At 27.8% G+C, this 42062-nt stretch carries 43 protein-coding genes and 1 tRNA gene; 13 read left to right on the top strand and 31 right to left on the bottom strand.

Translation table 11 applies throughout. From position 1 onward, the window contains the following. Positions 1 to 8: 8 nt before the first annotated feature. Together RGC78_RS12785 and RGC78_RS12780 are read right to left on the bottom strand one after the other, a co-directional pair. Positions 9 to 83, bottom strand: a tRNA-Glu gene (locus RGC78_RS12785). A gap of 115 nt (positions 84 to 198) precedes the next feature. Then, positions 199 to 783, bottom strand: a complete 585-nt coding sequence (locus RGC78_RS12780; RefSeq protein WP_252216499.1) for a hypothetical protein — start codon at positions 781 to 783, stop codon at positions 199 to 201. Positions 784 to 947: 164 nt separating this feature from the next. Between RGC78_RS12780 and RGC78_RS12775 the strand changes: the two genes are divergently transcribed. Then, complete coding sequence (locus RGC78_RS12775) at positions 948 to 2192, top strand: BaiN/RdsA family NAD(P)/FAD-dependent oxidoreductase (protein WP_309556760.1); 1245 nt, start codon at positions 948 to 950, stop codon at positions 2190 to 2192. An 82-nt stretch (positions 2193 to 2274) separates the two neighbouring features. Here RGC78_RS12775 and RGC78_RS12770 read toward each other — a convergent pair whose 3' ends face one another. From RGC78_RS12770 to RGC78_RS12760, 3 genes are all read right to left on the bottom strand, one after another. Next, on the bottom strand, positions 2275 to 3024 hold the full coding sequence (locus RGC78_RS12770; protein WP_252216504.1) for an acyl-[acyl-carrier-protein] thioesterase: 750 nt from the start codon (positions 3022 to 3024) through the stop codon (positions 2275 to 2277). A gap of 201 nt (positions 3025 to 3225) precedes the next feature. Further along, entirely contained in the window at positions 3226 to 3408 is a 183-nt protein-coding gene (locus RGC78_RS12765; RefSeq protein ID WP_003371961.1) for a DUF1858 domain-containing protein, read from the bottom strand. Positions 3409 to 3510: 102 nt separating this feature from the next. Further along, on the bottom strand, positions 3511 to 4797 hold the full coding sequence (locus RGC78_RS12760) for an adenylosuccinate synthase (protein ID WP_309556759.1): 1287 nt from the start codon (positions 4795 to 4797) through the stop codon (positions 3511 to 3513). A gap of 223 nt (positions 4798 to 5020) precedes the next feature. Between RGC78_RS12760 and RGC78_RS12755 the strand changes: the two genes are divergently transcribed. After that, on the top strand, positions 5021 to 6193 hold the full coding sequence (locus tag RGC78_RS12755; RefSeq protein ID WP_309556758.1) for an NAD(P)-dependent malic enzyme: 1173 nt from the start codon (positions 5021 to 5023) through the stop codon (positions 6191 to 6193). 98 nt (positions 6194 to 6291) lie between these two features. Here the strand turns inward: RGC78_RS12755 and RGC78_RS12750 are convergent, their stop codons facing one another. From RGC78_RS12750 to proC, 3 genes are all read right to left on the bottom strand, one after another. Then, complete coding sequence (locus RGC78_RS12750; protein WP_252216512.1) at positions 6292 to 6630, bottom strand: P-II family nitrogen regulator; 339 nt, start codon at positions 6628 to 6630, stop codon at positions 6292 to 6294. A 15-nt stretch (positions 6631 to 6645) separates the two neighbouring features. Next, positions 6646 to 7893 carry an ammonium transporter gene (locus RGC78_RS12745; protein ID WP_252216515.1) on the bottom strand — a complete coding sequence of 416 codons (1248 nt, stop codon included), beginning with the start codon at positions 7891 to 7893 and terminating at the stop codon, positions 6646 to 6648. A 725-nt stretch (positions 7894 to 8618) separates the two neighbouring features. Continuing rightward, positions 8619 to 9419, bottom strand: coding sequence for a pyrroline-5-carboxylate reductase (proC, locus tag RGC78_RS12740; protein WP_252216518.1), 801 nt, complete (start codon positions 9417 to 9419; stop codon positions 8619 to 8621). Positions 9420 to 9633: 214 nt separating this feature from the next. Here proC and RGC78_RS12735 point away from each other — a divergent pair, with 214 nt between their 5' ends. Continuing rightward, a complete protein-coding gene (locus tag RGC78_RS12735) occupies positions 9634 to 9987 on the top strand; it encodes a protein phosphatase (RefSeq protein WP_252216520.1) in 354 nt (117 codons plus the stop codon). 247 nt (positions 9988 to 10234) lie between these two features. Here the strand turns inward: RGC78_RS12735 and RGC78_RS12730 are convergent, their stop codons facing one another. The 11 genes from RGC78_RS12730 to RGC78_RS12680 form a co-directional block, all read right to left on the bottom strand. Further along, positions 10235 to 11572 (bottom strand): replicative DNA helicase, encoded by a 1338-nt coding sequence (locus RGC78_RS12730; protein ID WP_252216523.1) that lies wholly within the window; start codon positions 11570 to 11572, stop codon positions 10235 to 10237. Between the two features lie 86 nt (positions 11573 to 11658). Then, a complete protein-coding gene (gene lonC, locus RGC78_RS12725) occupies positions 11659 to 13551 on the bottom strand; it encodes a Lon family ATP-dependent protease (RefSeq protein ID WP_252225708.1) in 1893 nt (630 codons plus the stop codon). 15 nt (positions 13552 to 13566) lie between these two features. Continuing rightward, entirely contained in the window at positions 13567 to 14010 is a 444-nt protein-coding gene (rplI, locus tag RGC78_RS12720) for a 50S ribosomal protein L9 (RefSeq protein WP_252216528.1), read from the bottom strand. A 2-nt stretch (positions 14011 to 14012) separates the two neighbouring features. Then, positions 14013 to 15953 (bottom strand): DHH family phosphoesterase, encoded by a 1941-nt coding sequence (locus RGC78_RS12715; RefSeq protein ID WP_252216529.1) that lies wholly within the window; start codon positions 15951 to 15953, stop codon positions 14013 to 14015. Between the two features lie 23 nt (positions 15954 to 15976). Continuing rightward, positions 15977 to 16297 (bottom strand): MazG-like family protein, encoded by a 321-nt coding sequence (locus tag RGC78_RS12710; protein ID WP_069680984.1) that lies wholly within the window; start codon positions 16295 to 16297, stop codon positions 15977 to 15979. 188 nt (positions 16298 to 16485) lie between these two features. Next, the gene (gene rpsR / locus RGC78_RS12705) at positions 16486 to 16737 is read right to left on the bottom strand and encodes a 30S ribosomal protein S18 (RefSeq protein ID WP_252216530.1); all 252 of its coding nucleotides are present in this window, start codon (positions 16735 to 16737) and stop codon (positions 16486 to 16488) included. 21 nt (positions 16738 to 16758) lie between these two features. Beyond that, positions 16759 to 17202, bottom strand: coding sequence for a single-stranded DNA-binding protein (locus RGC78_RS12700; protein ID WP_252216537.1), 444 nt, complete (start codon positions 17200 to 17202; stop codon positions 16759 to 16761). A gap of 13 nt (positions 17203 to 17215) precedes the next feature. Further along, a complete protein-coding gene (gene rpsF / locus RGC78_RS12695) occupies positions 17216 to 17503 on the bottom strand; it encodes a 30S ribosomal protein S6 (protein ID WP_252216633.1) in 288 nt (95 codons plus the stop codon). Between the two features lie 109 nt (positions 17504 to 17612). Further along, positions 17613 to 17804 (bottom strand): DUF951 domain-containing protein, encoded by a 192-nt coding sequence (locus RGC78_RS12690; RefSeq protein WP_252216539.1) that lies wholly within the window; start codon positions 17802 to 17804, stop codon positions 17613 to 17615. Beyond that, positions 17804 to 18697 carry a mechanosensitive ion channel family protein gene (locus tag RGC78_RS12685; RefSeq protein ID WP_252216540.1) on the bottom strand — a complete coding sequence of 298 codons (894 nt, stop codon included), beginning with the start codon at positions 18695 to 18697 and terminating at the stop codon, positions 17804 to 17806. Before RGC78_RS12685 ends, RGC78_RS12690 begins: the two co-directional genes overlap by 1 nt. A 26-nt stretch (positions 18698 to 18723) precedes the next feature. Then, the gene (locus tag RGC78_RS12680) at positions 18724 to 18963 is read right to left on the bottom strand and encodes a putative Se/S carrier protein (RefSeq protein WP_252216541.1); all 240 of its coding nucleotides are present in this window, start codon (positions 18961 to 18963) and stop codon (positions 18724 to 18726) included. A 299-nt stretch (positions 18964 to 19262) separates the two neighbouring features. Between RGC78_RS12680 and RGC78_RS12675 the strand changes: the two genes are divergently transcribed. The 3 genes from RGC78_RS12675 (at position 19263) to yyaC (ending at position 21903) form a co-directional block, all read left to right on the top strand. Continuing rightward, positions 19263 to 19916 (top strand): LysE family transporter, encoded by a 654-nt coding sequence (locus tag RGC78_RS12675; RefSeq protein ID WP_252216542.1) that lies wholly within the window; start codon positions 19263 to 19265, stop codon positions 19914 to 19916. A gap of 15 nt (positions 19917 to 19931) precedes the next feature. Beyond that, complete coding sequence (locus tag RGC78_RS12670; protein ID WP_252216543.1) at positions 19932 to 21089, top strand: aminotransferase class V-fold PLP-dependent enzyme; 1158 nt, start codon at positions 19932 to 19934, stop codon at positions 21087 to 21089. Between the two features lie 211 nt (positions 21090 to 21300). Further along, positions 21301 to 21903, top strand: coding sequence for a spore protease YyaC (gene yyaC / locus RGC78_RS12665; protein ID WP_252231281.1), 603 nt, complete (start codon positions 21301 to 21303; stop codon positions 21901 to 21903). 259 nt (positions 21904 to 22162) lie between these two features. Here the strand turns inward: yyaC and RGC78_RS12660 are convergent, their stop codons facing one another. The 12 genes from RGC78_RS12660 to rpmH all read right to left on the bottom strand — a co-directional run bounded on the left by RGC78_RS12660 (position 22163) and on the right by rpmH (position 32080). Further along, on the bottom strand, positions 22163 to 22681 hold the full coding sequence (locus tag RGC78_RS12660; RefSeq protein ID WP_252216552.1) for a DUF4446 family protein: 519 nt from the start codon (positions 22679 to 22681) through the stop codon (positions 22163 to 22165). A 40-nt stretch (positions 22682 to 22721) separates the two neighbouring features. After that, the gene (locus RGC78_RS12655) at positions 22722 to 23600 is read right to left on the bottom strand and encodes a ParB/RepB/Spo0J family partition protein (RefSeq protein WP_252216557.1); all 879 of its coding nucleotides are present in this window, start codon (positions 23598 to 23600) and stop codon (positions 22722 to 22724) included. A gap of 12 nt (positions 23601 to 23612) precedes the next feature. After that, positions 23613 to 24377 (bottom strand): ParA family protein, encoded by a 765-nt coding sequence (locus RGC78_RS12650; protein WP_286673978.1) that lies wholly within the window; start codon positions 24375 to 24377, stop codon positions 23613 to 23615. Positions 24378 to 24560: 183 nt separating this feature from the next. Then, a complete protein-coding gene (noc, locus tag RGC78_RS12645; RefSeq protein ID WP_252216567.1) occupies positions 24561 to 25340 on the bottom strand; it encodes a nucleoid occlusion protein in 780 nt (259 codons plus the stop codon). Positions 25341 to 25570: 230 nt separating this feature from the next. Further along, entirely contained in the window at positions 25571 to 26290 is a 720-nt protein-coding gene (gene rsmG, locus RGC78_RS12640) for a 16S rRNA (guanine(527)-N(7))-methyltransferase RsmG (protein ID WP_252216570.1), read from the bottom strand. Between the two features lie 16 nt (positions 26291 to 26306). Continuing rightward, complete coding sequence (gene mnmG, locus RGC78_RS12635) at positions 26307 to 28187, bottom strand: tRNA uridine-5-carboxymethylaminomethyl(34) synthesis enzyme MnmG (RefSeq protein WP_252216573.1); 1881 nt, start codon at positions 28185 to 28187, stop codon at positions 26307 to 26309. 9 nt (positions 28188 to 28196) lie between these two features. Continuing rightward, positions 28197 to 29567, bottom strand: a complete 1371-nt coding sequence (gene mnmE / locus RGC78_RS12630; RefSeq protein ID WP_252216588.1) for a tRNA uridine-5-carboxymethylaminomethyl(34) synthesis GTPase MnmE — start codon at positions 29565 to 29567, stop codon at positions 28197 to 28199. A 278-nt stretch (positions 29568 to 29845) separates the two neighbouring features. Beyond that, positions 29846 to 30472 (bottom strand): RNA-binding cell elongation regulator Jag/EloR, encoded by a 627-nt coding sequence (gene jag / locus RGC78_RS12625; protein ID WP_252216590.1) that lies wholly within the window; start codon positions 30470 to 30472, stop codon positions 29846 to 29848. Between the two features lie 47 nt (positions 30473 to 30519). After that, positions 30520 to 31299: a membrane protein insertase YidC gene (locus tag RGC78_RS12620; protein WP_252216592.1), complete on the bottom strand. Its 780-nt coding sequence runs from the start codon at positions 31297 to 31299 to the stop codon at positions 30520 to 30522. 25 nt (positions 31300 to 31324) lie between these two features. Further along, complete coding sequence (yidD, locus tag RGC78_RS12615) at positions 31325 to 31534, bottom strand: membrane protein insertion efficiency factor YidD (RefSeq protein WP_252216637.1); 210 nt, start codon at positions 31532 to 31534, stop codon at positions 31325 to 31327. Further along, positions 31506 to 31883 (bottom strand): ribonuclease P protein component, encoded by a 378-nt coding sequence (gene rnpA / locus RGC78_RS12610; RefSeq protein WP_252216594.1) that lies wholly within the window; start codon positions 31881 to 31883, stop codon positions 31506 to 31508. Before rnpA ends, yidD begins: the two co-directional genes overlap by 29 nt. A 62-nt stretch (positions 31884 to 31945) precedes the next feature. Beyond that, entirely contained in the window at positions 31946 to 32080 is a 135-nt protein-coding gene (rpmH, locus tag RGC78_RS12605; RefSeq protein ID WP_252216606.1) for a 50S ribosomal protein L34, read from the bottom strand. A 535-nt stretch (positions 32081 to 32615) separates the two neighbouring features. Here rpmH and dnaA point away from each other — a divergent pair. The 7 genes from dnaA to gyrA all read left to right on the top strand — a co-directional run bounded on the left by dnaA (position 32616) and on the right by gyrA (position 41554). Next, on the top strand, positions 32616 to 33986 hold the full coding sequence (dnaA, locus tag RGC78_RS12600) for a chromosomal replication initiator protein DnaA (protein ID WP_252216607.1): 1371 nt from the start codon (positions 32616 to 32618) through the stop codon (positions 33984 to 33986). A 260-nt stretch (positions 33987 to 34246) separates the two neighbouring features. Continuing rightward, entirely contained in the window at positions 34247 to 35347 is a 1101-nt protein-coding gene (gene dnaN, locus RGC78_RS12595) for a DNA polymerase III subunit beta (protein WP_252216609.1), read from the top strand. Between the two features lie 38 nt (positions 35348 to 35385). Further along, positions 35386 to 35592 (top strand): RNA-binding S4 domain-containing protein, encoded by a 207-nt coding sequence (locus tag RGC78_RS12590; RefSeq protein ID WP_252216617.1) that lies wholly within the window; start codon positions 35386 to 35388, stop codon positions 35590 to 35592. Between the two features lie 74 nt (positions 35593 to 35666). Then, entirely contained in the window at positions 35667 to 36752 is a 1086-nt protein-coding gene (gene recF / locus RGC78_RS12585) for a DNA replication/repair protein RecF (RefSeq protein ID WP_252216619.1), read from the top strand. Positions 36753 to 36766: 14 nt separating this feature from the next. Continuing rightward, positions 36767 to 37027 (top strand): extracellular matrix regulator RemB, encoded by a 261-nt coding sequence (gene remB / locus RGC78_RS12580; protein ID WP_252216622.1) that lies wholly within the window; start codon positions 36767 to 36769, stop codon positions 37025 to 37027. A 47-nt stretch (positions 37028 to 37074) separates the two neighbouring features. After that, complete coding sequence (gene gyrB / locus RGC78_RS12575) at positions 37075 to 38982, top strand: DNA topoisomerase (ATP-hydrolyzing) subunit B (protein ID WP_252216624.1); 1908 nt, start codon at positions 37075 to 37077, stop codon at positions 38980 to 38982. 22 nt (positions 38983 to 39004) lie between these two features. Further along, positions 39005 to 41554 carry a DNA gyrase subunit A gene (gyrA, locus tag RGC78_RS12570; RefSeq protein ID WP_252216631.1) on the top strand — a complete coding sequence of 850 codons (2550 nt, stop codon included), beginning with the start codon at positions 39005 to 39007 and terminating at the stop codon, positions 41552 to 41554. Positions 41555 to 42062 lie beyond the last annotated feature (508 nt).

Genomic DNA, 42062 nt, shown 5'->3' with positions numbered 1-42062 from the left:
ATAGAAAATGGTGACTCCTAGGGGAATCGAACCCCTGTTACCACCGTGAAAGGGTGGTGTCTTAACCGCTTGACCAAGGAGCCTTGGTTTTTTATTTTTCGTGACCGTGTTCCCGACCACATAGACTATAATACATAATTTTATATTATGTGTCAACACATTTTTTGATTTTTTTTATTATTATATTTTTATTTAGTGCTAAATCAACAATTTTTGCTCATTATTATAACTTCCTTTTATCTCATTAATAGCCTTCCCAAACCCAGATAACATCCTATTTCTATCCTGTATTTCTTTTTCAATTTTATTGATTTCATTAAAACAAATATTTAAAAAGTTTTCTTCAGAAACTTTATTGATATTTATGCTATACCCTTCTTTTTTGAAGTTTTGTCCTGAAGATAATACTTCTATAGGGAACTTATTATTTACAAATATTAATATTTCTTTATCCCATATACCCCTTCTATTTATCTTATATTTATCTTTTAATACATTTAATTCTATTACTTTTTCATTTATTTCATCTTCCAGGGACTCCAATAATGCCATATAAAAGAATACAGATATTCCTTTTGTCAGTTTAATTTTTAAAAATTGCTTATTGCTTATTAAAAATTCATCAACCTTGTTTTCAGGAATTAATTCTATATCTTCTATTTGAAATGTTTTTAAACCACTTCCTGTAGGATAATTTATTACAGCTTGATCAAAATTCATTCTTCTAATTTGAAAAACTGAATCATAGTCTTCTAGTTCTTTATTAATAACTTTTGCTTTCATAGCTAAAATCACCACTTCTTATAAATATTTTGGCTTTGTTTTAAGTTTATTATTCCTTGCTTTTAAGATTTATATTACTATGTTAGAATTTATTTAAGTAATTTAGAAAACACTTATATAAGTATTACTTTATAATTCATTTAAATATAAGGAGATTAACATATATGATTCATCATGATTTAATAGTTGTTGGCGGTGGAGCTTCAGGATTAATTGCTGCAATAATGGCTAAGGATTTAGGAAAAGATGTCGCTATAATAGAAGCAACTGATAGAATAGGTAAAAAAATTCTTACCACTGGAAATGGTAGATGTAATATATCTAATAATAATATCTGTTCTCCATTTGTTAATTTTCATAGCGAAAATAATAATTTTTTTACTAAAACATTAAATAAATTTACAATTGAAGATACAAAAAATTTATTTTTATCATTAGGTTTACCTATTGTAGAACTTGAAAATGGTAAGATGTTTCCAAAATCACTTCAGGCATCTTCAGTAGTTGATATATTGAGAATGTGTTTAGATGATAAAAATATTCCTCTATACACCAATTGCAAAGTTACAGATATAAGAAAATCAAAGAAATTCACCATTAATACAAATAATGAAGAATTTAAAGAATTTAGCTCTAGAAAATTAATTTTAAGCTGTGGTGGTAAATCTGCCCCTAAAACAGGATCTGATGGCTCTGGATTTAAACTTAGCAAAATACTAGGTCATAATATAGTAGAACCTCTTCCTGGCATTGTTCAGCTTAAATTAGACTATCCTTATTTGAAAGCATTATCAGGAATTAAATTTGATGGTGAAGTAAGTATTCTAGTTGATGGTGAAGTAATTAGAACAGAAAAAGGTGAAGTACTATTTACTGACTACGGAATATCAGGTCCACCAATTTTACAATTATCTTCATATGCTTCAAAAGCACTTTATAAGAACAAAGATGTAAAAATTAGTGTTGATATGTTCCCTAATGAAACAAAAGAAGAAATAGAGAATTTTATATACAGTCATTTTTCAATTTTTAACTATAGAGAAATTTCATCTTGCCTAATAGGTGTGATAAATAAAAAAATGATATCTACTCTTTTAAAAGACGTTGGTATTAAAGATATTCATTCTTGTTGTTCTGAATTAGATTGGAAGTATTTAAGCATATTGATTTCTAGATTAAAAAACTGGGAATTTAAATGCACTGGTACCAACGGATTCTCTAACGCTCAAGTAACACTTGGTGGAGTTAATACTAAAGAAATAGAAGATAATACATTAGAATCAAAAATAGTGAAAGATCTTTATTTCTGTGGTGAAATAATGGATGTCCATGGTGATTGTGGAGGATTTAATCTACAATGGGCTTGGAGCTCAGGATGTTTAGCTGGTAAATCTGCTTCTGAAAAATAAATTTTAGTGTTTTAAAAACATAAAGCGATATCAAAGTATAAACATTAAACCCTACTTTGATATCGCTTTATTATCATTAATATTATTTTTTTATCCAATCTGCTTCTAAGAATGTTATTTCAGTTCCCTCATCATTTTTTATTTTATGATAAGTCTTTAAATTATTTTCATCTATTTGTCTTAAAGTCGCTGTTGACGAAATTGTTTTTCCATAAGTAGTTTCTTTAGCAAATAGCACTTTAATTCTATTTAATTCATATTCTTTTACTGTTTCAAGTGGAACTGCTTCAATGGCCCATTCTATATATTTTACGTTATTTACGTGCTTATTAGAGTCTATATCGCTATATCTGATTTGAAACTCTTTAATAAATTGTTCTTCTTCAACCTTTTCTATATCTTCCATTGATACATCATGATCTAAATCACCATCTACCCCATAAAATTCATATTGTTCTTTTTGTATTCTCATAGGTCTTCTCTTTTCAATATTTATTAAAAAGAATAGTGCTAATGCCTCTCCTATTAAAATACCATCTGAATCTTTAATAGAATATTTTCTTAATCCATAGAATTTTTTAAAACCTATAGCTTGTGTTGTTAAACTTATAGTTTCTCCAAACTTAGGATATCTGTACATTTTTATATCATACTTATAAAACACCCACGAACAATTATTCGTTGTACAGTATTCCATTCCTCCGCCTATTAATTCAGACTGTCTACTACCTACATCACATATATAGTTAATAATAGATGATAGCTTACATTTTAAATTTGAATCTACATCATAATAATTAACTTCATATTCTTTACTAAAAATCTTACCCATAATTATAATATTACTAAAGTAAAAATAATCCCTATTTACTGTGTAATATTTCCCCCCTCCTTTATATACATAATATCTATTATACTGCAAATTCTTCCTATATATAATGTTTTTTATACAGCACAGTTTAAATTTTTGTAAATCATAATTTAATAGTAAAAAGGCCATTGCATTTTTGCAACAGCCTCTTCTTTTTAAGTATTATTTATTTAATGCTTCTATTAATTCATCTAAATTAATTCCATGTACCATAGCAGCTTCTTCTATTGTTTCAGCTTGAGCTGATGGACATCCGACACATCCCATACCAAAGCTCATTAAAACTTCAGCCTTAGATGAATCATTTTTAACTACTTCACCAATTGTCATGTCCTTTGTTATCATATTTTTCACCTTCTTATTCATAAAACTCAATTCATACAAATATTATCTACTATGAATTATATTTTATACTAAAAGTAAAGTCAATAACATGAAAACTTAATATTATATACTATCTATTCTTATAGTTTGTTCTCTCTTTGGTCCAACACCTATTATAGAAATCTTAGTATCTGTAAATTCAGCTATTCTATTTAAGTATTTCTTAGCATTTTCAGGTAGTTCCTCATATGTTCTAGCTTCTGCTACACTATCATCCCAACCATCAAATTCTTCATATACTGGTTCACATTTAGCTAGATCTTCTAAACTTGCTGGGAAGTAATCTATAACTTTACCATCAAATTTATATCCTACACATACTTTTAATTTTTCTAATCCTGCTAGTGTATCTATCTTAGTAACAGCTAATGAAGTCAATCCACTTACTCTTGCAGCAGTTTTAACTATAACTAAGTCTAACCAACCACATCTTCTTGATCTTCCTGTTGTTACTCCATATTCATGACCCTTTTCTCTTATCCAATCTCCAGTTTCATCAACTAATTCTGTAGGGAATGGTCCTTTACCAACTCTTGTAGTATAAGCCTTTGTTATTCCTACTGCATTAGTTATCATGTTAGGTCCAATACCTATACCACTACATACACCACCAGCTGTTGTGTTAGATGATGTAACATAAGGATATGTTCCATAATCTATATCTAAAAGCATTCCTTGCGCACCTTCAAATAGTACAGTTTTGTTTTCTTTAATATTGTTATAAACATTAACTGAAGTATCTTGAACAAAAGGTCTTAATTTCTTTGCAAATTCTAAATATTCATTTAATATTTCACTAAAGTTTAAAGGTTCTCCACCTAATACCTTAGTAATATAGTTATTTTTCATTCTTATATTTTCTTCTAATTTTTCTTTAAAAACATCTTCATGCATAAGATCGCAAACTCTTATTCCACATCTTTCAAACTTATCTGTGTAACATGGACCTATGCCCTTTCCTGTAGTTCCTATATCATTTTTACCTCTTGCTTTTTCTTTTAAAACATCTAGTGTTTTATGATATGGCATTATAAGTTGTGCTCTATCACTTATGATTAATTTTTCTGGTGTAACTTTAACTCCTACACCCTCTAAATAATTTATTTCTTCAAATAGAGCTTTAGGATCTACTACTACTCCATTTCCAATAACATTTAATTTATCATCATATAGTATTCCTGATGGAATTAAGTGCAATTTATATTGCTTATCTCCAACTTCTACAGTATGACCAGCATTATTACCTCCTTGAAATCTAACAACAACCTCAGCTTCTTCTGCTAGATAATCTGTCATCTTTCCTTTTCCTTCATCTCCCCATTGGGCTCCTAAAACAATAAATGCTGACATTCGTTTGCCTCCTTAAATACAAGCTTTAATAGCTTTTATGTAAAAATATTTGGATGTTTATTTAATTTTTAAATAACTCTCCTTTTAAATATTAGCAAAGTCAAATCATATGGTCAACTAGGCATCGAATATTTTTTTGATTTTTTTAATAATAATTCGTATAATTGAATTATCATTAGAATTATACCGTTAAATTTTATAAAAACTATTGAGGAGTGTTGGTATGAATATTTATGAAGAATCTTTAAAGTTCCACAAAGAAAAAAGAGGTAAAATAGAAATTAAATCAACTTGTGAAGTAAAAAATTCTAAAGACTTAAGCCTAGCCTATACCCCTGGAGTAGCTGAGCCTTGTAGAGAAATACATAAAAATCCTGATAAAGCATATGAGTATACTAGAAAGTGGAATTCTGTTGCTGTTATATCAGATGGTACAGCAGTGTTAGGACTTGGTGATATTGGACCACTTGCAGCATTGCCTGTTATGGAAGGTAAAAGTGTTTTATTTAAGGAATTTGCAGATGTTGATGCATTTCCTATAGTTTTAGATACTAAAGAAGTTGATGAAATAGTTTCTACTATTTGTAATATAGCTCCAACTTTAGGTGGAATTAATCTAGAAGATATTTCAGCTCCTAGATGTTTTGAAATAGAAAAGAAATTAAAAGAAAAATTAAATATACCAGTTTTTCATGATGATCAACATGGAACTGCTATTGTTGTTCTTGCTGGTATGATTAATGCTTTGAAAATAGTAAATAAAAATCTAGACGATATTAAAGTGGTTATAAATGGTGCTGGCTCTGCTGGAACTGCTATATGTAAATTGTTAATATCTTCAGGAGTTAAAAATGTTGTTATGTGTGATATAAATGGAATAATTACAAAAGGTAAGGATTCTAATAATTCATATATGGAGGAATTAGCTCAAATAACTAATCCTAATAATGAGAGTGGTAACTTAAAAGATGCAATAAAAAATGCTGATGTATTTATAGGTGTGTCTGCTCCTAATATAGTATCAAAAGAAATGGTTAAGACTATGAATGAAAATGGAATAATATTTGCTATGGCAAATCCAACTCCAGAAATATTCCCTGAAGATGCAAAAGAAGCTGGAATTGCTGTAATGGGCACTGGACGTTCAGATTATCCTAATCAAATAAATAACGTATTAGCTTTCCCTGGCATATTTAGAGGTGCATTAGATGTAAGAGCATCAGAAATAAATGAAGAAATGAAAGTTGCTGCTGCTTATGCAATAGCTAATTCTGTTTCCAATGAAGAGTTAAGTGCTGAATTTATAATTCCTAAAGCATTTAATTTAGATGTTCAAACTATTGTTGCAGATGCTGTGAAAAAAGCTGCAATTGAAAGCGGAGCTGCACAAATATAACAATACTTAATTTAACTAAAATATTAGTTTTTATAAATTAAAGATATAACTTAGAAATTATTCAACAGTTATATCTTTAATAATTATATTTTAATTTATTACAATGCTTTATTGCCTCTTTCACCAGTTCTAATTCTCACACATTCTGCAATATCTATAACAAATATTTTACCATCTCCAACATCTCCAGTTCTTGCAATTTCCGAAATTAATGAAATAACTTCTTCTACCTTATCATCTTCAACAACCATTTTTACTTCTATTTTAGGCAATACATTTGTTATAACTTCACTACCTCTATGATATTCAGTCCAACCATATTGCTTTCCACACCCCATAACTTGGTTGATTGTCATTCCATTAATGTTTTTATTTTTTAAAGCTTCTTTAATCTCTTCAAGTTTTGAAGGTCTAATAACAGCTTCTATTCTCTTCACAATAAATTTCCCTCCTTAATCTAATCCAGTAAATGCAGGATAAGCAGATTCACCATGTTCAACAACATCAAGGCCATCAGCTTCTTCTGAACTTTCAACTCTAATATCACTAAATAATTTCATAACTTTTATAATTAAGAAAGTCATAATTCCTGCAAATATAATTGTTATTATAATGCTTAATATTTGAGCTATAAAAAGACGAGTATCTCCAAATAAAAGTCCATTCCATTGTGCCCCTGAGTTAATTGATGTATTACCAAAAAGACCAGTAGCAATAGCACCCCAAACTCCTCCCATACCATGACATCCAAAAGCATCAAGTGCATCATCATATCCAAATTTTGCTTTTACCCTTCCTATAAAAAAGAAACATATTGGTGATACAAGTGCTCCAATTATAATTGAAGACCAAATTGGAACAAATCCTGCTCCAGGTGTAATTGCAACTAACCCTACAACTGCGCCTGTTGCTGTACCAAGTACTGTTGGCTTACCATGTTTAACTTTTTCAATTAACATCCATGAAAGCATAGCAGCAGCTGCTGAAGTATTTGTTGTCATAAAAGCATGAACTGCAAGCGTTCCAGCTCCTAATGCACTACCGGCATTAAATCCAAACCATCCAAACCAAAGTAATGATGCTCCAAGTACTACAAGCGGTATATTGTGAGGCTTATATGACATCATACCATAACCTCTTCTTTTGCCAAGCATAATACAAGCTATGAGTCCTGAAATACCTGAACTAATATGTACTACATTACCACCTGCAAAATCAACTGCACCTAAAGCTTTAATTAATCCACCATCACCCCATACCATATGAGCCATTGGATAATAAACTAAAATTGACCAAGCTGCAATAAAAATAAATAATGATGAAAACTTCATTCTTCCTGCTAAAGATCCTGTTATAAGTGCTGGTGTTATTATTGCAAACATCATTTGAAATGCAGCAAAAAGCAATTGTGGTATATTACTTGCATATGCAGCATTAGGATGTGCTCCTACGCCAACAAGTCCTAATAAATTAAAACCACCTATTATTCCATGAAAATCATTACCGAATGACAATGAATAACCTATTAAAACCCACATTACAGATGCAAGACCACAACTAAAAAATGATGTCATAATTGTATTTAGCACATTCTTTCTTCTTTCCATACCACCATAAAAAAATGCAAGCCCAGGTGTCATTAAAAATACAAATGCTGAACAAATTATAATAAATGAACTATCTGCTAAATTAATTTCCATAAAAGTTCCCCCTTTAAATTAAAATTACTATTAATTTAAAAACTTTTAATTGCTAGCTTTAAAGTTTTAAATTTTTTTATAATTAATATAAAAAAAAGGAGTTAAAAAACTGCGAATGCATCGCATTTTTTAACTCCATTGTTTATGTTTTATAGTATATTATTCTCATATAATTTTGTCAATAATGTTTTAATATAAAATTTTGATTAACTTTTAAATATAATTTTGCTTACTTTTTATTAATTCATTTAACATCTGATATATTTTCTTACATTAAATATAAATGTTTATTATTTTTTATTACTCTTATATTTCAACATTTGATCATAATATTATAAATCCCATAGTTGCCATTAAATTTTTTAATCATTATAATTTGTAGTTTTTTTAATTTTATTTATAGATTTATATTTTTAAAAATTATTCACACAAATTTTCAAAATACTTATCCACATAAAATTTTTTTGAAATTTATCCACAATTCATAATTAAAAAGTTATCCCCAAAAAAAGTTTGAATTTTTGTCCACAAAACAGAGGGAGCAATATAATTTTTTATTTTTTATGATTAATTAAAAGAAAAACTATATTTATTTTTTTAAATTTTATAATTATATTTTTAATGTGTATTTATATATGCAATAGAGCTCTTAAGTTCAATTACTTAGTCCACTTCGCTTATGCATATATAAATACTCCATTAAAACATAATCTATTTCAGATACATTACATATTTTTAGACTTCTCTGCGCATTTATCCATAGCTTCTATAACACTGCTTCTAAAACCTAACTTTTCTAATTCAACTACAGCATCAATTGTAGTTCCACCAGGTGAACAAACTGCATCTTTTAATTCTCCTGGATGTTTTCCTGTATCTAAAACCATTTTTGCAGAACCCAATACACTTTGAGCTGCCATCTTATAAGCTTTATTTCTAGGTATTCCTAACTTTACTGCACCATCTGCCATAGCTTCTATAAACATAAATATGTATGCTGGTGACGATCCACATAAAGCAATAAATGCATGAAAATCTTTTTCTGATATTTCAACACATTCTCCAAAACTTTCAAATATCTTTTTACATACTTCCATATCTTCTTTAGATACATTTGCATTTGGACATATTGCAGACATTGCTTCTCCAACTAAGGCTGGAGTATTAGGCATACTTCTAATTATTTTATGCTTCTTGCTTATTAAATCTTCTAAATTTTCAATTGTAATCCCAGCTGCTACACTAATTATTAATTTATCTTCAGTTAAATAATCCTTAATTTCATTAATTACATCTTTAAACATATATGGTTTAACAGATAAAATAATTATATTAGAATTTTTGACTACATCTTTATTATTAATGCTAGCATTGATGTTGAATTTATCTTTCATATTGCTTGCTGAACTTTCTGTTTTTGTAGAAACAAATATGTTCTTAGATTCAAAAGATCCTGAATTAATTAATCCTCCAACCATAGAACTTCCCATATTTCCACAACCTATAAAACCAATTTTTCTATCCATAAATTAAGCCCCCATTTTTTTATTTTTATTACATTTTAAATGCGTGTTTTAAAATAACATTTTTAAATTCAATTACTCTGTACACCTACTTATGCATATATCAACACATTCTTAAAACATAGCCTATTTTTAAAATTTTCTCCACTATAATCATAGTATAGCTACTCTTCTATTTCATAAACTAATAATGACATTAGAAGGGAGGTTAATATCTATGAACAATGATTCTATGCTTTGTTATAACTCTTTATTAAATAAAGAAGATTTTATAAATTACTTTTTAGATAAAAAAACCTTAGACTCAAAAATTCCTAAGATTAACTTAAAAGAAACTTATAATTTTTATTATATAGATATATTATTTTCCTCTAATAGGAATTATTTTTTAGAAATCTTCTATAAGAATAATTTTTTAATTTTCGAATTTTATGAATATAATGATGTAAATTATAATTTTAGAAGAATTTATTATTTAGAAGATATTAATATAGAAGAAATCTCTCTTTTCAAAGAAAAAAAAGAAATTAAAATTAATATTCCTAAAGTAAAAAAAATTAGATGTATTTAAAAATAAAATTGCTAAATTGAGCTTTACTAGTTAGAAGTTGAGAAATGAGAGTTGAGAGTTTTAATTTAAAATCAAAGGCTTTAAAACGTATATTTTAAAATTCCAAATAAGAATTTTTTCTTGATTATCAGTATTGTCTTGAGATTTAAACTAAATACGCTCATTCTCAGTTTTTCACTAATAATATATCTTACCTGATATATTATTATTTTTAACTATTGATTTAAAAATAGTAATGTAAATATTTTTATTCTTTATGAATAACATCTAAATTTCCAAATTTACTGAATTGACCAAGCCATGCAAGTTTAGCTGTTCCTACTGGACCATTTCTTTGCTTTGCTATTATGCATTCAGCAATATTCTTATCTTCAGTTTCTTTGTCATAATACTCATCTCTATATAAGAACATAACAATATCAGCATCTTGTTCTATAGAACCAGATTCTCTTAAATCCGATAACATTGGTCTATGGTCTGCTCTTTGTTCTGGAGCACGCGATAATTGCGATAATGCTATAACTGGGCATTCCATTTCCTTTGCCAGCGCTTTTATCGATCTTGATATTTCTGATACTTCTTGTTGTCTATTATCACTACTAGTACTTCCAGACATAAGTTGTAAATAGTCTATAACTATTAAATCTATTCCATATTCCATTTTTAATCTTCTACATTTAGATCTCATTTCCATAACGGAAACCCCTGCTGTATCATCTATATAAACTTTTGCTTTAGATAATGGACCTGTAGCTCTAGCTATATTCTCCCAATCCTTATCATCTAACTCACCTGTTCTAAGTCTTAACATATCAACATTTGCTTCAGAACAAAGTAATTTATATGCTAATTGTTCTTTTGACATTTCTAAAGAAAATACAACTACGCTTTTTCCTTCTCTTAACGCTGCATGTTCTGCTATATTTAATGCAAATGTAGTTTTCCCCATAGATGGTCTAGCAGCAATAAGAATCATATCACCTTTTTGAAATCCTGATGTTTTAGAATCTAAATCTGCAAAACCAGAGCCTACCCCTGTAATTTCACCTCTATTATTAAAAAGTCTTTCTATTTCAAGAAAACCTCTTTCTAAAACGTCACTTAACGGTTCAAAATCCTTTGATGTTTTCTTTTCAGCTATATCAAATATTCTTTTTTCAGCTCCATCTAATACATTTTCAACTTCGCCTTGATTATTATAGCTGGATTCTATTATTGATGTTGAAGCCTTTATAAGTTTTCTTAAAACCGATTTTTCTTCTACTATTTTTATATAAGAAGATAAATTTGCTGTAGTAGGAACTGATGCACTTATTTCTGTTATATAAGTTACTCCACCTGCTCTTTCAAGCATTTCCGTACTTTTTAAGTTTTCTAATAAAGTAATTAAATCTACACCCATATCTTTTCTAAACATATCTAATATAGCTCTAAATATTACTTTATGACCATCTCTATAGAAATCTTCTTCTTCTAAGCTTTCTAAGACTTTAGCAATAGCAGATTTATCTATAATCATAGATCCTATTACCGATTGTTCAGCTTCTATACTCTGAGGTAAAGTTCTCATAACTTGTGATTCCAAAAACAGTCCTCCCTTTTTGAATTTAATAAAATACAATCTAAACTTTAATTTAAAATAAGCTTCCTAGTTCAAGGAAGCCTATTTCATTATTCAAAAACAATATCCATAATTTCTTCTATAGTACTTACTGATTTAACTTCTATATCTTTAAGACCCATTGGAATTTCTTTTTCATTATCTTTTGGAACTAAAACTCTTTTAATTCCTTTTCTTCTAGCACCATATATTTTTTCAAATATTCCGCCTACAGGTTTTATTTTTCCTCTTAAAGATATTTCACCTGTTACTGCTATATCTTGCTTTATAGGTTTCTTTAATAATGCACTTATTATGCATAATGTAATTGCAACCCCAGCTGATGGACCATCAATTTTTCCACCACCTATAACATTAACATGTATATCATAATCTTTTATATCTTTATCAGTTATGGCTCTTATAACTGAAGCTGCATTGAATACAGAATCTTTAGCCATAGAACCTGCTGTTTCATTAAATCTTACTACTCCAGCACCTTTCTTTTTAGCCTCAAAAACATTGGCTTCAATTTCAATAGTTGAACCTAAAAATCCACTTACTCCTAAGCCATAAATATGTCCTATTTCATATTCCTCAGTATTATCAAATATTTCAAAAGGAACATGTCTTCCAACAGACAATACTTCATCTAAATATTCTAGCTTTATTTCAACATTATCTTTGCTTTGCTTTTCTATGTATAATGCATATCCATAAGCATCTGTTAATATATTTACTGCTTTTCTACCTTCAAAAGTATAATTACTAATTTTCTTAGCAACACCTTCTTCTAAAGTAACATTTAATTTTTCAGAAGCTTTTTTAACTATAAGCTCTATATCATCAGAAGATAATGGTTCAAAATAAACCTCAGTAGCTCTAGATCTTAATGCTGGATTTATTTCACTTGGACTTTTAGTAGTAGCACCTATTAATACGAAATCAGCTGGTGCTCCATTATCAAATAAATATTTTATATATTTAGGAGTTGATTCATCATCTGGATCATAATATGAAGATGAAAATTCTACTCTTTTATCCTCTAAAACTTTTAAAAGTTTATTTTGTAATATATGATCTAATTCTCCTATCTCATCTATAAATAATACTCCTCCATGTGCTTCAGTAACTAGTCCTGGCTTTGGTTCAGGAACTCCTGCCTCTGATAGATACCTTTTACTTCCTTGGTATATAGGATCATGTACTGATCCTAATAAAGGATTAGTTATTTCTCTTGGATCCCATCTTAAAGTAGTTCCATCTACTTCAACAAATTTTGATTCATCATCAAATGGAGTAAAATTTAATTTTTTTGCTTCTTTTAAAGCAAGTCTTGCTGCAGTTGTTTTACCAACCCCAGGTGGTCCGTATAATATAATATGTTGAGGATATGGAGAAGACAATTTAGATATTAATGACTTGATAGCACGTTCTTGACCTACTACTTCATCAAAACTATCTGGTCTTAAAAAGCTCATGATATTTTTACTAGTTACTTTTTCATCTAAAGAAATTAAATTATTTAATTTACTCATAGTATTATTATTTTCAATACCTTTTTGCTTTTTAATTACAGATAATTTTACTTCATCAATATACTTTTCTTGTTTCTCCATTATTGCCTGTTCAACCTTCATTTCTATTTTGTTTTGAACATATTTTTTGGCAATCTCATCTACAATCAGTTCTATAATTATTTTTACTTCTTGTTCCAAGTCCTCTTCTTTAGGAATTCCTTTTTTTTCGCCCTCAGATAGTATAGTTTTTAAAGCAAACATTCTATCACAATTATCTTGTGATTTTACATATCTATCTAATTTAAATCTAACAACTCTAGATCTAAATGCACCTTTATCTAAAATATTTTTTGTTACATTAAATAAAGCATCTATTTGAGCTTCTATTGATAAATTCCCACTCATTATACTATTTAATAAGTTTGTTTCTTCATTTGATTTCAAAACAAATCCTCCTTATTATTGTGGAATTATATTTATCTTCATTTTTGTACTAACTTCAGGATATAATTTAACTTCTATATCATAATTTCCTGATAATTTTATTGTATCCATTACTATTTTCTTTTTATCTATTTCAACATTATATTGAGTTTTTATTAATGCAGCCACATCTTTACTAGTAATAGCACCAAATAATTTTCCACTTTCACCTATTTTAGTTTTTATTGTTATTTCTTTTCCCTTTAGCTCTCCAGCTAATTTTTGTGCTGCTTCTATTTCAGCTAATTTTTTCTTTCTTTCATTTTCTTTTTTGTTATTTAAGATATGCATATTTGAATCAGTAGCTTCTTGAGCTAATTTCCTAGGAAATAAAAAGTTTCTTGCATAACCATCTGAAGCCTCTATAACTTCACCTTTTTTACCTATCTTTTTAACATCTTGTAATAAAATAACTTTCATAGTTAATCTCCCACCTTTAAATATTTTTTTATTGCTTCTTTTAAATCATAAACGACGTCTTCAATTTTAGCGTCTGATACTTTTGCACCTGCAATATTCATGTGTCCTCCGCCCCCTAGGGTTTCTAGAACTATTTGAACATTTACATCCCCAGCTGATCTTCCACTTATATATATATCGTTATTTATTTGTGCTAAAACAAAAGATACATTTATGCCAGATATATTTAACAGTTCATCAGCAGATTTGGCTACAATTACAGTATCCACATTTTTAGGGCATATTGCAATAGCTATATTGTCATTTACTTCTGCAGATTTTATTGCTTCTGCAATAAGTAAATAATTTTCTAAGTCATCACTAAATATTTTTTTGATTTCTATAGTATCTGCTCCTGATTTTCTTAAGAATGATGCTGCTTCAAATGTTCTTACTCCAGTCTTAAATAAGAAACCTTTAGTATCCATAAATATTCCTGCGAGTAATCCTTCTGCTTCAGTTCTAGCTAACTTAGGCTTATCAATCATATATTGAATCATTTCCGTAACCATCTCTGAAGTTGATGATGCATATACTTCTATATAATTTAATATATCTCCCTCAATCATATCAGGACTTCTTCTATGGTGATCTACAATAACCTTTCTCTTAGCATTCATTACTAGTTCCAAATCAGACACGTAGCTTTTATTGTGAACATCTACTACTATAAGCAATGAATCATCATCTAAATCATTTTTTGCTTTTTCTGTGGATATAAATAAATCATCATATTTAGGATCTTTCATTAGGTTATCTAAATAATATTCTATCGCATTTGTATCATTTTGTAATACAATCTTACACGATTTACCTAATTGCTTAATAACACTTGCTAAACCCATAGCTGCTCCAAAGCAATCCATATCAGGATTCTTATGTCCTATAATATAAACATTACTACTTACGAAGATTAATTCATTCAAAGCATGTGCTACAACTCTAGCTCTAACCCTAGTTCTTTTTTCTATTTCTTTAGTATTTCCACCAAAGAACTTTATTTCATCGTTACTTTTAACAACAGTTTGATCTCCGCCTCTACCTAAAGCTAATTCTTTTGCAGTATTAGCATATTTAGCATTTTCTGCTGGAGATATTCCCCCTCTGCCAATACCAATACTTAGTGTAACTTCAATTTTATTTCCTTTATCTATCTTAGAAATCTCATCTAATATTTTAAATTTCTCATCAATCTGTTTTTTTATAAAATTATCTTGAATCGATAGAACATATTTATTAGTATCATATTTTCTTATCATTGCTTTTAAATTATTAGCATATGCATTTATTGTTCTTTCTATTTCTGCAACTAATAAAGGTCTATTACTTTCTTCAGTTGTTTCTAGTGCTTCTGTGAAATTATCAACTTCAATTAACATAACACTTTCTTTTGTAGTTTCATAACCTATTATTTCAGTTACATCATTAAAATACACTAAATATAGTTCTTCATTATCTTCTATATTAATTTTAGTTGCATAAGTATCATATAATTTACCCTTTATCTTTAATCTTTGATGTAAGGTTTCCTTATCACTTAATATGCGTCCTAAATTTATACCTCTAGCTATACTTAAAATATTTTTGTTTAATGATTCTTCCTTAGATTTCAATTCAGTAAATATAGAATTGCTCCATACAATATCACCATTTCTTCTAATTAAAGCTAGAGGATGTACAAACTGAAATATATTACTCTCTATACCCTTATTAAGTTTTTCTATAAATTCATCAATATCATTGTCTTTTTTCCAATAATAATTTAATTGATAAAAATTATCCACTAAGTAAACTAAAAAAATTATTAATGCTATTCCTGGATAATTAAAATAATATAAAATTAATGAAAATAAAATTAATATAATCGGCTTAAGTAACCTCCTCATAGTTGTTACTTTATTCATAAAAAAGCCTCCTAAATTTATTGTTAATCTCTTCTATTATTGATATAGGTCTTAAGCTTACTTAGACTTTTACCATCTCTTTCAACCTCATCTTCAGCTCTAATTCCTAATTCTAAGTTTTCTTTCATAACATGATCAACCTCTGCAAAAGAATATCCTAACTTTTCTGCGAGAACATATAATATACTAATTGCACCTGAAATACAATCTAATATGGAATTACGAGTAACATTACTACCTTTTGTTAATAATCTGAAAAATTCTCCTATAATACATAATAATTGAGCTTTTAAATTTTCTATTATTTTAACACTAGTCATTATATTTAATTCATCTTTTTTCATCTATAATCACCTCACATTTCCCAACCCTGTATAATTATTTTAAATTTTTTTACTTACTAATGCAAGGCATATACATATTTATTTGTATTATTTTTCCATTTATTTATATAATTAAGTATAAATACGTTTAACTTAAAGATTTCTGTGTAATAAAAAACCCCTGATTTCTCAGGGGAGTAATTTTATTACTATTCAGTTGTGAATGGTAATAAAGCTATGTTTCTTGCTCTCTTAATAGCATCTGTTAATTGTCTTTGATGCTTAGCACAAGTTCCAGAAATTCTTCTAGGAAGTATCTTACCTCTTTCAGTAACATACTTTCTTAACTTGTTTATATCTTTATAATCGATAGACTCAGCTTTATCTACACAAAAAGCACAAACTTTTCTTTTAGATCTTCTAGCTCTTCCGCCAGATCTTCTATTATCTTCTCTGCTCATGTTATTCCCTCCTTACCTAAATTAGAATGGCATATCCCCATCATCTACTGGAGTTATGTCTTCTTCAAAGTTCATATCATCAAATGGATTATTTGATGATGAATATTCAGTGTTGTTACCATAATTAGCACCAACATTTCCTGAAGCATTTGATTTACTTAAAAACTGAACTTCTGTAGCAACTACTTCTGTAACATATCTCTTTGTTCCATCTTTTGCTTCATAATTTCTGGTTTGAATTCTACCGCTTATAGCCATTTGGCTACCCTTACTCATGTAATTCGCAGTACTTTCAGCTTGTTTGCCCCATACAACTACAGGTACAAAGTCTGCTTCTCTTTGACCAGATTTAGAATTATACTTATCAACTGCTAATGTTAAGGTAGTTACTGCTGTTCCAGCTCCAGGAGTAAATCTTAGTTCTGGATCTTTCGTCAATCTTCCGATTAAAACTACTTTGTTCATTTAAAACACCACCTTAAACTTCTTCCTTAACAATGATATGTCTGATTATACCATCAGTAATTCTGAATACTCTATCTAATTCTTTTGGTAATTCAGGACCAGCATTAAAGCTAACTAAAGTGTAGTAACCATCGCTAACCTTTGAGATTTCATAAGCAAGCTTTCTCTTACCCCAAAAATCAACATTTTCGATTGTTCCTCCACCATTTTCTATAACACCTTTAAACTTTTCGATGTTTGCTTTTACAGTTTCTTCATCGAATGATGGGTGTTGTATAAATATAGTTTCATACTTTCTCATCATTTTCACCTCCTTTGGACTAACGGCTGTGTTATTCACACAGCAGGGATTTCATTTTCTAATTATATCAGTGTAAAATCATTAATTCAAGTTTTTTTTACTTTTTATACTATTCTTCAGTTTTTATTACCTTTTTTGCTCTTGTTTGAAATTTACTTCTAGGAAGCATTATTATTCTACCGCATCCTGTGCATTTTATTTTTATATCTGCTCCTAATCTAATAATTTCAAACTCATATGAACCACATGGATGCTGTTTTTTCATTTTTACTATTTCACCAAGTTCAAATATTTCTATCATTATAAGTCCCCCTTTTCCATATTAGCACTTACTAATTGAGTCTTAGGATATGGTATTTCTATTCCCTCTTTATCCAATCTCAATTTTATTAACTTTCTTAATTCTCTTTCCATTTCCCATTGCTTAAGAGGTTTACTTTTTCCAATTACCCTAATTGTTACACTTGAAGCGTTTAAAGCATTTACCCCTAATACTTCTATAGGTTCTCCTATATCTTCATTACCTTGTTCAAAGTTTGAACAAACTTCTTTTATTATAGAAATTGCATTATCTATATTTTCCTCATATGCAATATCAACATCTACTATAAATCTTATATTGCCTCTTGAATGATTAGTCACTTCAATAATTGAACCATTTGGAATAGAATGAATATCTCCAGTAAAGTCTTTTATTATTGTAGTTCTAATTCCTATACTTTCAACTATTCCACTAAATTTTCCTACTGTTATATGATCGCCAACACCAAATTGATCTTCAAATAATATAAAGAATCCATTTATCAAATCCTTAATCAAACTTTGAGCACCAAATCCAACAGCTAATCCACCCATACTAGCAAACGTAAATGACAATCCATTAAATAAAGTAGATATTATAGAAGTTATACCTATAAAGTAAACTGAATATTTTAAAACACTCTTCAGCACTTCTCCCAGTGTTTTTGCACGTTGTGAGTCTAGAGATAGCATTGTATTGCTTTTTATTTGTCTTTCAACAAACTTTTTAATTAAGTAATTTCCTATTTTAATAGATATATACATTAATATAAATACACTAAGTATTCTTAATGATTTATTTACTAAAAATTCAATATTATTTAATCCTATTGATATATTACCTAATTTTATCTCCTCTTGACTCCAATTAAATTTTATTAAATAATTAACCATTAATTCAAGCACTCCTAATTTTTAATTTATTCAATTGAAACATATTCACTATTATCTCTTAAATATATATTTTTATATTCAAATTTATTATCTTTAATTACTTCGTTTATCACTTCTTTATCATTAATTCTAACACATATTCCACAACTTTTAGTTATAGAAGTTGGAGTCGGCATTATTTTAAATTCATATTTACTTTCTTGTAAATATTTTTCTGCAGCCATAGCATCAAAAGTATTTTTAAAGACTATTATATAATAATTCATTTTACACCTACCTATATTCATCTATTATTTATACATTATATTATATCTAATTTTAATAAATAATAAATATATATATTGATTATTTATCTTAATACTAAGACTCTATTTTAAATATGTATTTATATATAATACGTATAGTGAAATTGTAATTAAACTTTAAAAATTCTGTTCCACACTACTTATGTATATATCAATGCTCTGCTAAAATAAACCCAATTATAATTATGTACTTAATTTTAATGATTAATTTATCATATTACATTATAATTATATATGACTAAAATTAAAGGGAGATTAAAATGTTATACTTATTTATGATTTTTAAACCATTACTAATAGGTTTTATGACTGGATTTGTATCTGCTATTCCTTTAGGTCCTTCCGGATTAGAAGCTATTAATAGGTCTATTTCTCATGGGTTTAAAGAAGGATATAAAGTATCACTTGGCGCCGTATCAGCAGATCTTTTATATATAATAATAATAAATTTAGGATTATTTAACATGCTAAATAACAATAGAAAGTTTGAAGGATTATTTTGGATCATTTCAGGATTTGTTTTATTGCTGTTTAATAATATGTCTAATAATAAAAGTAATAATAACTTAAATTCTAAATCAATAAATATATCTAATTCACGTTCTTCCAATAGTTTTTTAGCTGGCTTTTTTATAACTTTTTTAAATCCTACTACACCATCATTATGGATTGCTTTAAGTGGTACAATTTTAAGCGTGTGGAGATTACATGGACGAGTTTATTTTACTTTTGCTTTATTAGCAATGATAGTCGGAAGCTTAACTTGGTTTTTTATTCTTAATTTATTAAGCATAAAAGGAATAAAAATGTGTAAAGATGATTTTTGTAACAAAACATCAAAAGTTTTAAATTATTTTCTTTTTATATTAAGTATACTATTTATTATATGGGGATTATTAAAATTTATTTTTTAGAGGTGATATTTTAGTATGGAAGTCTATTTAGATAATTCATCAACGACTTTTCCTAAGCCAAGACAAGTTGTTGATGCGATGTATAATTATATGATTAACGTGGGTGGAAATTCAGGCAGAGGAAATTACGTAAACTCAATAGAAAGTAATAAATTGCTTTATGAAGCTAGAGAAACTGTTTGTAATTTTTTTGGATTTAATAGTTCACAAAATGTTATATTTACTAACAATGTAACTACATCTTTAAATACACTTATCAAAGGTCTTTTAAAATGTGGTGATCATGTTATTACCTCATCTATGGAACATAATTCTGTAATAAGACCACTATTTTATGCAAAAGAAAAGTTAAATATAGAAATTGATATAATAAATGCAAATACACGAGGTTTTGTAAATCCTATCGATATTGAAAATAAGATAAAATCTAATACAAAACTTATAATTCTTACTCAAGCTTCAAATGTAATTGGTTCAATTCAAGATTTAAAATCTGTAGGGGAAATTTGTAAAAAAAATAATATATTTTTTATTGTAGATTCATCCCAAGGTGCTGGAGTGATTAATCTTAATATGAAAGAAATAAATGCAAATGCGGTATGTTTTACAGGACATAAAAGCTTGTTTGGTCCTCAAGGAATTGGAGGATTCATATTAGATAATAAATTAAATGAATCATGTGAATCTTTTATTCAAGGTGGCACTGGCAGTTCATCATACTCGTTAACTCAGCCAGAATTTTTACCTGATAAATTTGAATCTGGTACACTAAACATGCCTGGAATTGTTGGATTAGCTGAAGGAATTAAATATATAAATTCAGTTGGTATCAATAATATTTATGAACATAATAATTATTTATTAAAGCATCTGCTTCAAGGTTTATTAAATATAAATGACTTAAATGTTTATGGAGATACAACTGGTAATAATTCTACAACTTGTGTATCTATCAACATAAATAACTTAGATACTTCAGAAACAGGTTATTATTTAGAATGTAATAACATTAAAACTAGAACTGGATTACATTGTGCTCCATTAGCACATAAAACAATTGGTACATATCCTGACGGAACAGTACGACTTAGTATTAGTAATTTTAATTCTATTGAAGATATTGATTATACATTGAAAATTTTAAATAAAATTGCCAAAGATAAATATATATAAAGGTAGCATTGTAGTGGTGTTATACTCATTTTTAGTATTCCTAAGTTTAATTACTTATTCCACCTTTACTTATGCATATATCAATATTGTCTTAAAACAGAGCCTAAAATAGGATTACTTATTTTTAAATGTATTTTAATTTTATTATAAGCATAAATTCTGAATAAAACCTCCCTTTAAAGGAAATAATTTCTTTAAAGGGAGGTTTTATATGAAAAATTCATTTTCTATAGATTCAAGTGTTTCTACTTCATATATAAAAATATGTGATTATTTATTTTCAGAGTTGAAACCAATATTAGACGAAAAAAGGAATATTGTTTTTCTCTGCATAGGAACTGATAGATCAACAGGTGATTGTTTAGGCCCTTTAATTGGATATAAACTTGAATTTTTATCTTATGATAACATTCATATATGTGGAAATTTAAAAAATCCAATTCATTCAAAAAATTTAATTCAAAGAATAAATGAAATAAATATAAAGTTTAATAATCCTTTTATTATTGCAATAGATTCTTGCTTAGGCAAAATAAATAATATTGGGAAAATTTTTATAGATAGAAAGCCTCTTTATCCTGGAAAAGCCTTAAATAAAGACCTTCCAGCAGTTGGAGACATTTCTATAACTGGTATAGTTAATATTTCTAGTAATTTTGATTTTCTAGTTTTGCAAAACACTAGATTATATACTGTTACAATGATTGCAGATATAATTTCAAAAGCTATATATCATTTTACTTTAAAAACAAAATCTACTAATAACTATACGTCAAACAATCATGTAATATCTTTTCCTAACAATTATAATTAATATTATATTTTTATACGCTAAAAATGTAACTACTAAATTTCAAGTTGAAAACCAAGATATAAAGTTGAAAGTTATTATTTTGAGCTTATGTAATTACATAAGCTCAAATCTACTCAAAATTTACTGAATTTAACTTTCAAATAAATTTCCATATCACTTATTGGATTGTTTTTCAAATCCAGTAATTTTATACTTTTCTATAAAAAGAGCTAGTTTGAAATATATTATATTTCAAACTAGCTCTTTTTAGTAATATAGATTATTTATGTTTTTTATTTTCATATTTATTAGCAGCTTCGTTTAATACATAAAGCTCTTCTTCTGAAAGATCATATCTTGATATTCCCTTATCAATTGGTTTTGCATATGTTGTACTTTCTTCTCGTGCATAAATTCCAGTTAATAATATTCCATCATTATTATCATCTAGCATAGCAATTGAAAAACTTAAGTCACTACCTACGTTTTCAAAAGCTTTATATCTCATAATAGCAACTTTTTGAACGCAATCCTTTATCTTTGTTTCTAGCTTACTGCATTCATTTAAAGTATTTTCGGCTGTTTCTCTAATATCATCAATACTATCTAGCTTTTCAAGCAACAATTCTTCTAAGTTTTTACCATTTGTGCCTCTCATTAATCTTCTGTATTTACTTTCTAATTTGTTTATTGAATTAATTAATACAAAAATTAAAATAAATAATAAAACAATTATAACTATCATACCTATAATTAGATATGGTGTTATTTGATTAATTATCCCAAATAATTTTTCCAACTAGGTCATTCCTTTCACTAAATGTTTCACGTGAAACATTTTACTGTATATTAATAATGTCTAAAATTCTTTGTAAATCTTCTTCAGAATAGTACTCTATTTCTATCTTTCCTTTATTTTTTTTATCTAGAATATTTACCTTAGTACCAAAATAATTCTGTAGTTGATTACGTACATCCTTATAATATGGATTTAATTCTTTTAATGGTTCTTTATTTGCTTTTTCACTATTTATATTTTTAATTAATCTCTCTAATTCTCTAACAGATAATTTATTGTCAATTACTTTTTGAGCTAATTCATACTGTAAATCATTATTATCTATTGCAAGCAATGTTCTACCATGTCCTTCTGTGATAATTCCTTCAATTAAGTATTGTTGAACTCTTTCATCTAAATTAATTAATCTCATTGTATTTGCAATTGTAACTCTAGATTTTCCAATTCTATTACTTAATTCAGATTGTGTTATTCTAAAGTCCTCTAATAATTTTTTATAAGCTAGTGCTTCTTCAATTGGATTTAAATCTTCTCTTTGAATATTTTCAATTAAAGATATTTCTAATATATCTTTATCACTTATATCCATTGTTATGCAAGGAAGTTCTTTTAATCCTGCTATTTTAGCAGCTCTCCATCTTCTTTCACCAGCTACAATTACAAATTCACTTTTGTTTACTTGTCTTACTATTAAAGGTTGAATTATACCATGTTGTTTTATTGATTGAGCTAATTCTACTATTTTTTCAGAATCAAATGCTTTTCTTGGTTGTTCCTTATCACTTCGTATTTTGTTTAGTGATATAAGCATATTATTTGATTTACTGTTATCAATGATATCTTCTTGCTTAATATTTTCATCTATTTCATCTGGTATAAGTGCACCTAATCCCTTACCTAGTCCAAATTTTTTTACCATTTTCATTTCCTCCTATTCCTGTTTAGATAAAAATTCTTTGGTTAATTTAACATAAGCTTCTGCACCCTTACACTTATCATCATATAACATAATAGGCAATCCAAAACTTGGTGCTTCTGCGAGTCTTATGTTTCTTGGAATAGTTGTTTCGTATACTTTGCTTTTAAAGTATTTTTTTACTTCATTAAATACTTCATTGCTAAGATTAGTTCTGTAATCATACATAGTCATGATTACACCTTCAATTTCCAAGTTCTTATTTAAAGATTTTTTAACTAATTGAATAGTATTAACTAATTGGCTTACACCTTCTAATGCATAGAATTCACATTGAATAGGAATTAAAACAGAATCTGAGCATGTTAATGCATTTATAGTTAGTAATCCCAATGATGGTGGACAATCTATTAATACATAATCGTATTCTGATTCAATTTCTTTTAATTTGTTTTTCATTATATTTTCTCTATTTTCTTTTCCTATAACTTCTATTTCAGCTCCTGCAAGCTCCATAGTAGAAGGTGCTATAAATAAATTTTCAACTAAATCAGTTCTTAATATTGACTCTTTTATAGGTATATCTGTTGTTAAAACATCATACATTGATACATTAAGATTTCTTTTATCAAGACCAAGACCACTTGTAGTATTTCCTTGAGGATCAATATCGATTGTTAAAACTCTATGTCCTGCCATAGCTAAATAACCACATAAATTTATATTCGTAGTTGTCTTACCAACTCCACCTTTTTGATTAAAAACACAAATTGTTTTCATAATTAAGCCCTATAAGAGCCTACACCCCCTCTCCCATATTAACATTATATATATATTCCATAAATAATAAAAGAATAATGTAATAAAAAAATAGTATATAAACCTGAAAAAATAAAATTTTTCTTAGTTTATATACTATTAATACTAAAAAGTCATAAATAAGTAATAATTTCAGCTAATCAATTACTTATTATTCTTTGGAATTTTAACTGTTACTTCAATAAACTCATCTGAATCCGTACAATCATATTCAGCAGGTATGTTAAATTTCTTAAATACTTGTTTTATTGTATTTACATACAATTTAGCTGGTAAAGTAGCTTTTATATTAGTTCTTTTCTTATTTAACTGTTTTCCTGCTAGTTTAAGCAATTCCTTATTAATTAATTCTTCTGTATTCTTCACATTAAGTCCGTCTTTTACTACCTTAGAAACAACTTTAAATTGAAGCTCTGCATTAGGTAAACTTAAAAGAGCCCTAGAATGTCGTTCAGTTAGTTTATTTTCAAGACACATTTGTCTCACCTTAGGATCTAGTTTTAATAATCTTAACTTATTAGCAATAGTAGATTGTTTTTTTCCTATTCTTTTAGCTAAATCTTCTTGAGTAAAATTATGATCATTAAGTAAATTACTATAAGCCTCTGCTTCTTCAATATAATTTAAATCTTCTCTTTGAAGATTCTCTAATAATGCTATTTCTGCTGATTCTGAATCAGTTATATCTACTATATTACATGGAACTACATCCAACTCAGCCACTTTAGCAGCTCTTAATCTACGCTCTCCTGCTACAAGTTCATAAGTTTCACCGATTTTTCTAACTGTTATTGGTTGTATAATACCATGTTGTTTTATTGATTGTGACAATTCCTCAATTGCCTCTTCATTAAAATATTTACGTGGTTGATATAGATTAGGAACTATCTTATCTATATCTATCTTGATTATTTCATTATTCATGTATCTAAACCCATCCCCTATTAAGTTAATATAACAATTTCAATACCAAAATCATATCATTTATATTCTATAATAGCTACATTTTTCCTTTAATTTGTTAATTGTTTTATAAAACAAATTTATTAATATTATCCAATAATCTGCAAACTATATCTGAATAAATCTATAAAATATAAATTAATTATTATAATAATGAAACTTATGTAAATAATTGTAAAATTATATTCACACTATTTTATAGGCTTTTTAGTAACATTTCCTGCTTTTCGTGGATATACTTTAGGACACTCTTTTATCTTCTTAACAATAACTAAGTTATGTTTTAATTCAGTATCTTCAATTTCAACTTCACATATATCTAGTAGTTGCCCTCCTAACGTAGCTATAGCCTTATCTGCATCCTTTATTTCTTCTTCCACTGATGGTCCTTTTAAAGCTATAAAGTGACCATTAATTTTAACATATGGCAAACAAAACTCTGATAAAACACTCATATTTGCAACTGCTCTAGATGTTGCTATATCAAAAGATTCTCTAAGATTTTTTTGTCTAGCTCCATCTTCCGCTCTTGAATGAATAGTAACTACATTTTTTAATCCTAATTTTTCTGTTACTAAATTCAAGAAATTAACCCTCTTATTTAATGAATCTAGCAAAGTAACTTGTATGTTTTCATTCATAATAGCTATTGGTATCCCTGGAAAACCTGCTCCTGTACCTACATCTATTAAAGTACTTGCCTTTTTAAATTCATCCCTCTTAAATGCCTTAATTGAATCTATAAAGTGTTTCTTTATTATCTCTTCATCTTCTGTAATAGCTGTTAAATTTACTTTCTCATTCCATTCTTGAAGAAGATTTTTATATATTATAAACTTCTCATATTGCTCTTTTGATAATTCTAACCCTACATCTTGTGCCGCTTTGCACATTAAATCATAAAATTTCATAAATACCTCCAATAAATTATTTATTATAATAATGTTCAAGATAAATAAGTAATACAGATATATCTGCTGGAGATACCCCTGAAATACGTGATGCCTGACCTATACTTATAGGTTTTATACTATTTAATTTTTGTTCTGCCTCTGTTCTTAAGCCTTTTACATTACTATAGTCTATATCCTTAGGTAATAGTTTCTTCTCAAATTTTCTAAATTGAGCTACTTGTTCAAGTTGGTTACTTATATATCCTTCATATTTAGCAATTATATTTATTTGTTCACCAATATCTTCTGAAAATTCTTGCCTTTCTGCATCTAAATCCTTTAAGCTAAAATAGTCAACTTCTGGTCTTTTTATTAATTCATAAAAACTTATAGGTTTTTTTAGTTCAGCTGATCCTACTGATAGTAAAAATTCATTTGTTTCTCTTTTATTAGTTATTTGTAATTTCTTTAATCTTTCTAATTCATTTTCAATTGTATTTTTTCTATTTAAGAAAGTCTCATATCTTTCATCTGTAACTAATCCTACTTTTTTTCCTATCTCAGTTAATCTAAAATCTGCATTATCTTGTCTTAAAATTAATCTATACTCAGCTCTAGATGTCATCATTCTATATGGTTCATTAGTACCCTTAGTAACTAAATCATCTATAAGAACTCCTATGTATGCATCTGATCTAGTTAATATCATTGGTTCTTCGCCTTTGATTTTTAATGCAGCATTTATACCAGCTACTAATCCTTGCGCACCTGCTTCTTCATAGCCTGAGCTACCATTAAATTGGCCAGCACCATATAAACCTTCAACATTTTTAAATTCTAATGTTGGTTCTAATTCAGTAGGATCTACAGAATCATATTCAATTGCATATGCAGTTCTCATTATTTCTACATTTTCTAATCCAGGTAATGTTCTCATCATTTTTAATTGAACTTCTTCTGGTAAAGATGAAGACATCCCCCCTACATACATTTCTAGAGTGTCTAGACCTTCTGGCTCAACAAATATTTGATGTTGTAATTTATCAGGAAATCTCATTACTTTGTCTTCAATTGATGGACAATATCTAGGACCTACTCCCTTAATACTTCCATTATATATTGGTGATCTTCCTATGTTTTCCTTAATCACATTATGAGTTTGTTCATTAGTGTATGTTAAATAACAAGATATTTGTTCTTTATCTATATTTTTGCTCATAAATGAGAAAGGTACTATTTTATCATCACCTGGTTGTTCAATCATTTTAGAAAAATCTACAGATCTTCTATTGATTCTTGCTGGAGTTCCAGTTTTAAATCTCCTTAATGAAATTCCTAAATCTAATAAAGATTGTGATAAATCATTGGCTGGGAATAAACCATTTGGCCCCCCAGAATAACTAACTTCACCTATTATTATCTTTCCTTTTAGATATGTACCTGTAGATAAAATTACAGCCTTAGCTCTAAAAATCCCTCCATTTTTAGTAATAACGCCTGTTATTTTATTATCTTCAACTAAAAGCTCAGTAACCTCAATTTGCCTTATTTGAAGATTTTCTTGTTCTTCTAATACTCTCTTCATTCTAAATTGATAGTCTTTTTTATCAGCTTGTGCTCTTAATGAATGAACTGCTGGTCCTTTAGACGTATTTAGCATTCTTGATTGAATGAATGTATGGTCTATATTCACTCCCATTTCTCCGCCTAATGCATCAATTTCTCTAACTAAATGACCTTTAGCAGTTCCCCCTATATTAGGATTACATGGCATCATAGCTATTGAATCTAAATTTATAGTACAAATTAAAGTATTTAATCCCATTCTAGCAGATGCTAATGCCGCTTCACATCCTGCATGACCAGCACCAACTACTACTACATCAAATTCCCCTGCTTCATAATTATATTTCATATACCACTCCTACTTTCCTACACAAAATTCACTAAAAATCTTGTTTAATACATCCTCTTCTAATTCATCACCTGTTATTTCCCCAAGTGCTTTCATTGCTGACGTTACATAAATAGAAATTAAATCTAAAAATTCATTAGCATTGACTCTATCTAATGCTACTTCACAATTTTCCAATGATCTATATAATGCTTGCTTATGTCTAACATTAGAGACTATTAAACTCTCACTATTTATATCTCCACTAAAAAATAACTCTTTTATTTTATTTTTTAATTCATCAATTCCATAACCAGTTTTAGCTGAAATATTTATTTGATTATCCAAATCAATATCTGCTATTTTTCTATCTAAATCCGTTTTATTTAATAATACTATGTGATTCTTGTCTTTTATAGTATTAATTATTTCCTTATCTTCCTCTTCCAACTCTCTAGATGAATCTAATATTAAAATAATTAGATCTGCTTCTTCAATCTTTTCTCTAGATCTTTCAACGCCTATCTTCTCAACTGTGTCCTCAGTCTCTCTTATCCCTGCTGTATCAGTTATTTTTATAGGTATACCATCTATATTTAAATACTCTTCGATTATATCTCTTGTAGTACCAGGAATATCTGTTACTATAGCTCTTTTTTCTTTTAATAGCACATTAAGTAAAGATGATTTTCCTACATTAGGCTTACCAATAATAACAACATTAAGACCATCTCTAATTATTTTACCTTCATCTGCCCCTTTTAATAGTTCCTTAACTTTTAAAATAGTAGTTTTTATTCCATCTTTAACCCTTAAAACTAAAGTATCATCAATATCTTCATCGTCTTCTGTAAAATCTACTCCGTACTCAATTAGTGCTAAGGTATTTAATAAATATTGTCTTATTTCTTTAATTTGCTTTGATAAAACTCCACCACTTTGCATAAGTGCTGACTTCATAGATAAATCTGTTTTAGCTTTTATTATATCAATAACTGCTTCAGCTTGACTTAAATCAATTCTACCATTTAAAAATGCTCTCTTTGTAAATTCTCCTGGTTCTGCAACTCTTGCACCCGCTTTAATAACCTGATTCATTACACTATTTGTTGATATAACACCACCATGACAGTTAATTTCTATTATATCCTCAGTAGTATAGCTATGAGGTCCCTTCATATAGCTTATAATAACCTCGTCAATTACATCTTTACTCTCAAGCTCTATAATATGTCCATATCTCATAGTATAAGTTTTCATTTGTTTTAAATCTATATTATTTTTACTAACAAATATTTTGCTAATTATATCTAATGCTTTACTTCCAGAAATTCTAATAATAGAAACTCCACCCTCACCAATAGGGGTTGCTATACCACAAATGGTATCAAATTCTCTCATAATCTGATTCTCCTCATGTTATTAATTTTGTGATTTATTTGTATTATTATAACCAATGAATATCGAATTAGTCAAAATCACATGCATTAGCTCTATTTTATCAAATTATTGATATCTGCATAAGTAAATTAAACTAAGTAATTGAACTTATGAATACTAAAATGAGTAAAGTCCAATTACAATGCCACTTTACCTACTATATATATGAAAATATGTTTAAAATATAGCTATATATTAAATTAAAACCAAAAAGGAAAGCCTCATCAAGGCTTTCCTTTTTAATTCTTTTTAAGTTCTACAACAACTCTTCTAAAAGGTTCTTTTCCTTCACTATAAGTGTTAACAAATGAATTATCTTGTAAAGCTGAATGAATTATTCTTCTTTCATAAGGATTCATCGGTTCTAGTCTAAATAGTCTGCCCGTTCTCTTTACTTTTTCAGCAGTTTTATTTGCAACATTCTTGAGAGTTTCTTCTCTCTTTTTTCTATAATTCTCTATATCAAGTACGATTCTTTTATATTGAATGCTGCTATCTTTGTTAATCATTAAAGAAATAAGGCATTGTAATGAATCTAAGGTCTCTCCCCTATAGCCGATAAGCAAGCCTAGTTTATCACCTGACAAACTTATATTTATCACATTATCTTGTTCCTTAATATCTATTTCTGCCTTTATGCCCATAGAATCAAGAATTTTGTTTATAAAATTTCTTATATCATCAATATAGTTATGTTTTAAGGTTACTTTTATTCTAGCTCGTTTAGTACTTATAAAGCCAAATAACCCTTTTGAACCACGTTGTAAAACCTCAACATCTACCATATCTTTTGTTGTATTTAACTCAAGTAAAGCTTTATTTAAGGCTTCTTCAACATTTTTCCCCTCTAATTCCACTGATCTCATTCCCTAATTCACCACCTTATTATATAAAGAAAGTATATATTAAAAAATTATTTTTTCTTTTTACTTTTCTTCTTTGTACTAGCTAAATTCTTAGGTTCTTCAACAATCATAGAAAAACTAGAATCTGAAGATTCTGAAACAGCTGTTTCTGCAGCTGCTAATGCAACCTTTTTCTTAGCTGGTAAATAATTTAAGAAATATGTTTGTATAGTTTGAATAACATTTCCTATTATCCAATATAAAACTAATATTGATTTAAAGTTTATTGACATAACTCCCATCATTACTGCCATAACTAAGCTCATAGTACCCATATTCATAGGTGAATCGTCCATTGGAGTAGCTTTTGTCATTAAGTAAGATGGTAAGTATGTTGATAAGGCTGCTAAAATAGGTAATATCATCGTCTTATCTCTAGCACCTAAATCTGCAATCCATAAAAATGATGCTCCATTCATGCCTTCTATTCTAAAGAATACATAATATAAAGCCATTAATATTGGTAATGGTAATAATGATGGAACACATCCTCCAGTTAAACTAACATTATTTTCTTTATAAAATTTTCTCATTTCTTCATTTAATTTTTCTGGATTACTCTTATATTTTTCTTGAATCTTTTTCATTTGCGGTTGAACCGCTTGCATTTTCTGAGTAGACTTTGCTGCTTTTATGTTAAGTGGCAATATAAGTAGTCTAATCATTAATGTAAATATAAGAATCGCTAACACATACGATAATCCAACATCTGAAACACCTAGGTTTAAGATGGAATCATGTAGATAATTGAATATATTAGCCATAAACTGAATTATCTTTTCAAACATTAAAATCTATACCTCCTAAACTTCATTACTTTACAGGATCATACCCACCTTTACAAAAAGGATTACACCTTAAAATTCTATACAGAGCCATTAAACTTCCTTTAATAACACCGTACTTATTTATGGCATCCAATGCATACTGTGAGCAAGTTGGCGTAAATCTACAACATGGACTTCTCCCAGGTGAAATAGATTTTCTATAAAATTTAATTAGACTTAATACAACTTTTTTCATCATAATATAAGCCTGCCTTTTTAATTAAATTCTTCATCGCCTTTTCAGTTTCAAAATAATTACTATCTCTCATAGGATTTCTTGCTACAAACACACAATCATATCCTTTTAATATATTATTATAATTTAATCTAAAGCTCTCGCTTAATAATCTCTTACATTTACTTCTAACAACACTGTTTCCAACTTTTTTACTTACAGAAATTCCTACTTTACTATATGCGATACCATCTTTGTCTTTGTTTCTTTTATTTTTCAATACATATAGAACCAAAGTCTTATTAGCAAATGATTTCCCTCTTCTATATACAATTATAAATTCTATATTTTTTTTTAATCTATAAATCATACGGTATTTCCATTACTCCTTTTTTCCTGCATTTGCAGAAAAAAGGCCACTTAATGCGGCCCTTATGCTGTTAATTTTTTTCTTCCTTTTTGTCTTCTATTTCTAAGAATGTTTCTTCCTGATTGAGTGCTCATTCTTTTTCTGAAGCCATGTTCCTTTTTTCTTTGTCTCTTTTTTGGTTGATAAGTCATGAACATTTAAAATGCACCCCCTTAATTTTTATTATTTATAGTAAAAACTATACTTTGCGGTTATTTTAAAATTACTTTTCTATTATATATATATCCTAATTTTCTGTCAAGATACAGTCTATTGTTGATAAATATTTATTAAACATAATATTTTTGTGGATAACTTATTGAATCTCCCTGTTTACTTATGATATTATAAATACTATAACTGTGAATAACTTAATTTAATAAATATTTATCCACAGCTGTGGATAAATATGTGAATAACTTGTTTACTTTTAATTTTATTTTTTAAAATTATTTTATATTTTCTCACTATAATTGAAATTATATACTATCGATTGATGTTTATATCTATTTTTTATAATTGTTGATAAGTATATAGTTTAATTTTTTTTCTAAATAAGTTATCCACATGTGTATAAGTTTATTCGCTTAGTCAACAATTAAAATATATTGTTTATTATATTGTTAATATCTTGTTAATAATTTATATATACCTTAAAAAAAATTTTTTTTTAATAATATTTGGAGGATAGAGATGGATGCTGACCTAAATAAATTATGGGAAAAAACCTTGAATATAGTAAAAAGTGAAATGAGTGAAGTCAGTTTCAATACTTGGATTAAAAGTTGTGAACCTATTTCTATATCTGATAAAAGTATAAAAATAAGCGTTCCAAATTCTTTTACTAAAGATATTCTAGACAAAAGATATAAAAGTTTGGTTGCTAATTCTATAGAAGCTGTTTGTTCTAAATTATATGATATAGAATTTTTAATAGAATCAGATCTTAATAATGAAGATGAATTAAATAGTAATGATAACTCTAGTAAAAGTATGAATAAAAATTCTAGAAGAAATATAGTTGTAAATGATGAAATGTCTTCAACTTTAAATCCTAAATATACTTTTAATTCATTTGTAATAGGTAATAGCAATAGATTTGCTCATGCAGCTTCACTTGCCGTTGCTGAAGCTCCTGCTAAAGCGTACAATCCTTTATTTATATATGGAGGCGTTGGACTTGGCAAAACGCATTTAATGCATGCAATCGGACACTATATTTTACAAAATAACACTAAAGCTAAAGTCGTTTATGTTTCTTCAGAAAAATTTACAAACGAATTAATAAACGCCATCAAAGATGATAAAAATGAAGAATTCAGAAAAAAATACAGAAATGTAGATGTTTTACTTATAGATGATATTCAATTCATTGCTGGAAAAGAGCGTACTCAAGAAGAATTTTTCCATACTTTTAATGAACTACATGACGCAAATAAACAAATAATTCTATCATCTGATCGTCCACCAAAAGAAATTCCAACATTAGAAGATAGATTAAGATCTAGATTTGAATGGGGCTTAATTGCTGATATTCAAGTACCAGATTTTGAAACTAGAATGGCAATTCTTAAGAAAAAAGCCGATGTAGAAAATTTAAAAGTAGCAAATGAAGTTATGGGATACATTGCTACAAAAATTAAATCTAATATCAGAGAGTTAGAAGGCGCATTAATAAGAATAATTGCTTATTCATCTTTAACTAATAGAGAAGTTACTGTTGATTTAGCTTCAGAAGCATTAAAAGATATAATTTCTAAAAAGCAAGGTAAACACGTAACTATAGCATCAATTCAAGAAATAGTTGCTAATTATTTTAACTTAAAAATAGATGATTTAAAATCTCAAAGAAGAACTAGAAATGTAGCTTATCCAAGGCAAATAGCTATGTATTTAAGCCGAAAACTAACAGATATGTCTTTACCGAAAATAGGAGAAGAATTTGGCGGTAGAGATCATACTACTGTAATTCATGCTTATGAAAAAATATCTGAAAATCTAAAGAATGATGAGAACTTACAGCATACTGTTTCTGACATTACAAAGAAGGTTTCTCAAAATTAATTAACATATGTACATAATAAGTATTGAATAACTTGTGGATAACTATATTTTAATAATACTATGTTGAAAACTGTGGATAAGGTATGCTTTTAGTTACCGACTTATCCACAATCTTTTTGCATAAAATTCCGTTGATATTACTAGGATTACAGTACTTATCAACAAATTAACAGCCCCTACTACTATTACTATTATATATAAATATATATCTATTCTAATTAAATTTAAAAATATATGTGAATAATTAAGGAGGATTTTTTATGATCTTTATATGTGAAAAACATAAATTATTAGAGGGTATTTCTATAGTTCAAAAAGCTATTACAGGAAAATCAACAATGAAAGTATTAGACGGTATTTACATAAATGCTACTAATGATGGTTTAAGATTAATAGGTTCAGATATGGATCTTAGTATTCAAACATTAGTTAAGTCAGATGTTTTGGACAAAGGTGAGATAGTTATTGATGCTAAAATATTTGGAGAGATTATTAGAAAACTTCCAAACTCTGATATAAAAATAGAGACAATAAAAGAAGATGTAATACAAATTACTTGTGAAAAATCAGTTTTCAATGTTGTATGTATGAATGCTGATGAATTCCCTTCATTACCTAATATTAACGAAGATTTAAAAGTAGAAGTTAATGAAAGCATTTTAAAAAATATGATTAAGGGAACCTCTTTTTCTATTGCACAAGATGAAGCAAGACCTATTTTACAAGGGATATTATTTCAAGTTAAAGATAGAACTTTAAATTTAGTTGCACTTGATGGATATAGATTAGCTATAAGAAGTGAATTTTTAGATAATGATATTAATTTAGAGGTTGTTATCCCAGGAAAGACATTAGTTGAAGTATCAAAAATTCTAGAAGATCATGATAAAAATGTAGATATAACATTTACTAATAATCATATATTATTTAATTTAGAAAATACTAAAATTATATCAAGATTACTAGATGGAAAATTTGTTAATTACATTTCATTATTACCTCAAGAACATAAATTATTAGTCACCGTAAAGAAAGAAGAATTACAAAACGGTATAGAAAGAGCATCTTTAATGGCCAAAGATGGAAATAATAATTTAATCAATTTAGACATTAAAGAAGACACTGTAATAATAACATCTAATTCTCAATTGGGAAAAGTTAGGGAAGAAGTCTCAATAAATTTGCAAGGCGATGAAATTGAAATTGCATTTAATTCGAGATATTTATTAGACGTTCTTAAGAATATGGAAAGTGATGAGATAATTTTAGAAATGACATCAGGAGTAAGTCCATGTGTCATAAAAGAAAAAAATGGAGAAAATTCTCAATATTTAGTTTTACCAGTAAGACAAATGAGATAAGGAGGAAGTAAATATTTATTAATATTTATGCAAAAATTATGAATAAAATTGAGATCAATACTGAAATTATAAAATTAGATGCATTTTTGAAATGGAGTGGAATAGCTTCTCTAGGATCAGAAGCTAAAATTTATATACAAGAAGGTTTAGTAAAAGTTAATGATGAAATATGTTTGCAAAGAGGAAAAAAATTGAAAGTTGGAGATGTTATAGAATTTAAAGATGAAAAATTTGAAATAGTTTAGTATAGCTTTTTAATTTTCTTAATAAACAGGCTATAACTTTTCTATTATGATATAATTGATTATAGGTGTATTTTATGTATATAAAAGCGATAATGTTGGTTAATTATAGAAATTATAATAATTCAGAGTTAAATCTTAGTGAAGGTGTTAATGTGTTTATAGGTGATAATGCCCAAGGTAAGACTAATATTTTAGAATCAATTTACTATTGTGCATTTGCTAAATCTCACAGAACATCACGAGATAAAGATTTAATAAATTGGAAAGAGAACGAAGCATATATAAGTTTACTTGTAGGAAAAAAAAGATTAGACAAAAGAATTGATATAAAAATTTTAAGAGACGGTAAAAAAGCTATAAAAGTTAATTCTATAAAAATAAATAAAATAGGAGAGCTTTTTGGAACTTTTAACGTAGTTATGTTTTCACCAGAAGATTTAAAAATAATAAAAGAATCTCCTGGGATAAGAAGAAAGTTTCTAGATATGGAGTTATGTCAAATCAATAAAAAATATTATTTTAATCTAGTTCAATACAATAAAATATTGAATGAAAGAAATATAATTTTAAGATCAAGAGATTTTAATAAGGATATTTTAGAGATATATGATTTACAATTAATAGAATATGCTGATTATATTGTTAAAGAAAGGTTAGAATATATAGATAAGATAAATTATTATGGAAAATTTATTCATAATGAAATAACTTCGGGAAAAGAAGACATAGTTTTCAAATATGATTCAGGAATAAAGTTTAAAGATAATTTCAAATATGCTTTTCTAGAAAAATTAAGAAGTAATTTGTTAAGAGATAGAGAACAAGGATTAACATCAATAGGCCCGCATAGAGATGACTTTAATATATTAATAAATAATATAGATGTGAAAAAATTTGGTTCTCAAGGTCAACAAAGAACTGCAGTTTTAACTATGAAATTTTCTTCACTTAAGATTATTAAAGAAATTACAAAGGAATATCCGATTTTATTACTTGATGATGTTCTTTCTGAGCTTGATATAAATAGAAAGCGATATGTATTGAGCACTCTTAATGATATACAAACAATAATTACTTGTACCGGTATAAATGATTTAGAAGATTACTTAGATGATAAATCTAAAGTGTTCAAAGTATGCAATGGAGAAATAGTGAATTAAAGGAGGAATATATAGTGTTTTTGCATTTAGGAGAAAATGTTGTAGTTCCTATAAAAGATATTATTGGAATATTCGATTTGGAAAATACTATGTATAGTTCAGATACTATACAATTTTTAAGATTAGCAGAAGAAGATGGCTTTGTACAAAGAATTACGAATGAAAAACCTAAATCTTTTGTTATTGCTGAAGTTAATAAAATGAGTAAGATATATCTTTCACCAATATCTTCTGCAACTTTAACTAAAAGAACTGATATAGAATATAATTCGTAAGTTAAAATTTTAGTTATAAATATTTTTAAATTTAGGAGGAGTCTGTTTTGGAACAAAATAATCAAAGATATGATGAAAATCAGATTCAAGTACTTGAAGGGTTAGAAGCTGTTAGAAAAAGGCCTGGTATGTACATAGGTAGTACTAGTTCTAGGGGACTACATCATTTAGTATATGAAATAGTTGATAATAGTATAGATGAGGCTTTAGCTGGATACTGTAAAAACATAGAAGTTAAAATTAATGAAGATAATTCTATTACTTCATCTGATGATGGAAGAGGAATGCCAGTTGGTATGCATCCTAAAATGCATAAGTCAGCAGTTGAAGTAATAATGACAATACTTCATGCTGGAGGAAAATTTGGTGGCGGAGGATACAAGGTATCTGGTGGTTTACATGGTGTTGGTGCCTCTGTTGTTAATGCTCTTTCAGAAAAATGTATTGTTACAGTAAAAAGAGAAGGACATATATGGAAACAAGAGTATAGCAAAGGTAAAGTGCTTTACGATTTAAAACAGGTTGGTAATACTGAAGAAAGCGGTACAACAATATACTTTAAACCTGACGCAGAAATATTTGATGAAGTTTTATTTGATTTTGATACATTATCTCAAAGATTAAGAGAATTAGCCTTTTTAAATAAAGGTATTAATATAACATTAATTGATTGTAGAAATGATAGAGAAGAAAATTATTATTATGAGGGTGGAATAAAATCATTCGTATCTTATTTGAATAGAAATAAGACACCGTTACATCCAGAGCCTATATACGTAGAAGGAATAAAAGATAAAGTTTCAGTTGAATTAGGATTACAGTATAATGATGGATATACAGAAAATTTATTTTCTTTTGCTAACAATATTGACACAATTGAAGGGGGAACCCATTTAGTTGGATTTAAAACAGCATTAACTAGAGCTTTTAATGATTATGCAAAAAGATTTGGATTTATAAAAGAAAATGATAAGAACTTTTCTGGTGATGATATAAGAGAAGGTCTTACAGCAGTAATATCTGTTAAAATTGAAGATCCTCAATTTGAAGGCCAAACTAAGACAAAATTGGGTAATAGTGAAGTTAAAGGAATAGTAGATTCTATAGTTAGTGAATATATAGGAATATTCTTAGAAGAGAATCCTGGAACAAGTAAAATAATTATAGATAAGGCTTTAATGGCAGCTAGAGCAAGAGAAGCTGCTAGAAAAGCAAGGGAATTAACAAGAAAATCTGTATTAGAAAGAACAACATTACCTGGGAAATTAGCAGATTGTTCATCAAAAGATCCTAGGGAATGTGAGATTTATATAGTCGAAGGGGATTCAGCTGGTGGATCTGCAAAACAAGGTAGAGATAGAAAATTCCAAGCTATTTTACCTTTAAGAGGTAAAATAATGAATGTTGAAAAACAAAGATTAGATAAAATATTAAATTCAGAAACTATAAGATCAATGGTTACTGCATTTGGTGGTGGAATAGGAAAAGATTTTGATATTGAAAAAATTAGATATAATAGAATAATAATTATGACTGATGCCGATGTTGATGGTGCGCATATAAGAACATTATTATTAACATTTTTCTATAGATATATGAGAGAATTAATAGAGCAAGGGCATGTATACATTGCGCAACCACCTTTATTTAGAGTAGGTAAAGGTAAAAAAGAAACATATGCTTATTCTGATGCTGAGTTAGATGCAGTATTACAGGATATGGGTGGAAAAGATAATTCGGTAGATATTCAAAGATACAAAGGTTTAGGAGAAATGAATGCTACTCAATTATGGGATACAACGATGGATCCATCAAAGAGAATTCTATTAAAGGCTGAAATTGAAGATGCAATGGCAGCTGATGAGATATTTACTATCTTAATGGGAGAAAAAGTTGAACCAAGAAGAGAATTTATAGAGCAAAATGCTAAGAATGTTGTTAATTTAGACATTTAGTACTTAATATGAGGTGAAGTACATGGAATTTAATGAAGGAAAAATTATATCTGTAGATATAAAAAATGAAATGAAAAAATGTTATATAGACTATGCTATGAGTGTTATAGTAGGTCGTGCATTACCAGATGTTAGAGATGGGTTAAAACCTGTTCATAGAAGAATATTATATTCTATGCAAATTTTAGGATTATCACCTGAAAAGGGATATAGAAAATGTGCTAGAATAGTCGGAGACGTTTTAGGTAAGTATCATCCACATGGAGATAGTTCTGTTTATGATGCATTAGTTAGAATGGCTCAAGATTTCTCAATGAGATATATGTTAGTAGATGGACATGGAAACTTTGGTTCTGTTGACGGCGATGGTGCTGCAGCAATGAGATATACAGAAGCAAAGATGAATAAGATAGCTGTTGAAATGTTAAGAGACATTAACAAGAATACAGTTGATTTTATGCCAAACTTTGATGGTGAAGAAGAAGAACCAACAGTTTTACCGTCTAGATTTCCAAATCTTTTAGTTAATGGATCATCAGGAATAGCAGTTGGAATGGCAACTAATATACCTCCTCACAATTTAGGAGAAGTAATAGATGGCACAATAATGCTTATAGATAATCCAGAATCTAGTGTACTAGAGCTTATGACTAAAATTAAAGGACCTGATTTCCCAACTGGAGCAACAATAATGGGTCATGCAGGGATTAGATCAGCTTATGAAACTGGAAGAGGTAAAATAGTAGTTAGAGCTAAATCAGATATTGAAGAAGAAAATGGTAGACATAAAATAATATTTACTGAAATACCTTACCAAGTTAATAAAGCTAAACTTATAGAAAACATTGCTGAATTAGTAAAAGATAAAAAGATTACTGGAATATCTGATTTAAGAGATGAATCAGATAGAGAAGGTATGAGAATCGTAATCGAATTAAAGAAAGATGCTAATCCAAATATAATATTAAACTTATTATATAAACATACAAAACTTCAAGATAGTTTTGGCGTTATTATGTTAGCATTAGTAAATAACGAAACAAGGGTTTTAAATTTAAAAGAGGTATTAGTTCATTATATAGACTTCCAAAAAGAAGTTATAACAAGAAGAACTACATTTGAGTTAAATAAGGCAGAAGCTAGAGCGCATATATTAGAAGGTTTAAAAATTGCACTAGATAATATTGATAGAGTAATAAGTGTAATAAGAAACTCATCTACAAGTGAAATAGCTAAAAATACTTTAATGGATGAATTTAATCTTTCAGAAAAGCAATCTCAAGCAATCTTAGAAATGAAATTAAGAAGATTAACAGGGTTAGAAAGAGATAAAATTGATGATGAATATGATGAATTATTAAAACAAATGGAATATTTAAGATCTATATTAGCAAGTGAAGAAAAATTACTAGGAGTTATAAAAGATGAACTTTTAGAAATAAAAGCTAGATATGGAGATGAAAGAAGAACTAGTATTGAACAAGATATGAATGAAATTAATATAGAAGATCTTATTCAAGAAGAAGATGTAGTTATAACTTTAACTAAATCTGGATATATAAAGAGAATTTCAGCAGATGTATACTCAGCACAAAGAAGAGGTGGAAGAGGAATACAAGCAATGTCAACGAAGGAAGATGATTTTGTAGATCATGTAATGATAACTTCGACTCATTCAGATGTATTATTCTTTACTAATAGAGGTAGAGTGTACAAATTAAGAGCTTATGAAATACCTGATGCTGGAAGGCAAGCAAAGGGAACCAATATAATTAATTTAATAGCTATTGAACCAGATGAAAAAATACAAACAGTATTAACAGTAACAGATAAGCGTAGAGATGGCTATTTATTTATGGGAACTAAGCAAGGTATTGTAAAGAAAACTCACTTAAATGAATTTAGAAATTTAAGAAAGAATGGACTAATAGCTATAAACTTAAGAGAAAATGATGAATTATTAAAAGTTAAGATTACTTATGGTGATGCTAACGTAATGTTTGTTACTCAAAATGGTTATGCATTAAGATTTAATGAAAAAGATGTTAGACATATGGGTAGAACTGCATCTGGAGTTAAAGCTATAACATTAAAAGGTGATGATGTAGCTGTATGTATGGATATTGCAGTTGATGATGAAGAATTATTAGTTATTAGTGAAAATGGATTTGGTAAGAGAACTCCTGTAAGTGAATATAAGATTCAACATAGGGGTGGAGTAGGTCTTATAACTTATAAGATAAGTGAAAAGACAGGAAAGTTAGTTGGTGCTACAGTTTGTAAGATTGATGATGAATTAATGCTTATCAATACTAATGGTGTAGCTATAAGAATAAATGTATCAGATATATCAAAAACAAGTAGATCTGCTATGGGTGTAACTCTAATGAGAACTAATGAAGAAGAGAAAATAGTTGCTATAGCTAAAATACTAAAAAGTGATGATGAAGATTTAGAAGAAAATGAATTTGAATCTAATGAAGAAATTGATTTAGTAAATGAAGATAATAGCTTAGATGAATTAGTAGAGAGAGCAGAAGACCATAGTGAAAATGATATTGATATAGAATAGATAAAGAATTTAAGTGATAAAATAAAAAAACTATGTAGGATTTTAGTTACTCCTACATAGTTTTTTTGTTTTATATAGGTATAAAATGCTAAATAAAAGCTTAGTTTAGAGATATAAAGTATATACTAAGAAGTAATGTCATCCTGGCGTGTCAATATAAGAAATATGAAGAAAATAAAAGTAAAATAAAGAATAGTATATATATTTTTACTATATAGAACTATACAATAATAGAGCTGTATAATATATATGGTAAGATAAAACACGTCGCTGAGAGATGCGATGAACAAGTTTAAGAAAATTAAGTTTTTAGAAATTGAATTTCAACTTAAAAAAACTTGTTGACAAGAAATAACTTAAGTGATATACTTAAGAAGTCGCTTGAGGGCGACACAATAAAACAAAAGTTGACAAGAAAGTCAACAATGAAAATTTGGTCTTTGAAAATTGAACAGAAATCAAGAAACATTAAAATAAACCAGCAATTCTTTATTTGAGTAAGTCAAGA

Origin of the sequence: Clostridium aquiflavi (assembly GCF_031344075.1) — a bacterium.
In the GTDB taxonomy this organism is placed as follows: domain Bacteria; phylum Bacillota; class Clostridia; order Clostridiales; family Clostridiaceae; genus Clostridium; species Clostridium aquiflavi.
This window is presented reverse-complemented; position numbering and strand designations above follow the sequence as displayed.

Coding starts and splice junctions, on each gene's coding strand:
- RGC78_RS12765 (WP_003371961.1), bottom strand. CDS start 3,408: ATGATAACAAAGGACATGACAATTGGTGAAGTAGTTAAAAATGATTCA.
- RGC78_RS12650 (WP_286673978.1), bottom strand. CDS start 24,377: ATGAAAACAATTTGTGTTTTTAATCAAAAAGGTGGAGTTGGTAAGACA.
- RGC78_RS12590 (WP_252216617.1), top strand. CDS start 35,386: ATGAATAAAATTGAGATCAATACTGAAATTATAAAATTAGATGCATTT.
- proC (WP_252216518.1), bottom strand. CDS start 9,419: ATGGATAGAAAAATTGGTTTTATAGGTTGTGGAAATATGGGAAGTTCT.
- RGC78_RS12710 (WP_069680984.1), bottom strand. CDS start 16,297: ATGAAAAAAGATGAATTAAATATAATGACTAGTGTTAAAATAATAGAA.
- rpsF (WP_252216633.1), bottom strand. CDS start 17,503: ATGAGAAAGTATGAAACTATATTTATACAACACCCATCATTCGATGAA.
- dnaA (WP_252216607.1), top strand. CDS start 32,616: ATGGATGCTGACCTAAATAAATTATGGGAAAAAACCTTGAATATAGTA.
- dnaN (WP_252216609.1), top strand. CDS start 34,247: ATGATCTTTATATGTGAAAAACATAAATTATTAGAGGGTATTTCTATA.
- RGC78_RS12745 (WP_252216515.1), bottom strand. CDS start 7,893: ATGGAAATTAATTTAGCAGATAGTTCATTTATTATAATTTGTTCAGCA.
- RGC78_RS12670 (WP_252216543.1), top strand. CDS start 19,932: ATGGAAGTCTATTTAGATAATTCATCAACGACTTTTCCTAAGCCAAGA.
- mnmG (WP_252216573.1), bottom strand. CDS start 28,187: ATGAAATATAATTATGAAGCAGGGGAATTTGATGTAGTAGTAGTTGGT.
- RGC78_RS12675 (WP_252216542.1), top strand. CDS start 19,263: ATGTTATACTTATTTATGATTTTTAAACCATTACTAATAGGTTTTATG.
- RGC78_RS12760 (WP_309556759.1), bottom strand. CDS start 4,797: ATGTCAGCATTTATTGTTTTAGGAGCCCAATGGGGAGATGAAGGAAAA.
- rpsR (WP_252216530.1), bottom strand. CDS start 16,737: ATGAGCAGAGAAGATAATAGAAGATCTGGCGGAAGAGCTAGAAGATCT.
- yyaC (WP_252231281.1), top strand. CDS start 21,301: ATGAAAAATTCATTTTCTATAGATTCAAGTGTTTCTACTTCATATATA.
- RGC78_RS12715 (WP_252216529.1), bottom strand. CDS start 15,953: ATGAATAAAGTAACAACTATGAGGAGGTTACTTAAGCCGATTATATTA.
- RGC78_RS12700 (WP_252216537.1), bottom strand. CDS start 17,202: ATGAACAAAGTAGTTTTAATCGGAAGATTGACGAAAGATCCAGAACTA.
- RGC78_RS12680 (WP_252216541.1), bottom strand. CDS start 18,963: ATGAATTATTATATAATAGTCTTTAAAAATACTTTTGATGCTATGGCT.
- rnpA (WP_252216594.1), bottom strand. CDS start 31,883: ATGATTTATAGATTAAAAAAAAATATAGAATTTATAATTGTATATAGA.
- RGC78_RS12775 (WP_309556760.1), top strand. CDS start 948: ATGATTCATCATGATTTAATAGTTGTTGGCGGTGGAGCTTCAGGATTA.
- yidD (WP_252216637.1), bottom strand. CDS start 31,534: ATGAAAAAAGTTGTATTAAGTCTAATTAAATTTTATAGAAAATCTATT.
- RGC78_RS12690 (WP_252216539.1), bottom strand. CDS start 17,804: ATGATAGAAATATTTGAACTTGGTGAAATAGTAAAAATGAAAAAACAG.
- noc (WP_252216567.1), bottom strand. CDS start 25,340: ATGAATAATGAAATAATCAAGATAGATATAGATAAGATAGTTCCTAAT.
- RGC78_RS12780 (WP_252216499.1), bottom strand. CDS start 783: ATGAAAGCAAAAGTTATTAATAAAGAACTAGAAGACTATGATTCAGTT.
- rpmH (WP_252216606.1), bottom strand. CDS start 32,080: ATGTTCATGACTTATCAACCAAAAAAGAGACAAAGAAAAAAGGAACAT.
- gyrA (WP_252216631.1), top strand. CDS start 39,005: ATGGAATTTAATGAAGGAAAAATTATATCTGTAGATATAAAAAATGAA.
- RGC78_RS12620 (WP_252216592.1), bottom strand. CDS start 31,299: ATGTTTGAAAAGATAATTCAGTTTATGGCTAATATATTCAATTATCTA.
- RGC78_RS12770 (WP_252216504.1), bottom strand. CDS start 3,024: ATGGGTAAGATTTTTAGTAAAGAATATGAAGTTAATTATTATGATGTA.
- RGC78_RS12735 (WP_252216520.1), top strand. CDS start 9,634: ATGAACAATGATTCTATGCTTTGTTATAACTCTTTATTAAATAAAGAA.
- rplI (WP_252216528.1), bottom strand. CDS start 14,010: ATGAAAGTTATTTTATTACAAGATGTTAAAAAGATAGGTAAAAAAGGT.
- RGC78_RS12655 (WP_252216557.1), bottom strand. CDS start 23,600: ATGGTAAAAAAATTTGGACTAGGTAAGGGATTAGGTGCACTTATACCA.
- RGC78_RS12755 (WP_309556758.1), top strand. CDS start 5,021: ATGAATATTTATGAAGAATCTTTAAAGTTCCACAAAGAAAAAAGAGGT.
- mnmE (WP_252216588.1), bottom strand. CDS start 29,567: ATGAGAGAATTTGATACCATTTGTGGTATAGCAACCCCTATTGGTGAG.
- RGC78_RS12685 (WP_252216540.1), bottom strand. CDS start 18,697: ATGGTTAATTATTTAATAAAATTTAATTGGAGTCAAGAGGAGATAAAA.
- rsmG (WP_252216570.1), bottom strand. CDS start 26,290: ATGAAATTTTATGATTTAATGTGCAAAGCGGCACAAGATGTAGGGTTA.
- jag (WP_252216590.1), bottom strand. CDS start 30,472: ATGAGATCAGTGGAATTAGAGGGGAAAAATGTTGAAGAAGCCTTAAAT.
- recF (WP_252216619.1), top strand. CDS start 35,667: ATGTATATAAAAGCGATAATGTTGGTTAATTATAGAAATTATAATAAT.